The sequence below is a fragment of the Undibacterium sp. Jales W-56 genome, assembly GCF_025548535.1.
In the GTDB taxonomy this organism is placed as follows: domain Bacteria; phylum Pseudomonadota; class Gammaproteobacteria; order Burkholderiales; family Burkholderiaceae_D; genus Undibacterium.
This window is the reverse complement of record NZ_JAJLQW010000009.1, coordinates 1-57,671: the sequence shown is the minus strand read 5'-3', so window position 1 is coordinate 57,671 and position 57,671 is coordinate 1. Positions and strand designations below refer to the sequence as shown.

The following is a 57,671-nucleotide window of genomic DNA, read 5'->3' as shown; positions in this document are numbered from 1 at the left end:
TTTGGCAGCGCCGAATTTGACTTCTTTGTCGCCCCAGATTTCTTCCAGACGATAGTAGGCGCGAATTGCCGGTTGCATGATGTGGACGACCATGTCGCCCAGATCGACCAGCACCCATTCACCGGTACCTTCACCTTCCATGCCGATGACATCGCCGCCATGTTGTTTGACTTTATCGCGGACTGATGCCGCCAGCGCTTTGGTCTGACGATTCGAGGTACCGGAGGCAATCGCCACACGATCGAACAGACTGGTCAGGTGGGTGGTGTCGTAGACCAGGATGTCTTGTGCTTTTACGTCTTCCAGAGCGTCAAAGACCAGTGTTTGTAATTGTTTGATATCCATTATTTTTCGTATATATGATGTTGTTGTAGATAGTCTAGCACCTTGGGAGGCACTAGCGATGTTGTTAGCTGTCCACGCTGCAGATCGTCACGAATCTGTGTGGCGGAAATATCGACGAGGAGATCCTCTGCCAGATAAGTCCGCCCGGCGGGGGTAGTGCGAATTTGTTCCGGTGTTGCCGCTCCTTGCTTGAATTTTTGCAGCACTTGCTGCTGTACTTGCTGTGCTACTGACATTGCTGTCTGCGGCGAGTTTGTCTGATCCAGTTGGAAGCCGGGTCGTGAGGCCGCGCAGATATGCGCCAGACCAAACAAATCTTGCCATTGGTGCCAGTTAGACAGATTCTGCAACTGGTCGGCACCGATTAAAAAAACGATGGAAGTCTGGTCTCCATACTCTGCCCGCAGCGCGCGCAAGGTATCGATGGTATATGTTGCCTGCTGTTGTTCAGCCCGCTGTATTTCTTGCAGGTCTATCGTCAGCTTGCAATCGAATTGTGCTGCAAACGCCAATTCCAGCATCGCGCATCGTTGCGCTGCGCTGGCGATCAAACCCTTCTTTTGCCATGGGTTCCCAGCCGGTATGATGCGCAACTCTTGCGGGTATAATAAGCTGATAAACCGTTTTGCCAGCGCCAGATGACCGAGATGCACAGGGTCGAAACTGCCGCCCAGTACAACGATACATTGCTGCGCCTGGCTATCTTCGCTGTACGAATCGCGCTGTTCATGCTGAGCCGGCGGATTCGTCTGAGCACTTGTCGCAACGGAATCCGATGGCGAACTCATTTAAACCCATTCCCTGTGCGGCAAGAATTCTGTCGCTAGTGCCGCTTCGGCGCTATGTTCTTCCGGCGCCCAGTCATAACGCCATTTTACTATCGGCGGCATCGACATCAGTATCGATTCTGTGCGACCGCCCGATTGCAGGCCAAATAGCGTACCGCGATCAAACACCAGATTGAACTCGACATAACGACCGCGGCGATATGCCTGAAAGTCTCGCTCGCGTTCACCATAGGACATATCTTTGCGCTTTTCAAGGATCGCACTATACGCCGGTACAAATGCATCGCCGACACTTTGCGTCATCGCAAAGCTGGTCGCAAAATCGAGTTCATTAAAATCATCAAAAAAAATACCGCCAACACCGCGCGCTTCTTTGCGATGCTTGAGATAAAAATATTCGTCGCACCACTTTTTAAAGCGCGGGTGCAAGTCCTGACCAAACGGGCTTAAAGCTTCTTTGCAGCATTGATGAAAATGCCGTGCGTCTTCGACAAAGCCATAATAAGGCGTCAGATCCATGCCGCCGCCAAACCACCAGACATCCGGCTTACCTTCGGCATATGTGATGAAGAAGCGCACATTCATATGCACTGTAGGCGCATACGGATTGCGCGGATGCAGTACCAGCGACACGCCCATGGCTTCCCATTTGCGGCCCGCCAGTTCCGGCCTGTGCGCCGCCGCGGAGGGCGGCAGGTTGTTGCCCATCACGTGCGAAAAATTCACCCCGCCACGTTCGAATACATTGCCTTCTTCAATCACGCGAGAGATCCCGCCGCCGCCTTCCGGTCTGTCCCAGCTATCGGTGATAAAGGCCTTGCCGTCGATGTTTTCCAGCGTGGCGACTATCCTGGATTGCAAGTCTAGCAGATAGGTTTTTACGGCGTGTGAGTCAGTCATGCGTTCTGATTGTCATAAAGTGATTAGTGCTTCTTGTTCATTGCGCGCCAGCCAATATCGCGACGATATTGGGCGCCCTCGAAGTGGATTTTTTCAAGCACTTCGTAGGCATGTTTTTGTGCCAGCTTCACGGTGTCGCCCAGCCCGACCACGCACAACACGCGCCCGCCGGTTGCCGTCAGCGCGCCGTCTTTCAATGCGGTACCGGCATGGAAAGTCACGCAATCGGCGGTCTCGGCCGGAATGCCGGTAATGACGTCGCCTTTGCGCGGTGCATCCGGGTAGCCTGCTGCGGCCATCACGACGCCCATCGCGGTACGGCGATCCCACTCAAGCTCCACTGCGTCGAGCGTGCCGTTGACGGCGTGCTCCATGACATTGACCAGATCGGTTTTCAGACGCGCCATGATAGGTTGGGTCTCGGGATCGCCCATGCGGCAATTGAATTCCAGGGTTTTAGGATTGCCGTTGTCATCGATCATCAGGCCGGCGTACAGGAAGCCGGTGAATACGATACCGTCTTTCGCCATGCCTTGCACGGTAGGTACGATGATTTCGCGCATCACGCGCGCATGCAGTTGCGGCGTCACGATAGGTGCAGGGGAATAGGCGCCCATGCCGCCGGTATTCGGCCCTTCGTCATTATCAAGCAGGCGTTTGTGATCCTGGCTGGTTGCCAGGGGCAAAATGTTTTTGCCATCGACCATGACGATGAAACTCGCTTCTTCGCCCGCCAGGAATTCTTCAATCACGACGCGTGCACCGGCGTCGCCGAGCTTGTTGTCGGACAACATCATATCGACGGCGGCATGCGCTTCTTCCAGCGTCATGGCGACTACCACGCCTTTGCCTGCAGCTAAACCATCGGCCTTGATCACGATCGGCGCGCCTTTTTGCGCGATGTAATCATGTGCAGCGGCCAGATCTGAAAAAGTCTGGTATTCAGCGGTTGGAATCGCATGACGCTGCATGAAGGATTTGGCAAAATCCTTGGAGCTTTCCAATTGTGCTGCTTCTTTGCTCGGGCCAAAAATTTTCAGGCCACGGGCGCGGAACACGTTGACGATACCCGCGGCCAAAGGCACTTCGGGGCCGACCACGGTCAGGCCGATCTGCTCTTTTTCAACGAAATCCGCCAACGCAACTGAATCGGTCAGCGCCACGTTTTTCAGGCGGATATCTTGCGCGGTACCGCCATTGCCGGGAGCGACAAAAATGGTCTGAACGCGTTCCGATTGAGCGAGTTTCCAGGCTAATGCGTGTTCACGGCCACCAGAGCCAACGACGAGAATTTTCATAACAGCTTTCTTTTTTCAATGGCTGATTTGCATTTGCAGCAATTCTGCAAATGCAAGTCAGATTTAATCTTCGATGATGGCGTTGGTGAAGACTTCCTGCACGTCATCCAGATTTTCCAGCGCATCCAGTAATTTTTGCATCTTGATCGCGTCGTCGCCGGTGAACACGGTTTCTGTGCCGGGCTTCATGATGACTTCAGCGACTTCCGGGATGAATCCGGCTTTTTCCAGCGCGTCTTTGATGCCGGACATATCGTAAGGCTGGCACAGCACTTCGATGCCACCTTCGTCGTCGGTAAGGACGTCGTCGGCACCGGTTTCCAATGCGGCTTCCATCAGGGCATCTTCATTGGTGCCGGGGGCAAACAGCATCTGACCGCAATGCGTGAACAAAAACGCGACCGATCCTTCGGTGCCCATATTGCCACCGAATTTGCTGAATGCGTGGCGTACTTCTGCCACGGTACGCACCCGGTTGTCGGTCATGCAGTCAACGATGATCGCTGCGCCGCCGATGCCGTAGCCCTCGTAGCGGATCTCTTCGTAGTTTGCGCCTTCCAGCGTACCGCTACCGCGTTGTATCGCGCGCGTGACGTTTTCTTTCGGCATATTCGCGCCAGCTGCTTTGTCGACCGCCAGGCGCAGACGTGGATTCGAGGCGACATCGTCGCCGCCCATGCGTGCTGCAACTGTAATTTCCTTGATTAAACGAGTCCAGATTTTGCCGCGTTTTGCATCGGTGGCCGCTTTTTTATGCTTGATATTGGCCCATTTACTATGTCCTGCCATGATCGCTCTCTCTTGAATTGGCAATTGCTCACCTAAAGCCAGGCAAATTCCCTTAGCTTCGGTTCTATAATGAAGTCTGCCATTTTAACATAGTGATTTTATTCAAATCCCCTTGGAGAGCGACCAAAACCATGTCAAAACCACTGCTTATCGCAAAAAATCAAGTGCAGGAACTGCATTTGTTGTCAGATTGGGCGAATCGCCACGGTTGCATCACCGGCGCGACCGGCACTGGCAAGACCGTGACATTGCAAGTCATGGCGCAGGCTTTCTCGGACATCGGCGTGCCGGTCTTCATGGCGGACGTCAAGGGCGACCTGTCCGGCATGGCAAACGCAGGCCAGCTTAGTCCTAAAATGCAGCAGCGTTGCGAGCAAATTGGCGTTGATGCGCCAAGCTGGCAGGCTTGTCCCGTGACATTCTGGGATGTGTTCGGCAAACAAGGGCATCCGGTACGCGCCACGATCTCGGATCTGGGGCCGCTGATGCTGGGCCGTATGCTGAACCTGAATGAAACCCAGGAAGGCGTATTACAGCTCGCCTTTAAAATCGCCGATGACAACGGCTTGCTCCTGCTGGACAGCAAAGACCTGCGTGCGATGTTGCAGCATCTGGGTGACAACGCCAGCGAATTCCAGACCGAATACGGCAATATCTCTGCCGCCAGCATCGGTGCGATACAGCGCGGTCTGCTGGCGATTTCCGAGCAGGGCGGCGAGCAATTCTTTGGCGAGCCGATGCTGAATCTCGACGATATGCTGCAAACCGACGCCAGCGGCAAAGGTATAGTGAATATCCTCGCCGCCGACCAGTTGCTGCAATCGCCGCGCCTGTATTCGACTTTCTTGTTGTGGATGCTATCCGAGTTGTATGAGCATTTGCCCGAAGTCGGCGATCTCGATCAGCCTAAGATGGTGTTCTTCTTCGATGAAGCGCATTTGCTGTTCGACGAAGCTCCTAAAGTCTTGCTGCAAAAAATTGAGCAAGTGGTGCGCCTGATCCGTTCCAAAGGTGTCGGCGTGTATTTCGTCACGCAAAATCCGCTCGATATTCCTGACACGGTGCTGGGGCAGCTTGGCAATCGCGTCCAGCATGCCTTACGCGCCTACACACCGCGCGACCAGAAAGCGGTGCAGGCAGCGGCAGAGACTTTCCGTCCGAATCCCGACCTCGATACCGCACAAGTCATCAGCGAACTCGGTGTGGGTGAGGCATTGATTTCCTTTCTCGATGAAAAGGGCCGGCCGAATATCGTCCAGCGCGGTTTCATCTTGCCGCCCGCATCGCAAATCGGACCGATCTCTGCTGAAGAGCGTCAGCAAATGATGGCCAGTTCGATTGTCGCAGGCGTGTATGAAAAAACCATAGATCGCGACTCGGCTTACGAAAAACTCAAAGGCAGAGTCGCCAACAACCATGCGCAGAGTGCGCCGCCAGCCAATAGCTCCGGCGGTCTCGGTGACGGCTGGGGTAATTCCGGCGGCAGTACAGCAAGTAGTCCAGCACCCGAGTCAGTACCGACGATCCCTGCACAAAGACAAGAACAAACACGGGAACAAACCCAGGAACAAGGCGGTATTGGCGATACGCTGAAAAGTGTGTTTGGCAATTTGCTAGGAGGTAGCGGAGGAATCCGCCGTCGCGATAATGTGGCTGAAACCATGGTCAAGTCGGCGGTACGGACGATAGGATCGCAGGTCGGACGGGAGATTATTCGCGGTGTGCTCGGTTCTATTTTGAAGAAAAGATAGAGTCGACGGGACGTAAAACAACACCAAGACGATCATTTAGCGGAGAGATGCAAATAACGCAAAGCAAATCCTGTTTGCTCTGCGCTCTGTGCGTTTCTGCGGTTACCTTATTTTCTTTGTAAGCCGCAATCAGAGTCAATATCTTTTCTCATCATGCCGCATTCAAAATTGCCGCATGAAAACGCAGATGATCGTCGATGAAACTCGTGATGAAGTAGTAGCCATGATCATAGCCTTCATGGCGTCGCAGCGTTAAGGGCTGGTTCGCTGTGTTGCAGGCGGCTTCAAATTCTTGCGGCAATAATTGTTCCGCCAAAAACTTATCCGCCAGACCCTGATCGATCAAAATCCCGTGCGGGAAAGGGGTGCTGGTGTTCGCCATCAAGATCGAGGCGTCGTAATCTAGCCAGGTGCTTTGATCCGGTCCCAGATAGCCGTTGAATGCTTTTTGTCCCCAGGGGCATTTGGTCGGGGCTGCGATCGGTGCGAAGGCAGAGACTGAGCGGTAAATGTCCCGGTTACGCAAGGCTAGCGTCAAAGCCCCATGACCGCCCATGGAGTGGCCAAAGATGCCGGTACGGTCTTCGCGCGCGGCGAAATTCTTGAGTATCTTTTGGCGCAATTCATGCACGACGTAGGAATACATACGGTAATGTTTTTCCCACGGTGCTTGTATTGCATCGAGGTAAAAACCGGCCGCCACACCGAAATCCCAGTGGTCGCCGTCGCCCGCGATATTCGCCCCGCGCGGACTGGTATCCGGCGCGACCAGCATGAGGCCGAGTTGCGCCGCCAGTCGTTGAGCCCCGGCTTTGATCATGAAGGTTTCTTCGCTGCAGGTCAGTCCCGCCAGATAGAACAGGACGGGCACGGCGCGGTCTTTGGCCTGCGGCGGCTGGAATACCGAAAACCGCATCGGCAAGCCAATCTCGCTGGACTCGTGACGATAAAAACCTTGCACGCCGCCGTAGCAGGCGTGTTCGCTGATTATTTCTAAAGCGGCGGCGGTTATTTGAGTTCCCATCGCAGTTACCTCAGAACTCAACAACAGAGCGAATCGATTCGCCGCTCTTCATCAGATCGAAGCCTTCGTTGATGCGTTCCAAAGGCAATTTGTGCGTGATCAGGTCGTCGATATTCAGTTTGCCTTCCATGTACCAGTCGACGATTTTCGGTACATCGGTGCGGCCGCGTGCGCCGCCGAAAGCCGAACCTTTCCAGACACGGCCGGTGACCAGCTGGAACGGACGTGTGCTGATTTCCTGGCCGGCCGCAGCGACGCCGATGATGATCGACTGGCCCCAGCCTTTATGGCAGGATTCCAGCGATTGACGCATGGTGGTAGTGTTGCCTATGCACTCAAAACTATAATCGGCGCCGCCATCGGTCAGGCCGATGATCGCATCAACCACATTGCCGACTTCGTTTGGATTGACGAAGTGGGTCATGCCGAATTTGCGTGCCATTGCTTCACGATTCGGATTGATATCGACGCCGATGATTTTATTCGCGCCGACCATGCGTGCCGCCTGGATCACATTCAGGCCGATACCGCCGAGACCGAACACGACCACATTGGCACCCGCTTCCACTTTGGCGGTGAACAAGACTGCGCCTACGCCCGTCGTCACGCCGCAGCCGATGTAGCAGACCTTGTCGAATGGTGCGTCTTCGCGGATTTTTGCCAGGGCGATCTCGGGTACCACGATGTAATTCGAGAAGGTCGATGTACCCATATAGTGATACAGCGGCTTGCCATCTAAAGAAAAACGACTGGTTGCGTCCGGCATCAGGCCGCGGCCCTGGGTGCTGCGAATCGCCTGACAGAGATTGGTTTTTTGGGACAGGCAGAATTTGCATTCGCGGCATTCCGGTGTGTACAGCGGAATCACATGATCGTCTTTTTTCAAACTCTTGACGCCGGGACCGACATCGACCACGACGCCCGCGCCTTCATGTCCGAGAATCGCCGGGAAGATGCCTTCAGGATCGGCACCGGACAGGGTGTAGTAATCGGTGTGGCAAATGCCGGTGGCTTTGATTTCGACCAGGACTTCGCCGGCTTTCGGGCCGCCTAACTCCACTTCTTCAATCGTCAGAGGTTTGCCGGCTTGCCATGCGACTGCTGCTTTGGTTTTCATGTCTGTCCTTTGCGTATTCGGGTGGGGCGATGTGGATGCCATGCATTAAGTCGTTACCGGCGCGCTGAACGATGTAGTTGTGGTCGTTACGCATTTCTTGATGATGCATGTTGGCGGGTATTATGCCATTTCGGCAAAATTCCATTTTAAATCCAGTAATTCATATACTCCCCTTATTATTTCAAAAAAGATTGTGTTATCCGCTTATGGTAATTAGTTATTGAAAATATACTTAGTGGGAGTATATATATTTTTCTCGCCATCATGGTTTTTCCTAAGCTTATTAACAGGCGCAGCAAACACGCAATACGGATTTGTCCTAAGTACGCAGAATCGGATATGCCCTTACAATATTTGGCATGACTACTCAATCGACTCACCACCGCAGCACCCACGAACGACACCAGTACTTGATCGGCCTGAGCATTGCAATCACCGGCGCCGTTTTATTTTCCACCAAGGCGATTGTCGCTAAACTGATTTATCGTTATCACGTCGATGCGGTGACCTTGATTACGTTTCGTATGCTGTTTTCCCTGCCGGTATTCGCTGCGATAGCGATCTGGCAGGCACATAAGGGCGGGGCGCTGACGGTCGCCGATCGCTGGCGTCTGGTTGGCCTGGGCCTGGTTGGCTATTATTTATCGAGCTTCCTGGATTTTTTAGGTTTGCAATACATTACGGCGGGTCTGGAGCGGCTGATTTTGTTTTTGACGCCATCGTTTGTGTTATTGATTTCGGTATTCTTTTTGCAGCGTAAAGTCAGCCGGATTGAATGGGCGGCATTGGGCGTGTCGTATCTGGGGATCGTGCTGGTGTTTTTACATGATCTGCAATTCGGCGGTGCCGACGTGATGCTGGGGGCGGCATTGGTCTTGGGGGCGGCGATTTCTTATGCCTTGTACCTGATACAGTCGGGACAGCTGGTGATGCGGCTGGGCACCTTGCGCCTGGTGTCGTATGCGATGTGTGTTTCCAGCGTGGCCTGCATAGGGCAGTTCTTCGTATTGCGTCCGACCAGCATGCTGGTGCAGCCTGCTGCGGTGTATTGGCTGTCACTGGTGAATGCGATTTTTTGTACGGTGCTGCCGGTGTTTTTGACGATGATTGCGGTACAGCGTATCGGTGCGCCGACTGCGTCGCAAGCAGGCATGATAGGGCCGGTATCGACTTTGTTTTTGGGCGCGTTTTTTTTAAATGAACCGATTACCGGCTGGCAGTTGGCAGGAACGGTTTTAGTCATAGGCGGTATGTATCTGTTATCGAGAAAGAAGTAGATTTTTCATTCACCTAAATCAATGGAAGAGACCATGACCACATCTACAACAAAAGCAATCCGAATTCAACAAACCGGCGGTCCGGAAGTCATGGAGTTTGTTGATGTGCCGCTGGGGCAACCCGGTTCCGGCGAGGCATTGGTGCGGCATGCCGCTTGTGGTCTGAATTTTATCGACGTGTATTTCCGTACTGGTTTATATCCCCAGCCTTTGCCTGCCGGCCTGGGGATGGAAGCGTCCGGCGTGGTAGAAGCGGTCGGCGACGGGGTGACCCATGTCAAGCCCGGTGACCGCGTCGCGTACGCAGGTCGTCCGAACGGCGCTTATGCTGAGGCGCGCGTGATGCCGGCGGATAACCTGGTGCGACTACCGGACAGCATCGATTTCGAGACCGCGGCAGGCATGATGCTGCAAGGGCTGACGGTGCAGTATTTATTTCACCGGACTTTCCCGCTCAAAGGCGGCGAGACGATTTTATTCCATGCGGCGGCGGGCGGCGTCGGCTTGATTGCCTGTCAATGGGCACGCGCCATCGGCGTTAAAATGATCGGTACCGTCGGTTCAGATGAAAAAGGCGAACTGGCAAAAACCCACGGTTGTACGCATGTGATTAACTACAACAAAGAGAATTTTGTTGAACGCGTCAAAGAAATTACCGAAGGCAAGGGTGTGCCTGTGGTGTACGACTCGATCGGCAAAGATACGTTTACCGGCTCGCTCGATTGTCTGTCGCCGCTGGGCATGATGGTCAGTTTTGGCAGTGCTTCGGGACCGGTTCCGGCGTTTGGCTTGCAAGAACTGGCATCGCGTGGCTCGCTATTTATTACCCGTCCAAGCTTGATGAATTACACTGCGAAGCGCGCCGATCTGGAGCAAATGGCTGCCCATTTATTTGCCATGGTCGAGAGTGGTAAAGTAAGTATTGATATACGACAACGTTACGCCCTGAGTGAGGCAGCGCAGGCGCATCGCGATCTGGAAGCGCGAAAAACAACAGGTTCGTCTATCCTGATTCCATAACGCAATACTTATCCACCATATCGGCCCGCGTCTGTTAACATCCTGAATCTGAGAGATTACTGACGAGATACTATGAGTGCGCCAGAGCAACAAGAGCAGAAAATCCCCCCGCCATCCGACGGCAGTCCTAAATTCGGGCGTTTATTGATGGTGCTGGTGCTAGCTGTGATGTTGATCGTTCTCATTACTTTTGTCTCAGAAGCGATTTACTCGAATTAAATGAGGGTAATTCAAATAAAAACGTAAAAGGTACATTTCCCTCAGTGAATGGTTGCAAAATGCTTGCAATAAAGGTTGAAACCGTTAACGGACCTACGCGATGGACACTATCCCACTTCACAACACAACAAAAAAAAGTGAGTTTTCCAGCTCAAGCAGGCTGCTGATTTTACAAAGCCTGGTGCCGGTTGCGACCAATCGGGTGTCATCCCAGCTTGAGGCATTTTCTACGCGCCTGAGCGAAGCGCTGTTCAAAATCTCCGATCAGACGGTGCGCCCGGAAGAGGCCAGCACCAGCTTCCAGTCGTATCAGTTACTGAAGAGAAATGGCACGAGCTTTTATCGCCTGGTGGCGGGCCAGATCAATGCGGCCCTGGCAAAAGAGGTCAGCACCGTTAATACCCGTAAAAAGTCGAAGAAGGATGAGGAAAAGCAGGATTTTTCCCTGGTGACTTTTGAGGAAATGGAAAGCAAGGTCTTGATGCGCAATCTGTGCCAGGCGTTGGAAGTCAGCAATGCCGAACAATTGGTCGCGCTGAATATACGCATTGGCCATGTGCTGCGCCGCACACCGATCAGCGTATCGCAGAATCCGTTTCGACCGGAAGTATTTGTGCATGCGGTGTATCAGGCCTGGATGGAGTTCGACACCGCGCCAGAATCGCATCATCTGGTGTTGCGCTTGATGCAACCCCAGCTTTTCTTGCAATTGCAGCCGATTCTGACAGAAGTTAACGATGCCCTGATCGCCCGCGGCATCCTGCCTGACATTACCGACTCGTATAAAAAAAATCAGCGAAAAAACGAGACGACACGCTCGGACGATATCGCTGATCGCGACCCGTATTTGCATAACAAGCTCAGGAATATATTTTCCGGCCAGCCCGTGAATGCGGAAGCAACAGGCAAAGATCATACGCTGGAGTGGACCGGTAATCAGAGCAACGCCGGTAATTACGGCGAAAAAGCCGATACCGTCACGATAGACCGGCAGTTCTTTGATTACCTGACCAGCATACAAAGAAATGACAATTTGGGCTCGATCGCCGGCGGTATGAGCGCCTCTCCGCTGCGTCAATTATCGCAGCAGGCACCGACCGATAATCTGACGCATATCGATCAAAATACGATAGAACTGTTGGCGCGGATTTTTGATTTTGTCTTTAACGATCCTAGTATTCCTGCCGATATTAAAGGCTTGATCGGTCAGTTACAGATTCCGACGCTTAAAGTTGCCTTGATGGATAAGGACTTCTTTTTCAAGGACACGCATCCTGCGCGGGTCCTGATCGACACCTTGGCCAAGTCCAGCGTATTGCTGAATACGGACAGCAGTAGCGAGGATCCTCTGTATCAGATGATAGAGGGGATAGTTGAGCGGGTTCAGCAAGAATTTGATCAGCAGATTGATCTGTTCTCCGATGTGGTCTCCGACCTGGAAAACTTCCTTAAGGAAGAAGAGCAAAAGACCGACGAGGCGATAGTTCAGCCGGTGGCAGAGGCGCTCAAGCAAGAGAAGATGCGGCTGGCGCGCGAATTCGCCGAGAACGACGTATCGTTGCGGGTGGAGACGGGCGAAGTTGCGGGTTTCCTGGAAACTTTTTTGCAAGAGCATTGGATACGTATTCTGACGATTGCGCATAGCGTCAAGGATCAAAAGCCGAATGCCTTGGAAAATGCGCTGAAGACCATGGACGACCTGATCTGGAGCCTGAAGCCGAAAAACAGCGCCGAAGAACGCAAGGAGTTAGTCAGCAAATTGCCTGCCATGCTGACCTTGCTGAATGCCTGGTTGAATGCGATTAAATGGGATGAGCCGGACCGGGTTATTTTCTTCTCCAAACTCGCCGAGCGCCACGCTGCGATTGCACGCGCACCGCTGGAATTCTCGCCGCGCCGGCAATTAGAAATCGCCGTGAATATCGCCCAACGCGCGAGCGAACGGCGCCTGAACCGGCATGTGCAGGACCAGATAGATCAGCCCGAAGATGAATGGACGCTGATGCTGGAAACCCTGGCGCGTGGCGTCTGGATTGATTTTGCACGCAACAATGATTCTACGGCGCGCTTTAAGCTCGCCTGGGTCAGCCCTAAACGCACCCGCTATATTTTTACGAACCGTCAAGGACATGATTCGTTTTCGATTTCCAGCGAAGAACTGGCGAATAAATTCCGTACAGGAGAGGCAGTGCAGATTCTTGCCGATTCAGTGGTCGATCGCGCCTTGCTGGAAGCATTGAGGGATCCGCCAGCCTGATGCTTTATTCTTGGGTATGGTCAATAAAAAGCGACTCGATTTTTGAGTCGCTTTTTTACTGACAATTTACTTTTCCAGGGGCAGTTCAACATCGACTGTTGTGCCGCTGGTGCCGGGGAAATTCAAAAAGGCGCTGTCCATCAGGTAATGCATATACGTATGGATTTCAGGGTTTAATTGCTCCGTGCTGGCTTTGATTTCAGTGAGTTTTTTACCGCTGGCTTTGTCTGCGATAGTGACTTCCAGCTGATGCAGAAAATAGCGCCGCACACTGATGTCCGATAAGAACATGCTGTCTGGCGCAATGCTGTAATACGGGTAGTAAAAGTATGGGCGGCGATAAAAATAACTGTGAGGCAGCCAACCCCGGTTGAAATGCAAACGCCAGAATGGATCATATAGCGCCAAATTCCAGGGCGATGACAATTGGATTTCGCTCAGGTTGCTGGCGTAGTGCATGCTTACTGAGAGCGCAGCATGCGCTTGATTCGCGGTATCCGCTTCAAGCAGGCCAATACCTTTCAGCTTTTCGCGCAATAGCAATTCGTAGGCCTTGAATTCGGGGCTGTTTTGTTGTTGCTCGGATTTGTCCACGACAAAGCTCTTATTTTTCAACTCCGCCGGCCATTCGTGAAACACGCTGACGCGGCTACCGACCGTCGTCGCGCATCCACTGAGTAATAGTCCGTAACAGAATAAGAATATTGCATAACAATAACGATGTGTGATTTTCATGGCAAATCTCCTCTCCTTTTTATTGTAGATGATGTGGGGCGGAGTAAGTTCTCTTCGTTACGTTTTGTCACGCCTTTAAACTCCGTTTATCCGCAAAACCACCCGCCCGGCCTTGCATCTTTGCGCGTCTCTGTTCGGCTTCTGCGATCTGCCTTGCCGCACCAGGGCCAGCTAAGGCATTGACGAAAATTTTCGATGCAAATCAAATTCGGTAGCAGTAGGTGCCAAACAATCGGTTTATTCTGAATTTTTACCGAATTTTCTATGGTAATGCGCAAAGCAGGTGAAGACTTACTGTACAGCTTGGTAAAATAGTAGCCTTTGCCCTATGTTGAATAGTGCTCCCTTTTTCGCTTTTATTTTTACAAGGCATTCGAACTCATGCGCACAGACACTGCTGATACACCTGTCACTATCTTCCGCAAAGATTACATCGCTCCGGGTTATTGGGTAGATACCGTTGAAATGGGTTTTGATCTCGACCCGGATGCCACGCATGTCGCCACCAGAATGGTGATGCGGCGCAATCACGAGAGTAGCGAAAAAGAGATCGTGCTGTTCGGGGAGTCACTGAAGTTGCTGCAACTGCGCATGAACGGTGTCAACCTGAAAAAATCCGCCTACAAAATCGAAGGCGAGATATTGCGCATTGCGAATGCGCCCGATCAGGTAACGCTGGAGATTGAAACGCTGATCAAGCCGGTCAAGAATACCTCCTTATCCGGTTTGTACACCTCGAATCACAATTTCATCACCCAATGCGAAGCCGAAGGTTTTCGTAAGATCACCTGGTTCCCGGATCGCCCCGATGTCATGGCGAAATACACCGTGATGCTGCGCGCCGACAAAAAGAAATACCCAGTCTTGCTGTCCAACGGCAATCTGATTGAAGAGGGGGATCTGGGCGACGGCCGCCACTACGCGAAGTGGGAAGACCCTTTCAAGAAACCATCGTATCTGTTCGCCCTGGTTGCTGGCAAACTGGTTTGTCAGGAAGAAAAATTCAAGCTCAAATCCGGCCGTAAAGCCTTGTTGCAAGTCTGGGTCGAGGACGGCAATCTGGACAAAACCCAGCATGCCATGGACTCCCTGAAAAACAGCATACGCTGGGATGAAGAGCGCTTTGGCCTGGAGCTGGATCTGGATCGCTTCATGATCGTCGCGACCGGCGATTTCAATATGGGCGCGATGGAAAACAAGGGCTTGAATATTTTCAATACCAAGTTTGTCTTAGCGAATCCGCGCATTGCTACCGACGTCGATTACGCCGGCATTGAATCGGTGGTCGGCCACGAATATTTTCATAACTGGACCGGTAATCGCGTGACTTGCCGCGACTGGTTTCAGCTATCTTTGAAAGAAGGTTTGACGGTATTCCGCGACCAGGAATTCTCTGCCGATCTGGTCGGTACGGCTACCGGCCGCGCGGTAAAGCGTATTGAAGATGTGCGCTTGCTGCGTCAAGTCCAGTTCTCCGAAGACGCAGGCCCGATGGCGCATCCGGTGCGGCCAGATTCTTTTGTAGAAATCAATAATTTTTATACCGTTACGATTTATGAAAAAGGCGCAGAAGTCGTGCGCATGTATTACACCTTGCTGGGGCATGAGGGCTTCCGTAAAGGGATGGATTTATATTTTGAACGTCACGATGGACAAGCGGTGGAATGCGATGATTTCCGCGCCGCGATGGCCGATTCATCCGGCCGTGATCTGACGCAATTCGAGCGTTGGTACAGCCAGTCCGGTACGCCGCGGGTCAAGGTCGAAAGCAAGTTTGATGCAGAGGCCAAGACGTATGAAATTACCTTGACGCAATCAAGCCTGCCTACTGCCGGTCAGGCGAAAAAACTCCCTTTCCATATTCCCGTCGCTGTCGGCTTGCTGGATAAGTCCGGTCAGGATTTGCCTTTGGTGCTGGACGGCGCAATGCCAACCGACGGTGCAGCTACGACCTTGGTATTGGAGTTGACCAAGCCGAGCCAGAGCTTCCGCTTCACTGGTATTGCCGAGCAACCGACGCCATCGATCTTGCGCAATTTCTCCGCGCCGGTCGTTCTGGAAATCAATTACAGCGATGAACAACTCGGCCACTTGCTGGCACACGACAGCGATCCATTCAATCGCTGGGAAGCAGGGCAGCGTCTGGCGACGCGTCGCCTGGTTAAACTGACCAAAGCGGTGCAACAATCCGAACCCCTGGAATTGGATGCGATGTTCGTGAATGCCTTGCGTAAAACCTTGAACGACAAAACGCTGGATCCGGCTTTCCGCGAACTGGTACTGACCCTGCCTTCGGAAGCGATGATTGCCGAAGAATTTAGCGTAGTCGATCCGCAAGCCATCCATGAGGCCAGAAAGTTCATGCGCGCTAGCCTGACGCAACATCTGAAAGCCGATTTCCTGACCGCCTACGAAGAGAATCTGACGCCGGGTAAATACAGCCCGGACGCGGTATCTGCGGCCAAACGCGGACTCAAGAATTTGTCGCTGTCCTACCTGTTGGAATGGCCGGACGACGCGACTTTTGATCTGGCCAGGACCCAGTTCGCCGAAGCGGAAAACATGACCGATCGTTTGGCAGCCTTGACTGCGCTGACGAATTTTTCGGGTTCCGCCAAAAACACCAAAGCCGCTGCACAGGCGCTGCATCAGTTTTATAAAGACTTCAAAAAAGAAGCGCTGGTCATCGATAAATGGTTCATGCTGCAAGGCACTGCACGCACTACCGATGTCGCCAAAGTACGTGAATTGATGAAGCATCCGGCTTTTACCCTGAGCAATCCTAACCGTGCGCGCAGCCTGGTGTTCAGCTTCTGCAACGCCAATCCAGCGCGCTTCCACGCGACGGACGGCAGCGGTTACGTCTTGTGGGCGGAGCTGGTGATTGCCTTGAACAAGATCAATCCGCAAGTGGCCGCCCGTCTGGCGCGCAGCATGGATCGATGGAAAAAATATCCAAAGAATTTACAAGCCCATATGAAAGTCGCGCTGCAAAAAGTCGCCGATACCAAAAATCTGTCCAAAGATGTATTGGAAGTGGTCAGCAAGGCTTTAGCTTCTTAATATTGATGAACCACCCCGGCTCTCGCTACAGGGCCGGGTTAAACAAGGAAACTCATGAAACGTGTCAGTCTCACGCAATATCTGGTGGAAGAACAACGCCTGAACAATTCTATCCCTGCCGAATTGCGCTTATTGATCGAAGTCGTTGCGCGTGCCTGCAAGACCATTAGCCATGCCGTCGGCAAGGGTGCTTTGGGGGAAGTCCTGGGAACCGCAAGCACTGAGAATATTCAGGGTGAAGTACAAAAGAAGCTCGACATCCTGTCGAATGAAATCCTGCTCGAAGCGAATGAATGGGGCGGTCATCTGGCTGCGATGGCATCGGAAGAAATGGAAAGCATCCATCCGATCCCGAATCGCTATCCTATGGGCGAATACATGCTGCTGTTCGATCCACTCGATGGTTCCAGCAACATCGATGTGAACGTCTCGATCGGCACGATTTTCTCGGTGCTCAAAGCGCCGGACGGCATGGCGACACCGACTGAAAAAGACTTCATGCAAGCCGGTAACAAACAAGTTGCCGCAGGTTATGCGGTGTACGGCCCGCAAACGGTACTGGTGCTGACCACCGGCAACGGTGTGAATTGCTTCACGTTGGACCGCGAGATGGGCTCCTGGGTACTGACCCAGCGCAATATGCAGATTCCGCCTGATACCAAGGAATATGCGATCAATGCATCGAACGCCCGCCACTGGCAGCCGCCAGTCACGCGTTATGTCAATGAAATGCAGGCAGGCGTTACCGGCCCGCGTGGCAAGGACTTCAATATGCGCTGGATCGCATCGATGGTGGCGGACGTTCATCGTATTTTGAATCGCGGCGGCATCTTCATGTATCCAGCCGATGCGCGTGAACCGGACAAGCCGGGCAAGCTGCGCCTGATGTATGAGGCGAATCCCATGTCCTTCATCGTAGAACAGGCGGGCGGCGCATCGACCGACGGCAGGCAGCGTATGCTGGATATCCAGCCAACAAAATTGCATCAGCGGGTGCCGGTATTCCTCGGCTCCAAAAATGAAGTTGAGCTGGTGACCCGTTATCATCAGGAATAATGGATCTTCAATTCTTCGCTAAAAACCCACGAAAGTCGTGGGTTTTTTTATTGATGCTTGGAAATCCGAGGTTTGCCCATATATCTTACAAGTAAGCGTGCAAGTATGCAGATGGTAGACAGACCAATTTGGATGAAAAACTCTATAGCTGGTGCGCGAGCAGAATGCAAAAGTCCGCTGTCGTTTATACTCTTGCTAACGCGGTTGATCGCCATCCTTACAAAAAATAGTAATAAAGCAAATGTTGAAGTCAGGAAGTGATGTTTTCGTTTTCCTGCAATCCAGACCGGAGTAGCAGCGCCGTAGCGGTATGATGTAGCGGCACAATCAAACTTTACTGAAGTCGATGGTGTTGCGGTCTTAAGAATAATTCGTGAGAAATATATGCCTAGCAATGATGCGCCTGTGAGTCGTCCTGATCAGGCATTAGAGTACGTGACCTCCTGTAATTTGCCGACCACCTGGGCAACTTTTCAGATGCATGCGTTTGTGGAGCCGGATACCGGCAAGGAACATATCGCCTTGACGCTGGGCGATGTTGCCAATGGCGAGCCGGTGCTGGCACGCATTCATTCCGAATGCCTGACCGGCGATGCTTTGTTCAGCCTGCGCTGCGATTGCGGGCCGCAACTCGAAATGGCATTGCAGAAAATTGCGCAAGAAGGTCGCGGCGTCCTGCTGTACCTGCGCCAGGAAGGGCGCGGTATCGGTTTGCTGAACAAGGTTCGCGCTTACCATCTGCAGGATCAGGGAGCGGATACCGTTGAAGCGAATCAGCAACTCGGCTTTGCGGCTGATCTGCGCAATTACAGTTTGTGCGATCCCATGCTGAAACACCTGGGAATTAGTTCGCTCAAACTGATGACGAATAATCCGCGCAAAATCGCGGCGATGGAAGGCCTGAAAATCACGGTGAAAGAGCATATCCCGCTGATCATCCGGCGCAATCCGCACAATGAGCGCTATCTGAGCACCAAGGCGACCAAGCTGGGCCACCTGATCCAGCCTGAATTGTGATTTTCTCGCTGGTCTTGAGTCGACAATAAAAAATCGACAATAAGATTCACAATAAGTCAGGGGGGCTTGAGCTGATCGCAGCTCAAGCCCCCGATGCATTTTGTGTAGCCAGAAAATATCAGGATGGATAAGTGTGGATTTCGTGTCCCGCTTCGACCCAGGCATCTAATCCGCCCAGCAATGGGCGTGCACGCTTGTAGCCGCGCCCCATCAGCAGCTTCGCCATTTGCGCGGCCGAGGCTTCATTCGGGCAATTGCAATACACCACAATATCGCTGTCCGGCTGTACATGCGGTATCAGCGCCTGCCATTCATTGAGTGAAATCATTTTTGCCCCAGGAATGTGGCGGGCATCCAGACTACGCACCGATGGCGAGCGTATATCGACGATCACCGGCGCGTTGCCGGAATCCATCAGGTCGACCAGTTCATTGACGCTGATGCGGGCGATCGCCAGGATTTTTTGAAAGCGCCGGCGCTGCCACCATTTGTAGCCGATGTAGATCATCAATGCGGCACCGATGATGACCAGCGCACCGTTACCCATTGCCATCAATTTCCGGCTGATCAGCTCGATATCAGGATGAAATAACCAGCCAAACCCGATGGCCAGACTCGCCCATAAAAAGATACCGGCCGTATCAAACAACAAGAATGCCGTTCGCGGTAATCGCAATGCGCCGGCCATAGGGGCAACGATCAGGGACAAGCCGGGAATAAACTTTGCGACCAGGAGCGTGGTCAGTCCCCAGCGCTCAAAACGCGTCTCGGTCTGGCGCACGCAGGAATCGGGCGACAAGGACAGGCGGCATAAAAATGTCATCACCCGCAAACCATGGCGCTGTCCGATCAGATACCAGACCGTGTCGCCAATCAGGCTTGCCAGCACTGTCACCGCCAGCAAGGCAGCTAAAGAAACATGGCCATCCGCTGCCAGCGTGCCGGATACGATCAGCGTCGGGACGGTCGGAATCGGCAACCCCAGTTGCATCAGCAAGACATTGCTGAAGACGATGATCAGGCCGTATTGATGGGCGAGTTGTATCAGGGTTTGCATCATGGTCGGAGCTGGCCTTGCCGCTAAAATGGACGTAAGCCGTCATTGTATGACGATCTGGGTTTTGCGATGCGGGGAGGTCTTCGGGGGCTTACTCTATTTTCGAGTCCAGCCGTTTTTCACTGATGCTGGCCTTGGCGCGCTCCAGCATATCGATCGCCGCAGGGCCGCGTTGCAGCGTGACCGCCACTGCCAGCGCATCGATGTAGGTCAGATGCGCGAGGCGCGAGGTCATCGGCGTGTAGATATCGGGATCTTCTTCAACATCCACGCTCAGATGCACATCGGCGAGTTCGGCCAGTGGACCGCCGCTGGCGCATAGCACCAGCACTTTGGCCCCTGCACCTTTGGCGAGTTGCACGCTGCGGATCATGTCGCGGGTGCGACCGGTGCGCGAGAAGGCGACCACCACGCAATCGCTGTTCAGCAGGGATGCCGATTGCGCTTGCAAATGCGCATCGCAAAATACCGTGGTCGGAATCCCGAAACGGAAAAATTTTAACTGCGCATCAATCGCCAATGCGCCCGAATAACCGAGGCCATAGCATTCTATGCGGCGGGCCCGCGACAGCAGATTGACTGCGGCTTCAAAGCTCGCGGTGTTGGCGGAATTGCGCGCTTCCATCAATGCAGCAATGGTGCGGTCAAACACTTTCGGCAGCACATCGCGTACCGAATCGGCTTGATTCACATCGAGGTGCAAAAACGGGATGCCGGTCGCCAGGCTCTTGGCAAATGCCAGTTTGAAGGTTTTAAAGCCGTCAAAACCCATCGACTGCGAAAAGCGCGCAACCGTCGGTTCGCTGACATTGCAAGCCTGCGCCAACACCCGGATCGACATCTCCAGTGCATCATGCGGCTTTTGCAGTAGAAACTCCGCGACCTGCCGCTCGGCACGGCTCAGCGCCGTACTGGCGGTGCGTATGCGCGCCAGCAAACCTTTTTCAGATGGAATCGGCTTGGGATCGAGAAGACGGGATACGGAGTTTGGCATGGAATTTTTATAGGAAGTTATTTTACGGACACCAAAATACATCAACATCACAATGCGCTTCGTTCAGCAGGGCAGCGATTGGCAGATGGCCGGCCGCTGCATTTTCCAGCACGCGCCGCTTTTCCGCGCCGCTGATCACCAGCCAGATACGATCGGTATTCAGCAGGCGCGGTAACGACAGCGACATACGGCTTTGGCGGGTTTGCGGATGCAGGGCTGCCAGGCAGGCCAGATCATCATGCCGCGTCGGCGCATTCGGGAACAGCGAGGCGATATGTCCGTCCGTCCCCATGCCCAATAATACCGCGCTGAATGCCTGCGGAATTTGCTCGGCTAGACGATGGCTGATGGCTTCCGTCGCCACCTCCGGCGTGCGCGCTGCATTTTTCAGCGAGATTAATTTCCATTGCTTGCCATACGATTGCGCCATGCTTTGCTTGAATAGACCTTCATTGCTTTGCGCATCCGCATCATCCACCCAGCGCTCGTCGGTCGCCACCAGTTTCACGTTACTGCTGTCGCGATCCGACAACAATTGATCGAGGCGACGATATATAGGCGCAGGCGTGGAGCCGCCTGCAAGGGCAAAACAGGCTGGAAGCCGCGCCGCTGCTGCGGTATCGATGATGTCCAGCCATTCCGCCGTTAGCGCTTCGCTGAGTTCGGCGAAATTCGCGAAGCTATGCAATACTATGCTGTCAGCCCTCAACATATTCTTCACCCCAGGCAGCACCGTTTTGCGCCAGCAAATAACTCGAAGCCGAAGGCCCCCAGCTACCGGCAATATACGATTTCAAACCTTCGCTATCGTTCTGCCATGCAGTCATGATCGGATCGATCCATGCCCATGCTGCACTGAGTTCATCATCACGCACAAACAAGGTTAGGTCGCCATGCATCGCGTCGAGCAACAGGCGCTCATACGATTCAACCCGACGCGAATTCGAGGCTTCGGCAAAATCCAGATTCAGCGCGACATCGGATAAGCGGATGCCTTCACCCGGCTCTTTGGCCTTCAAGAACAGTTGCACGCTCTCTTCCGGCTGCAAAGAAATCACCAGGCGATTCGAGCGCAAATTGCTTTGCGCGCTGCCAAAAATCGAATACGGAATCGGCTTGAAATTAATCGTGATCTCGGCGCTGCGGCTCGCCATGCGCTTGCCGGTGCGTAGATAAAACGGTACGCCGGCCCAGCGCCAGTTATCGATTTCCGCCTTGATCGCAACGAAGGTTTCGGTACGCGATGCAGGTGGCACGCCGGGTTCGGCCTGATACGAAATCACCGGCTGGCCGTCGACCGCACCGGCGCGATACTGGCCGCGCACGGTTTTTTTGCTGATATCTTCCGGGGTAAATTTACGCAGGGCGCGCAGCACTTTGACTTTTTCATCGCGAATCGCATCGGGATTGGCATTGACCGGCGGCTCCATCGCAACGATGGAGACCAGTTGCAGCAAATGGTTTTGCACCATGTCACGCAAGGCGCCGGTGCGGTCGTAGAAATCGCCGCGTGATTCGACGCCGACTTGCTCCGAGATCGAAATCTGTACATCCTGGATCGATTTGCGATTCCACAAAGGTTCGAGGAAGGCGTTCGCAAAGCGCAATGCCAGCAGGTTTTGCACCATCTCTTTACCGAGATAATGATCAATACGATAAATCTGGTTTTCGCGCAGATAGCTGCGTAGTGAGGCATTGATTTCTTTGGCCGATTGGGCGTCGCGTCCCAAAGGTTTTTCCAGCACGACGCGGGCATTGCCTGCGACCAGGCCGTGTTTGGAGAGTTGCTCTACGATAGGCACGAACAGGTCGGGGCCGGTCGCCAGATAGAACAGCGTCGCATTGGCGTCGCTGGTCTTGATCTGTTTTTTGAGGGCATCAAAATCGCCGGCTTCACGCGCATCGATTTTGGAGTAATGCGTGAGAGTCAGGAAGGCTGCGGTTTTTTCGCTGTGACCGGCGTCTTTGTCAGCACTCTTGGCGCCATACGATTCTATGCTGGCGGCGACGCGGCTGCGGAAGTCTTCGTCGGACAGGGCTTCGCGTGCGGCACCGATAAATTGAAAGTCAGCATCTAAACGTCCGTTCACAAAAGCGCTATACAGGGCAGGGATGATCTTGCGCTTGGCGAGATCGCCGGTGCCGCCAAACAATACAAATGTGGTCATGCTGACTCCAAGGTTGTTCTGGGTTGGAAATATTGAGATAAGCACTCATTGCGCAGCACTTATCAAGCAACTAGTATGAACTTAATATGTTTTTATTTTTCTTGATTATGCCAGAATTCAATCAGAAATGTAGTTTCATTACGATAAACTTGTCTTTTTTATCGACATTTGATGAAATTATTTGATTAAATGAAAGTTTGTTACAGAAATTTGAGTTTTATGCTATCTTTATAGTATCCGAAAAAAGCATGAGGCTAGTCTGCCATGACAACATCCAACTCCGTACTTGCATTACCCGAAATTCATCCTGTCGTTGCCCGCGTGACCCAGCGTATCGCTGAACGCAGCAAGGTCTTGCGCAGCGCCTATCTGGCGCGGGTGCAAAAAATGGCCGGGCGCGGTCCGCGTCGTGCCAGCCTATCCTGTGCGAATCAGGCGCATGCCAATGCGGCGATGGATAGCGGCAGCAAAATCTGGCTGAATCAGGCGCAGAAACCGAACATCGGTATCGTCACTGCCTATAACGACATGCTGTCCGCACATCAGCCCTACGAACCCTATCCGCAGCAAATTCGCCAGACCGCTTTGCGCTTCGGCGGCACCGCGCAGGTGGCCGGTGCGGTGCCGGCAATGTGCGATGGCGTGACGCAAGGTCGTCCTGGCATGGAATTGTCGCTGTTCTCGCGCGATGTGATTGCCCAGGCGACTGCGGTAGCGCTCTCGCATGATGCGTTTGACGCGGCTTTGTGCCTGGGAATTTGCGACAAGATCGTGCCGGGCTTATTGATCGGTGCGCTGGCCTTCGGCCATCTGCCGACGATCTTCATTCCGGCAGGCCCTATGGGTTCCGGTTTGTCGAATAAAGAAAAAGCCGCAGTGCGCGAACGCTATGCGCAAGGTAAAGCGACGAAAGCAGAATTGCTGGCCGCCGAGAGCGCCGCCTATCACAGCGCCGGTACCTGTACCTTCTACGGCACGGCGAATAGCAACCAGATGCTGCTGGAGGCGATGGGCCTGCATTTGCCGGGCGCCGCTTTCGTGCACCCGTCCGATCCGCTGCGCCACGTATTGACCGACGCTGCGGTGGAGCGCGTGTTGCAATTGACTGAGCAAAGCGGCAACTACACGCCGATCGGCGAACTGGTGAATGAAAAAACCATCGTCAATGCCGTGATCTCCTTGCTGGCAACCGGCGGCTCGACCAATCATACGATCCACTGGATCGCAGTGGCGCGTGCCGCAGGCATCCTGATCGACTGGCAGGATTTTGATGAATTGTCTTCAGTGATTCCTCTGCTGACACGCATTTATCCTAACGGTACCGCGGATGTGAATGCGTTCGAAGATGCCGGCGGTCCGACCTTCGTGATCCGCGAATTACTGTCCGGCGGCTTGATGCATGCCGATGTCAAAACGGTCTATGGTAATCAAGGTTTAGCGGGTCATATCCATCGCCCGGTTCTGGTGGAGAGCGCTAACGGCAATCAAGTCCAGTGGCAAGCTTCGCCAGCAGTTTCTACGAATAAAGACGTGGTGCGCAATGTCACCGAACCCTTTGCCGCGACCGGTGGCTTGCGTCTGTTGCAAGGCAATCTGGGGCGTGCCATTGTCAAAGCCTCGGCCGTGCCGGAAGACGCCTGGATAGTGCGTGCGCCAGCGATCGTGTTTGAGTCGCAAGACGCCCTGGTTGGCGCATATAAAGCCGGTGAACTGAATAAGGATTTTGTCGCCGTGGTGATTTTCCAGGGCCCGCAAGCGAACGGTATGCCGGAGTTGCATCACTTCACGCCAGTGCTCGGCAGCCTGATGTCGGCAGGTTATAAGGTCGCCCTGGTTACCGATGGCCGGATGTCCGGTGCCAGCGGCAAAGTGCCGGCAGCCTTGCATGTCAGTCCTGAAGTGGCGCAAGGCGGTCCGCTGGGCAAGGTGCGTGACGGCGACCTGATTGAGGTGAATGTCCATACCGGCGAGTTGCGCGCCCTGGTCGATGAGGCCGAGTGGACGAGCCGTGCCGTACGCCAGCCATCAACCAGCGAAACCTTTGACTATGGCCGTGAATTATTTGCCGCGCAGCGCCGTGTCGTGACTGCGCCTGAGCACGGCGCATCCACTTTGTTTATCGATTAAAGCACCATCTAACTGTATAGCGGGAGCGAGACCATCATGATCCATACCAAGCAAAGCATCATTCAGCAATTAGAACAAATCCGCGTATTGCCGATTCTGGTGACCGACGATGTGGATCAGGCGATTCGCTGCGTCACCACCTTGGCCGAGAACGGTTTGCCGGCAGTCGAGATCACGCTGCGCACGCCGAATGCAATGACGGTGTTGCGCGAAGTGGTCCAGGCTTGCCCCGACGTCACCGTCGGTGCCGGGACGATTTTGACGTATGCGCAATTGGATGCCGTCAAATACGCGGGCGCTGCATTCGGGATCAGTCCGGGCATTACGCCTGCACTGGCGAAAGCGGCGGCGGAATCGGGTTTGCCTTACTTCCCAGGTGTCGGTGGCGCGAGTGATCTGATGCTGGCGCTGGAGCATGGTTTTGATGTCGTCAAACTGTTCCCGTCCGATATCGTCGGCAGCACCAAGATGGCGAAAGCCTTGGGCGGCCCATTTCCTGACGTGCGTTTTTGCCTGACCGGCGGCGTGACGGTGGAAGCAACGCCAGGTTTGCTGCAGCAAAAAAATATCCTGTGCGTCGGCGGTTCCTGGATGTGCCCGGCAGCGCTGATCAATGCGGGTGACTGGCAGGCCATCGGTGTCTTGGCGGCGCAGGCTGCGGCTGCAGGAAAGTAGCCATACTGGTAGGGTATATTGTATTAAATATCTAAAAACACTAATCATCATATGCGGATTAGATGGTTTATATACGATACTCCCTATAAAACGCTTATTGCCTGCTTTGTCTTTTAATTCTTTGCACTCTCCGTCACCCTAAAGCGCTCGATCATGGTTACCTCCGTTTCCCGTACCCCTCTCTGGTGTCTGTTGCAGCAACGTGCCACCAATCTGCCTGGTTTGAAAGAGTTATTCCGCGCCGATCCGCAACGTTTCACGCATTTTTCTGCGTCGGCTTGCGGCATCTTGCTGGATTATTCCAAACAAAGGATTGACACCACGGCCAAGCTGAATTTACTGGCGCTGGCAAGGCAGCAAGAAGTCGAGAGCCGGCGCGATGCGATGTTGCGCGGCGAAGCGATTAACCATACCGAAAACCGTGCGGTATTGCACACCGTATTGCGTTTGCCGAAAGGCGAGTCGTTTTATCTGAATGGCGAAAATATCGCGGCGGATGTGCATCAGGTATTGGCGCAAATGCGCACCTTCAGCGATGCCGTGCGCGAAGGGCGCTGGCTCGGTTATACCGGCAAGGCGATACGTACGATCGTGAATATCGGGATCGGTGGTTCCGACCTCGGCCCGCAAATGGCCTGCATCGCCCTGGCACCGTGGTCGCAAAAAAATCTGTCCCTGCATTTCGTCTCCAATGTCGATGGCCGCCATGTCGCCGATGCGCTGAAAAACGCCGATCCCGAAACTACCCTGTTCGTGGTCGCCTCCAAAACCTTCACCACCATGGAGACGCTGACCAACGCCCGCACCGCAAGGGAATGGATGCTGGCGCATGGCTGTCCGGCAGAGCAAATTCGCCAGCATTTTGTGGCGCTGAGCACCAATGTCAAAGCGGCAGCCGAATTTGGGATTGCCGAAGAAAACGTGTTCCCATTCTGGAACTGGGCAGGCGGCCGTTATTCGATGTGGAGTGCGATTGGCCTGTCGATTGCGCTGTATGTCGGCGCCGATCGTTTTGAGGAAATGCTGGCCGGTGCGCATGAAATGGATCTGCATTTTGCCCAGGCGCCGCTGGAGCAGAATCTGCCGGTATTGATGGCATTGATCGGTATCTGGAATATCAATTTCCTCGGCCTGCAAGCCTTGTCGATTGCGCCGTATCATCAACGCATGACGCGCTTGCCGGCGTATTTGCAGCAGCTCGAAATGGAGAGCAATGGCAAATCGGTGACCAGAGAAGGCCAGCGCGTTGATTACGCGACCTCGCCGATTTTATTCGGTGAAGCCGGCACTAATGGGCAGCATGCCTACTTCCAGTTGCTGCATCAGGGCGCGACGATTATCCCGACCGATTTTATCGTGGTCGCCGACGACGACGCGGGTTTGCCAAGTCATAATAAGGCCTTGCTGGCGAATTGTTTTGCCCAATCCAAGGCGATGGCATGGGGCAAGGATATGCTGGAAGTGCGCGCCGAATTAGGTGAGCTGCCGGAGAAGATGCTGGCACCGCGCGTATTCGAAGGCAATCGCCCGACCTCGACCTTGCTGCTCGATTCGCTGACGCCGCGTTCGCTCGGTGCGCTGATCGCGTTGTACGAGCACAAGGTATTCGTGCAATCCGTAATCTGGGATATCAATGCTTTCGACCAGTGGGGCGTAGAACTGGGTAAATCCCTGGCGCAACAGCTGATCAGTCTGGATCCGTCTGCGGTCAAAGAAGATTACGATAGCTCGACCCGCGGTTTGTTGAATGCGATTGGCAAGCGCGATAAATTGAGCAAGGCCGCTTAATCCATAAGCGATTATAAAACTGGTAAGTTGTCCGTCATGTTATTGCGCTAGTCCGGTCTTTGCACGCTGCCGTAGAGTCATCTTGTGTGCAAAGATGGACGAAATTTTTTCATCACCTGATTTCCTCTCGCCCCGTAAAATTTGCCCGTATGAATGCACATCTCCAACCCAAAATCGATCTGACCGAAGACGACAAAGACCAAAGTCTGCGTGACGATATCCGCCGTCTTGGCCGCATACTCGGCGACACTGTGCGCAATCAGCATGGCGACGAAATTTTTGATCTGATTGAAACGGTGCGGCAAAATTCGATCCGCTTCCGTCGTGATGCCGACGAGGCCGCGCGCGATGCGCTGGAATCGACACTCGATACGCTGACCAACGACCAGACCACGCAAGTGATTCGTGCGTTTAGCTATTTTTCGCATCTGGTCAATCTGGCCGAGGATCAGCATCACATCCGTCGCACTCGCAAGCATCTGATCGCCGGTTCTGCACCGCGCGCGGGCAGTCTGGCGCACACGATTGAGTCCTTATACAACGCAGGCCACAGCACCCGGCAATTGCTCGATTTTTTCCAGACCGCGGAAGTCAGCCCGGTCTTGACTGCGCACCCGACTGAGGTCCAGCGTAAAAGTATTTTGAATTGCCAGATGGTGATCACCCGTTTGCTGGATGAGCGCGATCGTATGCAATTGACCCCGGAAGAATCGGCGGCCAATGAAGAGGCGCTGAACCGCGCGGTACTGACGCTGTGGCAGACCCGCATGCTGCGTACCTCCAAATTATCGGTGCTCGATGAGGTGGAAAATGGCCTGAGTTTTTACGATTACACCTTCCTGCGTGAATTGCCTAGCCTGTACGCCGGACTGGAAGATCTGCTGAGCAGCAAGGACGGAAATAAACAGGCCGTTGATTTGCCTAGCTTCATGAAGCTGGGCAGCTGGATCGGCGGCGACCGCGATGGCAATCCTTTCGTGACTGCCAGCGTGCTGGAAAAAACCCTGGCGATGCAGGCGAACCGCGCCTTCACTTTTTATCTGGGTGAATTGCATACCTTAGGATCGCAATTGTCGATGGCGAATCTGCTGGTGCAGGTATCGCCAGAACTGCTGGCGCTGGCGCAAGGTTCGCCAGATCACTCGCCGCATCGCTCGGATGAACCATATCGCCTGGCGGTTAGCGGTATTTATGCGCGTCTGGCAAAAACCTACAAGCAGTTGCTGGGCGCTGAACCTGCAATCCATGCATCCGGCGATGCCGAAGCGTATGCAAGTGCAGAGCAGTTGGTAGCCGATCTCGATATCGTGCACCAGTCTTTATTCGATAACGGCTCCGCTGCGTTGACGCGCGGTCGCCTGCGTCACTTGCGCCGTGCGGTGCGGGTGTTTGGTTTTTATCTCGCCCCGATCGACTTGCGTCAAAATTCCGATGTACATGAGAGAGTGGTTGCCGAGTTGCTGGAAGCCGCCAATCCCGGTACCGATTATCTGCAGCTCAATGAAGAGCAGCGCATTGTCTTGCTGGCACAGGAGATTGCTTCTTCCCGGCCATTGGCATCGCCGTATCTCAACTATTCGGAAGAAACCCAATCCGAACTGGCGATCTACCGCGGCGCCCGCACGGCGCAACTGCGCTATGGCAAAGGCGCAGTACCTAACTGCATCATCTCCAAAACGGATGGCGTCTCCGATATGCTGGAACTGGCTGTGCTATTGAAGGAAGCCGGCTTATTGCATCCGCTGGAAGGCAGGCTGGATGTCAATATCATTCCTTTGTTTGAAACCATCGGCGACTTGCAAAACAGTGCGCCGGTGATGGATCGCTTGCTGGCTCTGCCAGCGTATGCCCGTCTGTTGAGCAGTCGTGGCAACGCGCAGGAAGTCATGCTCGGTTATTCCGACAGTAACAAGGACGGCGGTTTCCTGACCTCGGGTTGGGAGCTGTATAAAGCCGAGCTGGACCTGGTCACCATCTTCGCCAAGCATCAGGTGCGTTTGCGCTTATTCCACGGTCGCGGCGGTTCAGTCGGGCGCGGCGGCGGCCCTAGCTATCAGGCGATCCTGGCACAACCGGCCGGCGCGGTACAAGGGCAGATTCGCCTGACCGAGCAGGGCGAAGTGATTACCGCGAAGTACGGCAATCCAGAAGTTGGCCGGCGCAATCTCGAAGTGCTGGCAGCGGCAACCCTGGAAGCCAGTTTGTTATCGCATACCGAACCGGAGCCGCCAGCGGAATTTTTAAAAGTCATGGAAGAGTTGTCGGATCATGCCTTCCGCGCTTACCGGAATATGGTGTACGAGACCGAGGGCTTCGAGCAGTATTTCTGGGAATCGACCGTGATCTCCGAGATAGCCGGTCTGAACATCGGTAGCCGTCCGGCATCGCGTAAAAAGTCGACCGCGATTGAAGACTTGCGCGCTATTCCCTGGGTATTTAGCTGGTCGCAATGCCGCCTGATGTTGCCGGGCTGGTTTGGTTTTGGTTCGGCAGTGCAGAGCTATCTGAAGGCGCATCCGGATCATGGTTTGCAGACCTTACAAGCGATGTTTAAGAGCTGGTCGTTCTTCTCCACCGTGTTGTCGAATATGGAGATGGTGCTGGCCAAGAGCGATATCGGTATCGCCAGTCGTTACGCGCAGTTGGTCAAGGATGAAGCCTTGCGCAACCGGATTTTTCCGAGATTGAAGGCCGAGCACGAGGCCGCGATTGCAGCTTTGACGGCGATCTCAGGCCAGTCCGAATTGTTGTCCGCGAATCCTTTGCTGAAACGCTCTATCAGTAATCGTTTTCCTTACTTGTCGCCTTTGAATCACGTGCAGGTTGAGTTGCTGGAACGCTATCGTAATGGTGATCCGGACGAACGCGTGCGTCGCGGTATCCACTTGTCGATCAATGGCATTGCGGCGGGTCTGCGCAATAGCGGTTAACTCAAGTCCATGTCGGCGCAAATTGAATGGCTGGCGGCCTGAACAATAATTCAATGTAGAATCTGCTGCGCTTGGCAAAAGCGCATCGAAAACGAGATACATTGATTTAGGAATGCGGATGTCCCACCATTTACTTGGCATAGTCGGCTGGTCCGGCAGCGGCAAAACGACTTTACTTGAATACCTGATCGCTGAACTGAGCGGCAGTGGCTTGACGGTGAATGTGGTGAAGCATAGTCATCACGACATCATTTTAGAGCCTTCCCATAAAGACAGTGCTCGTTTTCGCCGGGCCGGTGCAAACGAAGTGTTGCTGGCTTCTCCATTTCGTTATGCGATTACCAGTGAATTGCGCGAACAGGAAGAGCCGGGCCTGCTGGCCCTGTTGCCCAGGCTTGCCCCGGCGGATTTGACTCTGATAGAGGGATACAAGTGGGAGGCGATTTCGAAAATCGAGATCAGGCGACCCAGTCTGGGCAAACCGGCTTTATATCCGCACGATCAATATATTGTTGCAGTCGCTTCTGATGCCGCCAGGCCCGATGATCTGCGAACGGATCTGGCCTGGCTGGATTTGAATCGGCCAGAACAGGTGCTTGCCTGGATTCAATCGTCTTTAGCAAAAAATTTATTCTTGTTCGACCCTAAAGTCGAACCGACTTCATGCCGATAATAAGATACGTAGTTATGGGAGATTGTCATGGATATTACAGGAATTGCCAGCGTATCAACAACTTTGGCAGATGTGGGCGTTAGCCAGGAAGTCAGTGTTGCCGTTCTGAAAAAAGCATTGGATGTCAGCGCAGAGAGCGCGACCGCATTGATCGAAGCGATTCCAGATAATAAGGCGATATCGAATTTACCGCCAAATCTCGGAAGAAATATCAATACGACCGCCTAGATACTCACTCTCGTTGCAAAAAAAGCACAGCCTCAGACGCTGTGCTTTTTTTTTTGCACTGCGTTTTAAAAGCCGACTTGTACGGATTTCCTCAACTCTCTCAAGCGGAAAAATCCCGGATCAGTGATAATTTCGCCGGTATTCTTATTGAGTTAAAGGAGCCGTAATGAGCGATGCCAACTGGGGATGGTCAGATCGATTGAAATTGCAGTACGCGCCCATGGATGAGACGCATCAGGAGTTCGTGATCCTATGCGCCGCGCTGTCTGAAGATAATCCGGCTACTTTTATCGCCAGGCTGGACGCCTTGATAGCACATTCTGTAGAGCATTTTGAGCAAGAGAATCAATGGATGAACAGTCATTCTTTTCCACCGGCCGGTTGTCATATGACGGAACATGATGCGGTCTTGCAGGTGATGCGTGAAGTGCGCCGCAGGATCGTCGAAGCGGGGGAGCTGGATCTGGCACCACGCTTGGCGGAAGAACTGCCACTATGGTTCGAGCATCATGTCGATACCATGGACAATATGCTGGCGCGCTTTATGACCAGTGAAGCCGCGAGTCTGGCGACTCAGCCTGCGTAACTCGACTTACAGGGGATTGCTTATTCAATCGGGGCATTTATACACATTGACTACGCATGGATTACGCAGTGACTTTGATGCGTACATCGCCTAAAACGACGGTTTGACCAGCGCGGATTTTGGCGGTTTTACGCAATTCTTGTTTGCCGTCCACTTTGACAGAGCCGCTGGCGACGATGACTTTGCCGGCGCCGCCGCTGTCACACAGGCCAACGAGTTTTAATAACTGGTTGAGTTCAACAAATTCACCTTCAAGGCTAAAGCTAAGGTCTTGCATATGGTTCCTGATTTGTTAATGTAAATTACGATAGTCGCGACCGCCATTGCTATTTGCTTCAGATACTACCGAATTGTTTCTCCGGCAATGATGTGCCCGTCTTGTAAGGGCTGGCAGGATACACCAGATCGCTTTGTTTATCTGGAGCTGTCATTATGGTTTTTGTGTTTCTTTGCAAGGTAGCATAGTCAGGTATTGCCTATTATATTGAATCCGATCAGCCGGGCGTAGCGTAACTATCTCTGCAGGGTATCGCTACTATGCATAGAAAAAGCAGGGCAGGACATTTTTGAAAAAATTGTGTAAGGTATCCTGGCTTTGCCCGACTATTGATCGTAAGTGATTTTTATTAAACTTTTTTACGAGTCTTTCTTTAAATTTATCAGGAGATAAACATGAATAACAAGGCATTGATTGCAGTTGCATTGGCAAGTTTGGTCGGTTCCACGGTCGCATTGGCAGCAGAGCCGGCAAAAACAGAAAAATGTTTTGGCATCGCCAAAGCCGGTCAAAACGATTGCGCAACCAAGACAGGCTCTCATTCTTGCGCAGGTCAAGGCAAGAAGGACATGGATGCCAATGAATGGAAAAAAGTCCCCGCCGGTACTTGCGAAAAAATGGGCGGCAAGCTGGATAAAGCTTAATTGGCCAAGAGATTAATTGAGCGCTACTTTTGACTCAATGCATCAAACCGGTCCTGGGCTTGGCGTCGGGATCGGTTTGCGCAGCCAGCATTACCGCGATTTTCTGAATGCATCGATTGAGATAGATTGGCTGGAGGTTCATTCAGAAAATTATTTTGGCGATGGTGGTTACGATCTGCATGTGTTGCAGACACTACGCCAGGATTATCCCATCAGCTTGCATGGTGTGGGTCTGGGCTTGGGTTCAGCGCAAGGCTTTAACGAAAGCCATTTGCATAAACTGAAAAATCTGGTGCAGCGAATACAGCCTGCTCTGGTGTCAGAACATCTGTGCTGGGGCGCTATTGCAGGGCGTCACCTGAACGATTTGTTGCCGCTGCCGTTAAGACAAGATGCCTTGAGCTTGATGTGTCAACGTGTCGATCAGTTACAGACCGTGTTGCAACGATCCGTCTTAATTGAAAACGTATCAACCTACCTGCGGTTTGCCGAAGATGAAATGTCTGAGGCAGCGTTCCTGGTTGAGCTTGCGCGTCGCACAGGTTGCGGCATTTTACTGGATGTCAATAATCTCTTTGTCAATCAGCATAATCATGGCGAGAGCGCCGAAGCCGCATTGGCGGAATTTGCGCATCTTCCGGCTGGTGTGATACGCGAAATTCATCTGGCTGGACATCTGCAGAGCGACGATTGCCTGATCGATCATCACGGCTGCACAGTTGCTCCCCAGGTCTGGGCGTTGTATGAAAAGACCTGTGCCTTGTTCGGCGCCGATATTCCGGTGTTGCTTGAATGGGATACGGATATTCCCGCCTTGCCGGTGCTGCTGGCCGAGGCGCTTAAAGCGGCGCAATACCGGACTGCTGGCAAGGTGCCTGTATGACCGGCAGTCACCTCTCTTCGCTCAATATAGATACGCTGGCCGAACTGCAATTACGCTTTTCCGAGCAGCTATTAGCTCCGGCAGTTGACGCCGCCGAATTAACCATGTTTAGCGCCAAATCTCAGCAGGCGAAAGCGCGATTCGCGACTTATCGCGGCAACCTGACTGCAATCTGGAACCAGGCTCTCAAAAACGCCTACCCGGTTCTGTATCAATTGGTCGGTGCGGAATTCTTCCAGCAGATGGCTAGAGAATACGGCCGACGCTACCCTTCGCCGTCGGGAGACCTGAACGAGTTCGGATTTTTTCTGGCGACTTTTTTGGAGGAGGAAGAATTCGGCGTTTGCACCGATTATCCTTATTTCTCTGAGGTGGCGAGGCTGGAGTGGCAGGTTCATCAGACATACTATGCAGAGAACAAACCGGCACTGACTTTGCCTGAACTCATCGGCCAGTCCGGGATGCAGTTTTCTGAAGCCCATTTACACTTAAATCCTGCCTGCAAATTAATCGTCTCCGACTGGGCGAGCGCCGAAATCTGGCTTGCGCATCAGCATCTCGGTGAGGTGCATTTCCCTGCCGAGATTCACCGTAAAAATCACATGCTGATTCACCGGCAGCATTGGATGCCCGCTGTCCGCATCATCGATACGGCTTGCTACCTGGCCCTGGATGCTTTATCTAAAGGGGCGAATGTAGGGCAAGCCCTGGAGCTTGCTGTTGAATGCGATGCTGAATTTCAGATTACCGAACAGCTCCAGCAATGGTTTCAATGGGAATTATTTTGCGCTACCGAAATGAGCCAACATACAATGTAAGAAACGCCTACCCACTTCGACTCATACCTAGTTAGGACTTACGCAAAAACCAAAACCTCTCACTACCGAGACACGGAGACACAGAGGAAGAACAAGAGTAAGCAACTTCATGGAATGCCGATATGAAACGAACCCGCAAGCTGGATGCGCCTGTCGGCACGAAATGGCCCGGAAAGCCGCATCCAGCCTGCGGGTTCAATGCAGATCGCGGCAAGCAGTGTTCTGTTTTGCGTAAATCCTACACATCACAATAACGGAGAAGAATATGAATCAATTTTTACGCTTACATCAACTGACGACTCGATTTGATGGAGCGCTGCAAGAGTGGGGCGGTGCTTTGCTTAATCTGGGGCTGCGTATTTTTGTAGGCTGGCAATTTTTTAAAGCGGGTTTAATAAAAATCCGCGACTGGGAAGGAACGCTCTCATTGTTCCGCGAGGAATACACCGTCCCATTACTCCCACCTGAACTGGCTGCCGTAATGGGGGCCGGCGGAGAATTATTTTTTCCATTGCTGCTGATCACAGGATTATTCTCACGACCCGCGGCCCTCGGTCTTTTCGCGGTGAATGCGATGGCCGTGATTTCGTATCCGCAACTCTGGAAATTTGAATGTCCAGCGGCGATCAACGACCATTTGTATTGGGGATTGTTGCTCCTGGTTTTGCTGGTGTTTGGCGCGGGAAAAATTTCGCTGGATAACTGGATCAAAGCAACTGCCAGATCGTAATTCGGTCATGACCGGCAACTGGTGGCCAGCTTGGGCATCAGTTGTGATGAATCGATATTTCCTTGCGCAAATCGGTTTTTGCATTCCTCTCGAGTTTTTACCTCGATATCGTTACGATTCCCCGGATGAATAAAATCGCTGGGCTATTTACTCATCCGTTTTATTCAAATTCTCCGTTTTCCCCCAAACTATAGATTATATTGTGGATATATATCGGGGGCCTGCTGCATGCTTGCTTCTGCGGAGATTGAAAATCTGAAGCCCAGACCATGAGGATTTGTCGAACTTATTTCGATCAACCCGGTCTGAGCATTGCGAGTTGCCATTATAAAAATAACGACCGGTGCATTACAGCAAGAGTAATTACTCCACTCATAAAAAATCCTACCAGATCAGATCATGAAAATAGACACTCCCATTTTGTCTTCAATGTCACAACGACGTTGGCGTTTGCCTGTGCTGGGCCTGCTCGTCGCCCTGGCTGCCGGTGGCGGCTGGATGATGTATGCCAAGGCAACCACCGGGCAGGCCAAAGCGGACGAAAAGGCGAATGCTAAAAAAGAGCCGGTATATGAATTGGCGGCTGTCGATGTCATTAAAGTGGCGGCCCGCGAATTAAGCCTGAATTTGCCGATCTCCGGTTCCCTGATGCCGGTAAGTCAGACGACAGTACGCGCAAAGGTGGCTGCGGAAGTGCATGAAACCCTGGTGCAGGAGGGGATGCCGGTCAGAAAGGGGCAAGTCATTGCGCGCTTTGACAGCGCTGATTTGCGAGCGCGTTTGAATATTCAGGATGCGGCAGTCGATGAGGCGCAGGCGCGTCTGGCATTGGCGCAAAAAAACCGGCATTCAAATGAAGCATTGCTGAAGCAGAACTATATTTCGCAAAATGCGTTCGATACTACGCAAAATAGCCTGGATCTGGCACAGGCAAGTCTGAAGTCGGCGACTTCGCAGCGTGAGGTCGCGCAACTTGCGCTTGCCGATACCCTGGTTAAATCGCCAGTTGACGGCATCATCAGCAAGCGCAGCGTACAAGCGGGCGACAAGGTATCGCCGGACAGTCCTTTGTTCAGTATCGTCAATCTCGCGCAGCTGGTATTGGAGGCGCAAGTTCCTTCCAGCGAAATTCCCCGCGTCAAAATCGGTCAAAACGTAAAATTTTCTGTCGATGGTTTCGGCACACGCTCATTTGCCGGCAAAGTCGCGCGCATTAATCCTGCCGCCGAGGCAGGATCCCGCTCGATGCTGGTGTATGTCGCGGTAGAGAACGTAGATGGTGCGTTGAAAGGCGGCATGTTCGCTAAAGGCGCTCTGACGCTGGAAAAAAACAGTGCTTTACCCGTCATGCCGGTAGCGGCGATACGTCAGCATAATGGCAGCGATGTCGTCTACCTGATAGTTAACAATCAGATTCAGCAGCAAGCAGTCAAACTGGGTTTGCGCAATGAAGATGAGGGCGTGGTGCAGGTGCTTCAGGGACTGGAACCTGGCATGCAGCTTATTTCTACCAAGCTGGGCAATATTAAGCCGGGCAGCAAGGTGAGCATGCCAAAAGCGGCAGTGGCCTCCGTGCCCGCGGCTGACCCGACGTCAGATAAAATCAAAGGTTAAGCCATGTGGATTACCAAGGTCAGTATTCAGAATCCTGTTTTTGCCACTATGGTGATGGTGGCATTGATGGTACTGGGTTTGTTTTCCTACCAGGGCTTGGGTCTGGAGCAGATGCCAAACGTACAGTCGGTCGGGGTCTGGATGGAAGTGCAGTATCCGGGGGCATCGCCTGAGATCGTCGAGAACGACATTACCAAGCCGGTAGAGAATGTACTTAACACCATCAGCGGCGTGAAGCGCATCATGGCAAGTTCTTACGAAGGTCGTGCCGGCATCTGGACCGAATTCCAGTTGTCGGTGAATCCCGATAAGGTGTTGCAGGAAGTCCGCGACAAAGTAGCGCAGATTCGCCCGGGCTTTCCGAAAGACGTGAAAGACCCTTTCATTGTGCGCGGTGGCAGCGATGGTAATGAACGTCCGGTGGTGGAAATGTCGATCCGTTCATCGGAACGAAGTTTGCGCGAGTTATCCAATCTGACCGATCAGATCATCGCCAAAAAATTACAGAGTGTCGCCGGTGTCGGTCGGGTCGATGTGCGTGGTGCTGTGGTGCGCCAGGTGCAGGTTAAGTTAAATCCGGATCGCATGGCAGCCAATCATGTCGGCGTTAATGAGGTGCTGTCGGCAATCCAGTCGACCAATCAAAATATGCCGGCAGGGCTGATCACTCAAGGCGCTAAAGATCAACTGGTGCGCTTAGAGGGAAAAATAACGGATCCGCGCGGATTCAATAAAATTATCGTCGCACGTCGCGCCAACGCACCCGTGTATCTGGAACAGGTCGCCGATATTCAAGACGGTGAACGCGAAGAGTTTTCGATTTCACGTGTGAACGGCGTGCGGGCAATTAGCATCTCTGTGACCAAGATCCAGGATGCGAATATTGTGGATGTGGGAGACGGCATCATGGAAGCGCTCGATGATCTGAAAAAGAGATTGCCGGCCGATGTCGTCATGAACGTCAATTACAACAACGCGGACAATGTGAAGCAGTCATTGAAAGGCGTCAAAGAAACCATCCTCGAAGGCGCGGGATTGACTATCCTGATTGTATTTTTGTTTTTGCATTCCTGGCGCAGTACCATCATTACCGGTCTGACCTTGCCGATTTCTGTCATCGCGACGTTCATCGCTTTGAAGGCCTTTGGTTTTACCTTGAATTTCATGACCCTGATGGCGCTGTCCCTTTGTATTGGTCTCTTAATCGATGATGCGATTGTGGTCAGGGAAAACATCGTTCGCCATCTGGGTATGGGAAAAGGCCACAAGCAAGCCGCCGCAGATGGCACCAATGAAATTGGCTTAGCCGTCATGGCAACGACCTTCGCTATTGTGGCGGTATTCATACCCGTCGCATTTATGAAGGGCATGATAGGGCGGTATTTTTTGCAATTCGGTATCACGGTCACAGTTGCGGTTCTGGTATCACTGTTCGTAAGCTTTACTTTGGATCCGATGTTGTCTTCGGTCTGGCACGATCCGGCTGAAGGACGATTTAGTCGCCTCCCGTGGCTGGCGCGCATGATGGAACGGATTGAGCATGGCATCGAGCAATTGCACAGCTTGTACGGGCGTATTCTGGAATTGGTATTGCGGCGACGTAAGACGACGCTGGTTTTGACCTTTGCACTTTTCGTGGGAAGTTTTTTTCTGCTGCCTTTTATCGGCACTGAATTTGCCCCGGAAACGGATGACAGCCAGATTTCACTGAATCTCAAAACGCCGGTTGGATCCAGCCTGACTTATACCAACGAAAAGACCATGCAGGTCGAGGCAATCCTGAAAGAAATGCCCGAGATCGTGACCATGAATACCAGCGTCGGCGTGGAGGGGGAGCGCAATGCCGCGCAGATCAATTTGAAGCTGACCCTGCCTCGTATCAGTCATAGAAAACCACAAAAAGAAATCGAATCAGATATCCGCAAGCGCCTGAAGTCGGTGCCGGGCGTCGATCTCGGCGTTGGATTTGATAAGCCGATTTACGTCGCAGTTCTGGGACCCGACGCGGATAAATTACAAGGAGTGATTGACCAGGTGATGTTGAAGTTAAGTGCAATTAAAGGTATTGCGGACCTGGAAAGTAGTTTGACCGGTGCCAACCCGACCGTCTTGGTAAAGGTGAACAATGAGTTGGCAAATGATCTGGGTTTATCCGTTCAGCAGATCGGCGCGGCCTTGCGGCCGTTTGTAGCGGGCGACAATATCGGTCAGTGGCTGGCGCCAGATGGACAGAATTATGAAATCAATGTCCAGCTGCCGAAGTCGGGCCGTCAGAAGATTGCGGATCTGGCAGATTTATCTCTGGCTAGCAGCAATCTTGATGCGATGGGAATGCCCGTGATGGTACCCCTGCGTCAGGTGGTGCAATTTATTCCCGGTACCAGTCCACGGGTTATTAAACGCCAGGACTTGCAGCGTCGTGCAGCGATTTATGCGAATGTTGAAGGCCGGCCCGCCGGAGATGTCGGTAAAGAAGTGCAAAATCTGGTCAAAACCATTGAGCTGCCAGCCGGTTACCGCTTCGATGTGGGTGGGCAGACCAAGGAGATGCAGGACTCTTTTAATGCCGCACTGGCAGCTTTAGGGATCGCGGTGATCTTTATTTATCTGATCCTGGCATCGCAATTCGGCAGTTTTTTGCAGCCGCTGGCAATCATGACTTCCTTGCCGTTTTCTTTGATCGGTGTGTTGCTGGCTTTATTGATTACCGGTAGCACCCTGAATATCTTTTCCATCATCGGTTTTATCATGCTGATGGGATTGGTCACCAAGAACGCGATTTTGTTAGTCGACTTCATCAATCAATCGCAACGTCAAGGCATGTCGCAGCATGATGCAATTCTGGCGGCGGGGCAGGTCAGATTGCGCCCCATCATGATGACAACCCTGGCGATGATTTTCGGTATGTTGCCGATGGCGATCGGTTTCAGTGAGGGGGCGGAGTCGCAAGCGCCGATGGGACGTGCCGTGATCGGCGGGATTATCACCTCGACCTTGCTTACGCTGCTGGTTGTGCCTATTGCTTATACCTATTTAGATAAATGGGGGCGACAAGTGCAGGGTTATTTCAGTCGTAATAGCAAGATCGCCGGCGCATCCTTAGATGCAAATAAGACTTGATAATTTGTTGTACATTTGAAATAATTGTCTACGTAGCAACGCATGTTTATCGATGAATAAACATGCGTTGTTTTTTTAAGAATGTTTACTCTAGAATTGTAATTTTCTCTATTCAGGTAAAAATCCTGATGACATACTGAGCGCACGGTGACTAGCACGACCGTTCACTTAATCTTTAAAAAATATTCCCCCATTAGGAGACAAAATGCGTCAATCCAATTTTGCACTGGCATTGCTTGCAGCGGCTGTACTGGCTGGTTGCGGCGGTGGCGGTGGCGGTGATCAAACCACTAAACTCAAATTCAGTGCCCAGGTATCGTTTGGCGATAGCTTAAGTGACGTCGGCTCTTATGCCGTAGGCACGGTAGCTGCCTTAAAAGGCGGTAAATATAGCGTCAATGATGTGGATGCCAATGGCAAAAACAATGCTAAAAACTGGACGGAATTGATGGCTGCTCAGTTGGGATTGCCTGCACCATGCCCGGCACAAACAGGTTTGCAAGGTTTGGCCTCTCAGGGTTTTAGCGTTCCCGTCGTGAATCACCCAGGTTGTACTTCGTATGCGCAAGGTGGCGCTCGTGTCACGAATCCAGTCGGCCCAGGCAATAAATTGCTGGGTGGCTCGAATGCAGTTTTAGGTCAATTAACCGTACCTGTCGTGACGCAAATCCAAAATCATCTGGCAATCAATGGCGGGTCCTTCAAGGGTGACGAGATCGTCTTCGTAATGGCTGGCGGTAATGACGTATTTATTCAATTGGCAGGTTTCTCGGCGGGTGCTACCGCTGCGGCAACTGCGGCAGTGACTGCCGCTGTGCCTGGTCAGATTCAGGCAGATATCGCAGCAGGCAAATGCGTACCTGCTGACGCACAGGCCAGCAATTGTCAAGCCGCCGCAGTTGCTACGTTGTCGCCTACCGTTGGCGCAGCAGCGGCAGGCGCATACATACAAACGAACGCGCCGTTGGTTGTAACTGCCATGGGTACGGCAGGTGCTGAACTGGCTGGCTATGTCAAGACGCTGATCATCGGCAAAGGCGCTAAATATGTGACAGTGGTGAATCTGCCTGACGTTAGCCAAACGCCGTTCGGCTTAAGCACCAGCGCATCGACCCAAACCTTGATTTTCAATATGGTGAATGCCTTTAATTCCCAGTTGAAAGCGGGTCTGGATGGTAACGCCAATGTATTGTATGTGGATGCCTACACGGTCAACCGCGATCAGTTCGCCAATCCAGCTATTTACGGTTTGACGAATGTCACCACGCCAGCATGCGATCTGACACCGGCAAAAAATCCGTTAGGCTCTTCGCTGGTGTGCAACAAGTCAAACACCATCTCCGGTTCCGTTGATAACTACCAGTATGCTGACTCCGTACATCCAACACCATACGGTTACCTGTTGTTGGCACGTTATGTATCTAAAGAAATGGTTGCACGAGGCTGGTTATAAGCTCCCAGTCTTGGTTGCAGGGTGAACCCTTGCAGACTTTCTCCCGGATCTCATCGGTATTTGTATGAAAACGATGACGACCAGGGAGACAGGCAACTTTATCGAATTATGTAGATGACTATTTGAGATGTCATCAATCAAAAGGATCGGGAGACAATATGAATAAAAGTTTTAACACTGCGATGAAGCTGCTGGCGATCGCTGTTTCGATGACGGCGAGCGTCGCTGCCTCGGCTCAATCCGCGGGTACTTGGTCTGCCAAATTAGGGATTAACCAAATCACGCCAAAAGTCAACAGCGGCGATTTGAGCGCCCCGGCATTACCAGGTACAAAGGTGGAAGTCGGTAGCGATACTGAACCTGTACTGGTCGGTAACTATATGTTCACGGATAATATCTCTGCGGAATTTGCCGTAGGTTTGCCGTACAAACACAATCTGATTGGCGCGGGTTCTATCAGCGGCACCGGTAAATTGGGTACCGCTGAAGTATTGCCGCCAACCTTGTTTGCACAATATCGCTTCTTTCAGGCGAAATCCGCTTTCCGCCCTTATGTCGGTCTGGGTTTGACCTATGCCTACTTCCAGAAGGAAACCGGCTCCGGTCAATTGACCGCATTGACGAATACAGGCAGCTCGACACCAACTACGTTCAAAATCGATCATAAATTTGGTGTGACAGCGCAACTGGGCGCAGCCTATGCACTCAATGAAAAATGGTATCTCGATGCGGCCGTGACTAAAACTTACCTGAAAACGACAGCGCATTACTCCACTGGACAGACGCAGGCAATTAAACTTGATCCGGTCGCGATTGTGATCGGCGTCGGTTATCATTTCTAGGCAATAAAGTCATTCCGGCTGTTTTTTTCAGCCGGAGCGAAAAAAACCTGCAGATAATAAAATATTTGCAGGTTTTTTATTTGACGGCGCCGGCTGAAATACGGCTCAATAGGCAACCCGATTGCGGCCTTCGCCTTTAGCCCGATACAGGGCCGCATCGGCAATCGCGATCAGCGCAGCAGCATCTTGTCCCTGCGCCAAAGTCGCCACGCCAAACGAGCCGGTAATATGCGGCAACGGCTTTTCCCTATCTTCAAATACCCGTGTTTTGCGCAGCCGGCTGCATAGCCTATCTGCTACCGCAAGCGCGGATTTTTGATTGGTGCCGGGTAAAATCACCATCATCTCCTCGCCACCATAACGGGCCGCAAAATCGGAAGGACGCAGCCCGGCATTCATGACTTTTGCCGCGCTCTGCAAGGCATCGTCACCGACCAGATGTCCGTAGTCGTCATTGAAGCGTTTAAAATGATCCAGGTCCACCATGATAATGCTGAGCGGACTGCCGGTCGCATGCGCATGTTCTATCATTCCAGGCAACTGACTATTCAGCCAAGCGCGGTTATGCAAACCGGTCAGCCCATCCACCATCGATAACTGACGATAAAATTCGCCAACTTTCTGGCGATTGCGGATTTGTGCGTTGGCCGCACGGATGCGGAACGACAGCAGTTGCAATAGATTTTTAGCGACGCCATTTGACTCATCGATTAAGCGCCATAAAGTTTCTGCTTCGATGACCAGCAACTCGCTGTCGGCCAGAGCGCTGATCGTCGATGAATGAATTTCTTCATCCAGCACGGAAATTTCACCCACACATTCTCCTGGCAGATATTGGGTGATTGCCGTTTCTAGTTGATTGCTATTGGCATCTTGCCGGGTGATGCCCAGCACGCCTTGCAGTACTACATAGAGCCTGGCGCCGGAGCTATGGGTATCCAGTACGATCTGGCCTGTACGGGCTTTTACGATAGCGCAATCTTGAATAATCTTTACTATGCGCTCAAGATTTTCCTCGGAGATATCGCGGAATAAATGAATGCGATCAATTTTATAATCGGCATCACCGAAGAGCATTAAGGGTTCCAAAAGAGTTTTTTCCAAATACATGAATGACTGTCAAAAATTTATAAAATAATGCCGTTAATCGCATCAAGCCGCATCTCGGTTTCGCGAAAGATTCTTAAATAATCCGATTTATCCAGCCGCACAGTATTCCATGCCGTTTCCGAGATGAGCGGAACAAGATCATCTTCAATATGACTCAGATCGAGTCCGTGAACAACGGCGTTCGCGATATGCACGATGGAGGCGACCGAATTGAGTCCTTCAATTTCAGGATCATGATGACCGCGGATCGCATCGTGAATCGCTTCGGAAAACTGCCATTGATCGGCCAGCGCCAGTCCGGCGACCACATGGTCAATTCCCATCACCGCCTGCTCCGCTTGCAGCAAATAACAATCCTCTTGCTGCCGGTGTAGAATCACTTGTTCATATTGGGCGGGAAAGCGAGTCACCAATACCAATCTTCCAATATCGTGCAGTAAACCCGCAGTGAAAGCGAAATCATGTTTCATATGCAGTGTTCTGGAGATTAACTCCGCGCACTCGGCGGTCGCAATGCTATGGCTCCAGAATGCCTGGAAATCAAAATTCCTGCAGCGTGAAGGGGGAAAGCTATTGCTGATTGCGGTCAGCCGTATCAGATTTTTGACTCTGCGTATGCCCAGCATGGAGACGGCTTGCTGAATCGTGACTACCTTGGAATTGCTGCCGTAAAAAGAAGAGTTCGCTGCGCGCAGCACACCTGCTGCCAGCGATTGATCGCGCGCCACTTTTTCCGAAATCTCGTCCAGACTGATATTGTCATCATCCAGGTTGGAGAGTAAATCCTGGGCGACCAGCGGGAGCGTAGGCAATTCCTTGATGTGTTTGACTACATCGGCCAGCAACAGGTGCTGGCTATCCGGCGCAGCAAGGTCCTGAGTCATATCGCATCACTCCGGTAAGAGCGCAGATAATCGAGCAAGATACTGGTTGGTATTTGATCATCGACATGTCGGAACAGGATATCCAGGCGCTCTAATTGATGTTGCTTCAGATCGTCCATGTCGGTGTCTGGCTCATTGTCCGTGAACACCGATAATTGGCGAATATGATGATTCTCAACTGAGGTCAGCATGCCGGCTGTCAATATGACGCCCGCAGGCAGTAACACATGCCCTTGTTTATCCAGTAAATCATCCGCCAGCACCATACCTGCGGAAATTTTTGACAAAGGTAAATATTGATGTCGCTGGTTCATAATTGAGGTCTCATGGCACTTACAGTGTAATAAATTTTGATCCAATTGACATGATTTTGTTTCTCTTCAGCAGTGTAGACCCTAATATACTACGGTAAGTATATTGATTGACCATATCGATGGATAATCCAGGTTGCTTTTCCTACACACAAAGGTAGTTTCTTCATGCATTCAGTAAAAAAATTTGTTCATAACCGGCCACGCTTGGCACTGACTTTTGCCTTGGGCCTGGCCGCGAGTTTTGTTTTGCCTGGCAGTATGGATTGGATGACTCGCGCCTTAATCGGCTGGAATGTAGGGGTCTGGATGTATCTTTTGTTAATCGGCTGGCTCATGACTTGTGCGAACCATGAAAGCGTCAACAAAATTGCGATGCAGGAGGATGAGAGCGCCGTCGCGGTATTGGTGATTTTGTCATTGTCTGCCACTGCTAGTCTGGTCGCGATTGTTTTTCAATTAGCCAATATGAAGGGAATGCCGGAAGATATCCGCTTCCTGAAATATGCGTTTACCGGTGTGACGGTGCTTGGTTCTTGGTGTTTGCTGGCAATGGTATTCACATTTCATTATGCCTTACTGTTTTACCGGTCGCCCAGAAGCCAGCGTGCCCTGCGTTTTCCGGATGATGAGCAACATCCCGATTATTGGGATTTTTTGTATTTTTCATTCACCATTGCCATGGCAGTGCAAACTTCTGATGTATCGATCATGTCGCGTGCCATGCGCAAGACCGTGCTTGCTCAATCACTGTTGAGTTTTTTATTTAACGTGGCGATTTTGGGGTTCTCAATCAACATCGCTGCCGGTCTGGTCGGGGCATAGTTTCTGCGCAATCCAGAATACGGTGGTTTAATATACTGGGATATAGTATATTTTCTATGCCGCAATACAGATATGCAGAATTGACATGATTTTTTGGTGATTTATGGGGAGTATATGTTGCAAAGTCTATACTCAAGCGAAAGGAAATACCATGTCGGTAACTACCCTTAACGGGCTGGAGCAAGAATGGATGGTGCTGCAAAATAATATCGAGGCGTTGGAGCGTAGTTGCCTCTGGATTAAATTAAGCGCTTTCGCCCTGTTTGTCGTGACCGCGATGTTTAGTTTCAGCGCCTGGATGATCGCGGGCCTGCTGGCAAGCTTGTGCCTGCAAGAAGCCATCGTCAGGACATCGCAAGCGCGACTCGGGATCAGGATCGTGCGCATTGAATCACATCTGCAATCGCAAGATGCGTGCGGTCTGTCGTTTCAGTTGCACACCGAATGGCAGAACGATCGTCCCGGATGGGCTGGCTTGCTGATGGACTATCTGACGCAGGCGCTACGCCCCACCGTCGCTTTTCCGTATGCCGTGCTGATGGCGTTCAGCTTTGCACTGACGTGGGGGCCGCCGCCGTATTGAAGCGGCTTAATGCCTTATTGCGGTGCTACCGCTGTTCTCAGTACGGGATATAAATTGAAGCGCTCGTCCCATGAGGAATGGCGGCGGGCAAAAAAATCCAATCTCGCCGCGGGATTTTTGGCAAAAGCAGGATCGCTGGCAATACGCTGATTGAATTCGGCGCGAAGTGCCGGATCGGCCGCCAGCTGTTCGCGCGCCACGTCTTCCGCGACATAGGCTTCCATATATTCTTTGCGTTCGAAGGCATTGTTAAAGCAGCCCCAATTCACCAGAGCATCGGGCGCGCTTGGTTCCAGCAGCGCGACCACCAGGCTGGCTTTTGCCTGAGCAATTGGGACGAACAAACTGCCTGATGGAATAGGACGTGTTTCGGCTTTCCAGCTCCCTTGCAGCTTCAGCATTTGCCGTCCCTCAAAAGATTGCGGGCTGAAATCGACTTTATCGGCGCGGTAACTTTCTACGGCGGTTTGCGGCAACGCGGACTTCAATTCACGGAACTGTATGCCATGCTGCGTCAGTTTTTGCGCGACGGTCCCGGCATAGGCGGCGCCCACGAGATAGCCGGCCTGAGGCGCGACGACGCTGAGGTCTGGAATGATCTCATTGCGCAGCGTGACATTCCAGATCTGCGGTTTGCTCTCATCATAGCGCGTCATCAAGGCGCCGGAAATTTCGGATGGTGTGCGGGTATAAGCGTACCCATGGAAGGCGACCGGCGTACTCTTGGCGGTGGTTTGATAGCTGACCGCGACCTCCTGACCGGCCAGCGCCCTTGCTCGCAGATCCGCTGCCAGAGCCAGTTTACGCCATTCAGCACCATGCCTTGCAAGCTGCTCTAAGACCGAAAGCACCGTATTGCAGGTAATCCGTACCCGCGTCGCATACTCTTTCTAGGAATGGGTTTCGACCAGCATGCCGAAACGATTGCGCAGCGCAAAATAACCGTGTGAAAAGCGCGGCGGCGGCACGCTATCGACAAAGCCCGACAGCGGATCATCTTCTTTGGCAAACGACATATAAAACGGCAAGGGCAGGGAACCTTGCCTGGCGAGGTCGGCGATGACGGCATCGCGCAATTGCCGGCCTGATTGACGCAAGCCGGCATCGCCCGAATTGACCGGTTCGACCTGGATAGAAATATCATGCTCGAACTTGGCGCCGTCCGTGACATGTAAGTCGATGGTGGCCAGCGGATCCCAGTCATTGATCAGCTTTAACATCGCCTGCATCTCAGCAGAATCCGCCTTCATATAATCGCGGTTCAGGTTGACGTTTTGTGCGGTAGTGCGCCAGCCCATTTCTTCCGGGCCGCGCTGGTTCGGCCGGTTCCAGCGACCGAAACGCTCATGGCCGTCGATGTTAAACACGGGCACGAAGATCAGCACTTGCTTATCCAGCGCACCTTTGGCGCGGGTGTTGTCCAGGGCTTCACGCAAGGCCAAAAATCCGGCATCCTTGCCATCAATTTCTCCCGCATGAATGCCGCCTTGTATCAAGGTGACCGGCACACCTTGCTGCCGGGCCTGTGCGGCGCTCAATGCGCCTGTGCGTGACGCCACCAGCGCCAGCATAGGCCGGCCTTCCGGCGTGCGGCCAAATTCCAGGCAGCGCACCGCATCTGGATAGGTTTTTTGGAATTCGGCACAGAGTGCAATCACTTCATCATAGCGCCCGGTTTGGATAAAGCCGGAACGTTCAGACACGGTGCTTAGCGCCGGCGTTGCCATTGCGGCGGACGCCGGTGCCGCGCTGGCGTTGACTGCCAGACCGGCCAGGGATGCAAGGGAAATCAAAACAGACGGGAGACAGAACGATTTCATCAAACGGTTTTCCTCGGAGATCGGTTGGAGTCGGCGGAACGGCGGGTCTAATGGCTGAGGTTTAAGCCGCAGTCGCCGCAATTTTGTTTTGCCACCAGCGTGCCTTGTCCTGCAATTGATCCATATGCAGATCGCACAGGCTTCTGTTACGCATCAGGCATTTGCCGTTGACCCAGACGTGGCTGATTTGTTCACGTCCGGCGGCATACACGATTTGCGAGATCGGGTCGAACAGCGGCTGCGTTTCTAGCGCCGATAAATCGATGGCGATCACGTCGGCTTGCTTACCTGCGACCAGGCTGCCGATCTGCTGTTCCATGCCCAGCGCTCTGGCACCGGCCAGGGTCGCCATTTCCAGCGCGAGGCTGGCATTCAAGGCGGTCGGATTGCCCGATTCGACTTTTGCGAGTAGCGCTGCCATGCGCAAGTCGCCGAGCAGATCCAACTTGTTATTGCTGGCAGCGCCATCGGTGCCGATGCCGACCTGGATGCCGGCATTTTGCATCGCATGGATGCGGGCGAAGCCGGAGGCAAGCTTCAAATTGCTCGCAGGATTGTGGGCAACGTGCACGCCTTGTCTGGCCAGCAGCGCGATCTCGGCATCGTTCGCATGCACCACATGCGCTGCGATCAGCGCCGGGCTGAGCAGGCCGAGTTGATGCAGCCGTTGTAGCGGTCGCATGCCGTATTGCTTGAGGCTGGTATCGATCTCGTCCTGGGTTTCGTGGATATGGCAATGAATGTCCATTCCCATTTTTTCTGAGATTGCAATAATTTTACTGAAGGTTTCGTCTGCTACGGTGTAGGGCGCATGCGGCGCCAGTCGAAACGAAATGCGCTCCTGCCCGACAAAACTCTGGCGGGCCGCCAATGCTTTGTTGATGTACTCATCGGCATCGTTCGCATAGACGGTCGGAAATTCCAGAATGCTGCAGCCGACAATGGTGCGCATGCCAGAGTGAATCCCGGCGCGGGCCACAGCCTCATGGCAGAAGTACATATCGTTCACGGTAGTAGTACCGCCGCGTATCATTTCCGCCATGGCGTGGACGCTGCCGTCGAATACGAACTCATCCGATACATGTTTTTTTTCTGCCGGCCAGATGTGATGATTTAGCCAGTCCATCAAGGATAAATCATCCGCCAGTCCGCGCAACAGACTCATGGCAGAATGCGCATGCAGGTTCACCAGGCCGGGTAGCAAGGCATGCTCAGGCAGCAGCGTATGGTCGGCATCCGGGTAGTCTTGTCTGGCCTGATCGGCAGGTACAATCGCCTTAATTTTATCGTCCTGCATGACCAGCGCATGGTCGCGCAACACTGTAGCGCGTGGTTCAACGGGAATCAGAAATTGCGGATACAGGCAGCTTGTCTTTGTCATGTGGTGTCACTTTATAAGATTCTGGTAGGAGGTACTGTAAGAGATACTGTAAAAAAATATTGTAAAGATATTGTAAAAACCGGATAGCACGATTATAGCGGGGCATCTGCTCATAGTGCAGGCCTTGCATGTCTTCAAGTAGTGCGGATATTGGTGGTAGCTGACAGATATTGTTATGATGTACGTTTTACCCATTTACCCTCTACACATACCCACATGTTCGACTTCCTCTTTAAGCGCCGACCTAAATTCACCGCCCCGTCTTTGGCGCACATGACATCCTCCGCAGATGAGGAAAAAAAAGAGAGTCAGCGTCAGGAAAATGCCGAAAAAAATGCAGAAAAGCGCGTAGAAGTGCTGGCGCGCATTCAAACCTTGACTCAGGATGAAAATGCGCTGGTCGAGATCGTACTGAGTTGTGATTTTGCGGATGGACGCTATAGCGCTGCACAGCACCTGCATAGCGCCGACGCCTTGCAAAAGGTAGCGAACGCTTTACGTAATACCGATAAGCGCGTCGCTAAATTAATGCAATCGAGGTTGGACGACTTGGCGGCGCTGGATCGTCAGCGGCAGTTGGCAATGCGATGCCTGGAGCAAGCGCAGCAACTGGCCCGTGATGAAAAGCTGATGCCGCAGCAGTTGATTGAATTGGACAAAATGTCTGCAAAGGCCGGATCGTTTCCGGATGATCTGAAACAGGAATTTGATCAGGTTTGCCAAAGATTGCAGGCGAGGATTGCGTCACAGACTTCTTTGCAAAGAAAAATCATTGATTTATCTTATCTGCTAACGGCATCAATGGGTATCGCTGACTCATCGCATCAAATCCAACTCGATCAATGGCAACATGAATTCGAGAAATTTCTGTCGGAGCCAGAGGCGGCAAGTTTGCCTAAAAACCTGTTGAGCGACTTTACGGAAAAAATGCAAGCGGTGCGGCAGCAGTGGGAATGGCTACAGCAACAAAATCAACGACAAACTCAACAACTATCTCAACAACTATCTCAACAAGAGAGCAGCACAAAAACTGACAGTGCAAATCCCGATGACGTAGTAGTGCATGTGGAGTTATTTAGCGAAGCTGAACATAATGTCGATTGCGATTCCGATCAATTAGTCAGTAAAATTGCCGAGATCGGCCAGCAAGAAAAATCGTCAACAGCGAACAATAAGCCAGTTGCACGAATCGTCAGCACTGGTCAGATTATCCAGGCGATAGACGCAATGGAGCTGGCGCTAGAACAGGGCAGTGCGTTGCAGGCGCAGAAAATAGAACGCGATACTTTGCGCGGTGTCGATCTCAAGCGCAGTGGTTTAAGTACTGAGCAAAAAGAGCGTCTATTTAAAGTCCAGTCGGAATTGGGGCGACTATTGTCCTGGGCTAAATGGGGTGGCAGCATCTCACGCGATGAGTTGATCAAGGCGGCGGAAAATTTGCCGCGTCAAGAATTAGAGCCAAATGATCTGGCAAAGAAAATCGGCGGTTTGAGAGAACGCTGGAAATCGCTGGAGGCAAGCAGCGGTGGCGCATCAAAAGAGGTTTGGGATAAATTCGACGCTGCTTGCAATCTGGCGTACGCACCGGCTGCCGCACATTTTCAGCAACTGGCCCAACTGCGTTCAGAGAATTTGGAAAAAGCTGAAATTTTGCTGCAAGATTGGCGCAGCAAGGCAGATGTATTATTAAATGCCACGGACTGGAAATCGGTTGCGCAGTTTTTAAACGAAATGAAGCAAGCCTGGCGTGAGTCCGGTAACGTCGATCGCAAACATAAACAAGGTCTTGATGCTGCATTCAATGCACTCTATCAGTCTTTGTCACAGCCGCTAGAACTACAAAGAAAGAATGAGGTAGCGCTGAGAGCGCAGTTCATTCAGCAGGCCATGGCGATTGATCCTGCGCGTCGTGAGGCAGTGGATCAATTACGGCAACTGCAAACTCGCTGGCAAGAGCGCGCCCTTGCTTTACCGCTACGACGCAAAGATGAGCAGCAGCTTTGGGAAAAATTCCGCGCCGCTTGTGATGCCTTATTCATGCAGCGCAAGACGGTTATTGGCCAAATCGATGAAGAGCGTAAAGCGAATTTGGCGGCCAAGCTGGCTGTGTGCACGCGTATCGAGCAGGCCGTCGCCTCGACCGGACTGCAAGATGAGTCAGGGCTTCAGAAATTACTCCGGGAAGTCACGCAATCATGGCGTGAGATCGGTGTCGTTTCCCGTAATGACGAGGCCATGATCGAGAAAAAATTTCAAGCCGCCTGTTTGCAATTGAAGCGACAAATTGAACAGGCGAAAGAGAGTGATATTCAAGCGGGGAAAAAACAGCTGCAATCAAAATTTGACCTTTGCCAAAAGGCGGAGCGTCTGCTTTTAGACGGTTTCGCACAAGCCAAACTGGCGTTGCCAGTGTTGAGCGCTGAATGGGATGATCTAACCAGGCAAAAAGTGATTTTCACCTCGCTGGATCAGATATTCAACAAGCGCTTTGCCGCTTGGGTGCAGGCGCTTGAGGCGCATGACAAGGACTACCAGCACAATTTATTCAGTAATGCTGAACTTGCCGGATCCATTATTTTGCAATTGGAGATATTGAATGGTGTTGACAGCCCTGCCGAACTAGCACGAACGCGCTTACAGATGCAAGTTGAGGTGCTGCAAGAGACCTTGAAATCGGGCAGCCAATACAGTGCCAGTCTTGAACAGCTACAGCGTTTTTATGCGACTCCGGCGGTATTAAGTCCGCCCCAACAACTGCGCGTTGCGCATTTGCTGACGGTAAGTCAAATTTAAGGCGCAATCGTCATCCCAAAAAAGGAAATGCTATGAGCTATGTATTCAATCCCAGGACGCCCTCAGTGCCAGTGGCGAATTCTGATGCGCTTTTTCCTGTGCATAGGATTTATTGCGTCGGCCGGAACTACGTTGAGCACGCAAAAGAAATGGGATGGAGCGGACGCGAGGCGCCTTTCTTTTTTATGAAGCCTGCCGATGCGGTGCTGCCGGTACCCAATGGACAAATCGGTGACATGCCTTATCCGGGCATGACCAGCAATCTGCATCATGAAGTCGAGTTAGTCGTGGCGATTGGTGTCGGCGGCAAAAATATTGCAGTCGAGACGGCTGCCGCCCATGTATGGGGTTATGCCGTCGGTCTGGATATGACGCGCCGGGATTTGCAATTGGCATCTAAAGAGCAGGGGCGCCCGTGGTGTACGGCAAAAGGTTTCGATTTTTCGGCACCGATTTCTCCGATATATCCTTTGTCACAGACGGGCTGGATAGACCAGGGCAATATTCATCTAGATGTCAATAATGTGCAGCGACAAGATAGCGATATCAATAAGTTGATCTGGAACGTGGCTGAAGTGATCGCGACTTTATCTACTCTGTATGAGCTGCAGCCCGGCGATTTGATTTTTTCTGGCACGCCTGAGGGCGTTGCTGCGGTTAAAACGGGTGATTTGATGGAGGCCCGTATTGCTGGCGTCGGTGAGTTAAAAGTGCGCGTATCTGGAGCGAACCGCTGAATCTATTTGCTGAATAAATCATATGAAACTCTATAGCTACTTTCGCAGCTCCGCCTCTTATCGGGTGCGTATTGCCCTGAATTTAAAAGGCCTGGATTATGAAGTCGTCCCGGTTCATCTGGTAAAAAATGGCGGTGAGCAATTAACGGATGCATTTAAAAAAATCAATCCTGATGCCCTGGTGCCTGCGTTATGGGACCACTACCAGGATCAGGAGATCTCGATTAATCAATCGCTGGCTATTATGGAGTATCTGGAAGAAGTGTATCCAGAGATCGCTATATTGCCTAAAGATCCGCTAGCCCGCGCAAAAGTCCGTGCTTTTGCATTGGCCATTGCCTGTGAAATTCACCCCATCAATAATTTGCGTGTGCTGAAATATTTGTCCAAGGAATTGGGGCTTAGTGATGAGCAAAAAAACACCTGGTACCAGCATTGGTGTTTATCGGGTTTGCGTGTCTTAGAACAACGCTTGGTTGAAGAGCAATGTGCCGGACGTTTTTGCTTCGGCGATGCACCAGGCCTGGCGGATTGCTGCCTGATTCCGCAAATTTTTAATGCCCAGCGTTTTAATTGTGATTTAAGCCAGGTACCTACTTTGATGAGTATCAACCAGCATTGCCTGCAATTACCTGCGTTTATGGATGCATCGCCAGCTAAGCAGATCGATGCGGAATGAGGCCGGAGCGAAACTGATACTGAGGTAAAAAAAGAAATTAGTTTTTTCTAACTTCCTTTTTATTGCGGCAATTACTTCTGAGCCAGCTCAGTTCGGCAGGCTTTGTTCTGGCGGCGCTTCAGATAGAGTGTCATTTAATACGGAAATCAAAATAGATCGCGTCAATTTGGACTTCGTTGTATAACCGTCAATGGCAAATTCATGATTGACTTGTTTCTCCGGCGCATAACCTGGCTGACCGGTACGCAATACGATACGTAAATTATTTCGGCCTAATTCATTACGGATGACGCTCACGAGCTTCAGGCCAGCATCTACCGTCTCCATGACGACATCCAGTAAGATGAGGGCGATGTCAGAATGGTCGATGACTAATTGTCGCGCTTCTTTTGCCGAATAAGCATGTAAAAATTCAAGTGGGCGACCGTGGATCTTGACTCCGCTCAACGCCAGTAATGTGGTGTCGTGTACATTGCTATCGTCATCGGCAATCAAGATTTTCCAGGGAAGCATTGCTAGTGCCGGATCTTGTGTCTCCAGCTCTTCTTCAAGAAAATCAATGAGATCATCATCATTTTGACCAACAGAGCAACTCGAGATTAAATCGTCGAATAGGCGTGCAATTAAGCCCGTTTGCTTAAATCCCCGTACATGAATGCCAGAGGCCATCAAGTGATGCGATGCCTGGCAGTTGCTTTGGAGGTTCAACAAGCCGGGCGTCTTACTGTGCTGGAACTTCATCAGTTTTCTCCCTGTTGCTTGGATTAAATTTTTCTCTGTTTTTATCTTATGTGAAGCGCTTGTGATAATCAAGAGGTCGATTCACTATTTTTAACAAAGGGCAACTAATTAGCGCGCCTCTTTTCTATTGCGAACTGGTCTAGTGCAAATACCCAGTGGTAATATTCATCATCGTGGTATTTAGTAGTTTTATGCATGTCTAAGCACAGTCCTCCATGCCCTCTTTTTTTCTACCCGTTGCAATAGTCTGGGCAATTGGCATCAGTTTTATCACGATGCTTGTCTTGTTCTATTTGCGTTGCGCCAAAGTCAGCACACGTGCAAGCCAATTCTGGACAATCGCCTATGCCTGCATGGCTCTTCGTCAATTATGTGTTTTATTCGACATTGATAAAATCCCTTTATCTGCAATGGGAGTCGATTTCTTCTCACTTGGATTCGTATGCTTTTTTTGGTGCGGTACGCGTATTTTTTTAGATAAGTTGACGGCCATCCCTCGCATTACTCTGTATTTCTCACTTTTGTTTTTTTGGACTTTCGTTTCGCATTTGACAAATTTTGATTACCTATTGCGCGAGTTGCCGGTCTATTTATTTGCGGGATCCGTGTTAGGCGCATCTGCAATTAATTTCTGGAAGGCGTCGCGTACAGATAGTAGGAGCGGATACCAAATACTGGCGCTGTTGATCGGTCTTAGAGGTTTGTCTCTCTTCGATTTTCTCTTGATTCGGTCGAATGAAAATTTGCTGCCATGGGGCTTCATGCTCTCCAGTTTATTAGACTTAAGCATAGGAATGCAGTTGTTGGTAGCGATCATTCTGGAGCAGCGAAAGCAGGGAGAGATCTTGTCCGCCTCAATTCAGGAGGAAATGACTGTTCGCAAGCAAGCAGAAGGTATCTTGAGGGAGCGCGAAGCCCTGTTTGAAAAAGTTTTTCAATTCGTGCCGGATGTCCTGGTGATTTGCCGGGAAAAGGATGGTCGCTATGTCGAGGTCAATCAGCACTGGGAAGCGCTTACCGGTTATAGCCGGGAAGAATCTTTAGGTAAATATTCATTAGAGCTGAATCTTTGGGCGGATACGAGTCAGCGCGATCGTTTACTCGAAGCGATGCGTGTACAAGGTGAAGTGCATGATCTGCAGGCGACGTATCGGCATAAGCTGGGGCATCATTATTTCGTCAATATTTCGGGCGTTCGTTTTGAGGTAGGCGGCGAGTCTTTTCTGATGTATCTGGTGGAAGATCGGACTGAGCTTCGCAGGATTGAAAATCAACGCAGGGAAGCGTTAATGCAGCTACAGGAGCGAGAGAAGAGGTTTGTCAAAATATTTGATCTGGTTCCCGAGGCGATTAGCATTATCCGCATGGACAACGGGATTTTGGTCGATGTCAATACGAATTGGTTGTCGATGTTTGGCTTGGTTCGAGAACAGGCAATTGGCAAGCATCCCAGTCGCGATTTGAATCTCTGGTTAGATAATCAGCATAGGACGCAATTTGTCAATCAGCTACTACGTTTAGAGCAAGGCGATAGTGTCCGTGGCGAGGAGATCAGATTCAGGGGTAAGGATGGCGTGTCAATTTTAGCGGAAGCTTTTTGTACAGTTTTTGAATCTGACAATCAAAAATACTTACTCACCGCGATGCGCGACATTACGGAGATTCGTGAAAGTGAGCAAGCAAGAAAACGTGCGGAGAGTAATTTACGGGAAAGAGAGGCGGTTCTTGCAACCGTTTTTCAATTGGTGCCTGATACCTTAACAATTACTCGTATGGCGGATGGTCATTACATCGATGTTAATCGGAATTGGGAGCCTTTGTCCGGTTACAGGCGCGAGGAGGCTGTCGGTCATACCTCGGGAGATTTAAATCTTTGGGCTTCTGTAGCTCAGCGCCAGGAAATGGTCGATTTGATCCAGCGTGATGGCGAAGTACGCGGCATGCAAATCGCCTTCCGACACAAGGATGGTCATATATTTCAATGTCGGGTTTCTGGATCTAAATTTGTTACCGGCGATGAGACTTATCTATTACTGGCCTCTCATAATATTGATCAGGAGATTGCGGCAGAGAGCGCCAGGGCAAAAGCTGAAATGCTATTGCGCGAAAATGAATATAAGTATTCAACGATTTTTCAATTGTCACCGATAGCTCTGGGTTTAGTGAATGTTGCATCTTCTTTATTGATTGAGGTAAACGACGTTTGGTTGACACTTTTTGGTTACCAGCGAGATCAGGTGCTTGGTCGTACTGCATTGGAATTGCAATTTTGGGAAAAGCCGGAGCAACGCGATGAGATGATGCGGCAATTATTTAATGAGGGACGCGTTGATCGTTTTGAAATCCGTCATCGTCACCAAAATGGACAGACATTGATTTGCTTGCTCTCTGCACGCCTGTTCACTATGAACGGTGAAAAAGTTTTTATTTTTGGTTTTCATGACGTCACAAGGCAGTACCAAATCGAGCAAGAAATTCGGGAAATGACCGTTCAATTGGAGGCGCGAGTCCGTTTAAGAACGATCAAGCTGGAACAGGCCAATATTGAGCTTGCCGAGGCGATGGAGTCCTTAAAGCGAACCCAGGATGAATTAATCCGTTCGGAAAAAATGGCGGCGCTCGGCTCATTGGTGGCAGGCGTCGCCCATGAACTAAATACGCCGATTGGAAATAGTGTCACGGTTGCCAGCACCTTGCAGGATAAAACCAAAGAGCTGTTGAAAGATATTGGGGAAGGTAAATTACGCCGCTCTACTCTGGATAGCTATCTGCAAAGCGCCAGTACGGGAACGGCACTCTTAATGCGAACGCTAGGGATTGCTCGTGAACTCGTAAAAAGTTTTAAACAAGTTGCAGTTGATCAGTCAAGCAATCAAAGAAGGCAATTCGATTTGAAATCAGCCTTGGAGGAAGTAATCGCGACCTTGACACCTATGTTCCACAAAGGCGCCTTTTCCCTCAAAACAGATTTGATTGGTGATGTGGCGATGGATAGTTTTCCCGGACCTTTAGGGCAGATTATTACGAATTTTATGACGAATGCATTGAATCATGCGTTCGACGACAAAGAAAGCGGTGAGATGCGGATATCAAGCCGCCTCAGAGATGAAGCCCATGTTGAAATTATCTTTGCCGATGATGGTAAAGGTATTGCCGATGTTGATCAAAAACGTGTTTTCGATCCATTTTTTACCACTAAATTGGGTCAGGGTGGCTCAGGGCTGGGGATGCACATTGCATATAACCTCGTTACCGGGGTATTGGGTGGCTCGATTGATCTTGAAAGCCATATAGGTAAAGGCACTAAGTTCACGATGGTATTGCCCTTGGTTGCGCCAGAAATTTCGTCTGAGATTGAACCATATCGTGCAGATACTTAAATAGCCTGATTGCGATGCAACTATTTTTGAAGAAGCCTCTTGCCAATGAGTGAAGGGATTTGCTATAGTTCGGCTCCCGCAGCGGAAGCGGTCCGAGAGGGCCGCAAGAAGCGGCGGGGGCAGGAAGAGAAGTGCAGGCGTAGGTACCGGCTTTAGCGGTGAGG

Annotated in this window: 49 protein-coding genes (1 of these 49 running past the window's edge); 29 read left to right on the top strand and 20 right to left on the bottom strand. The window is 51.9% G+C overall.

Annotation, left to right across the window (positions count from 1 at the left end):
• From rsfS to LPB67_RS18545, 5 genes are all read right to left on the bottom strand, one after another.
• A protein-coding gene (gene rsfS, locus LPB67_RS18565; RefSeq protein WP_262838806.1) for a ribosome silencing factor crosses the window boundary here: on the bottom strand, positions 1-345 show its start. 363 nt of this gene lie to the left of the window's left edge; the window shows 345 of its 708 coding nt (coding positions 1-345); its start codon is at positions 343-345; its stop codon lies off the left edge, out of view.
• Complete coding sequence (nadD, locus tag LPB67_RS18560) at positions 345-1,133, bottom strand: nicotinate-nucleotide adenylyltransferase (protein ID WP_262838805.1); 789 nt, start codon at positions 1,131-1,133, stop codon at positions 345-347. Before nadD ends, rsfS begins: the two co-directional genes overlap by 1 nt.
• Positions 1,134-2,033 (bottom strand): oxygen-dependent coproporphyrinogen oxidase, encoded by a 900-nt coding sequence (gene hemF / locus LPB67_RS18555; protein WP_262838804.1) that lies wholly within the window; start codon positions 2,031-2,033, stop codon positions 1,134-1,136. It abuts the gene before it with no gap.
• A 23-nt stretch (positions 2,034-2,056) separates the two neighbouring features.
• Positions 2,057-3,331, bottom strand: a complete 1,275-nt coding sequence (purD, locus tag LPB67_RS18550) for a phosphoribosylamine--glycine ligase (RefSeq protein WP_262838803.1) — start codon at positions 3,329-3,331, stop codon at positions 2,057-2,059.
• Positions 3,332-3,394: 63 nt separating this feature from the next.
• Entirely contained in the window at positions 3,395-4,120 is a 726-nt protein-coding gene (locus LPB67_RS18545) for a YebC/PmpR family DNA-binding transcriptional regulator (protein ID WP_262838802.1), read from the bottom strand.
• A 131-nt stretch (positions 4,121-4,251) separates the two neighbouring features.
• Here LPB67_RS18545 and LPB67_RS18540 point away from each other — a divergent pair, with 131 nt between their 5' ends.
• Complete coding sequence (locus tag LPB67_RS18540) at positions 4,252-5,871, top strand: helicase HerA-like C-terminal domain-containing protein (protein ID WP_262838801.1); 1,620 nt, start codon at positions 4,252-4,254, stop codon at positions 5,869-5,871.
• A 151-nt stretch (positions 5,872-6,022) separates the two neighbouring features.
• On the opposite strand, the gene fghA is transcribed toward LPB67_RS18540, so the two are convergent.
• The gene (gene fghA / locus LPB67_RS18535) at positions 6,023-6,895 is read right to left on the bottom strand and encodes an S-formylglutathione hydrolase (protein ID WP_262838800.1); all 873 of its coding nucleotides are present in this window, start codon (positions 6,893-6,895) and stop codon (positions 6,023-6,025) included.
• 10 nt (positions 6,896-6,905) lie between these two features.
• Positions 6,906-8,012 (bottom strand): S-(hydroxymethyl)glutathione dehydrogenase/class III alcohol dehydrogenase, encoded by a 1,107-nt coding sequence (locus tag LPB67_RS18530; RefSeq protein WP_262838799.1) that lies wholly within the window; start codon positions 8,010-8,012, stop codon positions 6,906-6,908.
• Between the two features lie 359 nt (positions 8,013-8,371).
• Here LPB67_RS18530 and LPB67_RS18525 point away from each other — a divergent pair, with 359 nt between their 5' ends.
• From LPB67_RS18525 to LPB67_RS18510, 4 genes are all read left to right on the top strand, one after another.
• The gene (locus LPB67_RS18525; protein WP_262838798.1) at positions 8,372-9,289 is read left to right on the top strand and encodes a DMT family transporter; all 918 of its coding nucleotides are present in this window, start codon (positions 8,372-8,374) and stop codon (positions 9,287-9,289) included.
• 33 nt (positions 9,290-9,322) lie between these two features.
• Complete coding sequence (locus LPB67_RS18520; protein WP_262838797.1) at positions 9,323-10,309, top strand: quinone oxidoreductase family protein; 987 nt, start codon at positions 9,323-9,325, stop codon at positions 10,307-10,309.
• A 72-nt stretch (positions 10,310-10,381) separates the two neighbouring features.
• Positions 10,382-10,528 (top strand): hypothetical protein, encoded by a 147-nt coding sequence (locus tag LPB67_RS18515; RefSeq protein ID WP_262838795.1) that lies wholly within the window; start codon positions 10,382-10,384, stop codon positions 10,526-10,528.
• A gap of 100 nt (positions 10,529-10,628) precedes the next feature.
• Entirely contained in the window at positions 10,629-12,785 is a 2,157-nt protein-coding gene (locus LPB67_RS18510) for a DUF1631 domain-containing protein (protein ID WP_262838794.1), read from the top strand.
• A gap of 66 nt (positions 12,786-12,851) precedes the next feature.
• Here LPB67_RS18510 and LPB67_RS18505 read toward each other — a convergent pair whose 3' ends face one another.
• Entirely contained in the window at positions 12,852-13,520 is a 669-nt protein-coding gene (locus LPB67_RS18505) for a DUF4136 domain-containing protein (protein ID WP_262838793.1), read from the bottom strand.
• Between the two features lie 381 nt (positions 13,521-13,901).
• Between LPB67_RS18505 and pepN the strand changes: the two genes are divergently transcribed.
• The 3 genes from pepN (at position 13,902) to ribA (ending at position 18,656) form a co-directional block, all read left to right on the top strand.
• Positions 13,902-16,583: an aminopeptidase N gene (gene pepN, locus LPB67_RS18500; RefSeq protein ID WP_262838792.1), complete on the top strand. Its 2,682-nt coding sequence runs from the start codon at positions 13,902-13,904 to the stop codon at positions 16,581-16,583.
• Positions 16,584-16,637: 54 nt separating this feature from the next.
• Positions 16,638-17,639, top strand: a complete 1,002-nt coding sequence (locus tag LPB67_RS18495) for a class 1 fructose-bisphosphatase (RefSeq protein WP_262838791.1) — start codon at positions 16,638-16,640, stop codon at positions 17,637-17,639.
• Between the two features lie 384 nt (positions 17,640-18,023).
• Complete coding sequence (gene ribA / locus LPB67_RS18490) at positions 18,024-18,656, top strand: GTP cyclohydrolase II (RefSeq protein WP_262838790.1); 633 nt, start codon at positions 18,024-18,026, stop codon at positions 18,654-18,656.
• A gap of 118 nt (positions 18,657-18,774) precedes the next feature.
• Here the strand turns inward: ribA and LPB67_RS18485 are convergent, their stop codons facing one another.
• The 4 genes from LPB67_RS18485 to zwf all read right to left on the bottom strand — a co-directional run bounded on the left by LPB67_RS18485 (position 18,775) and on the right by zwf (position 22,875).
• A complete protein-coding gene (locus LPB67_RS18485; protein WP_262838789.1) occupies positions 18,775-19,713 on the bottom strand; it encodes a DedA family protein/thiosulfate sulfurtransferase GlpE in 939 nt (312 codons plus the stop codon).
• Between the two features lie 91 nt (positions 19,714-19,804).
• Positions 19,805-20,707: an SIS domain-containing protein gene (locus LPB67_RS18480; RefSeq protein WP_262838788.1), complete on the bottom strand. Its 903-nt coding sequence runs from the start codon at positions 20,705-20,707 to the stop codon at positions 19,805-19,807.
• A gap of 22 nt (positions 20,708-20,729) precedes the next feature.
• Entirely contained in the window at positions 20,730-21,419 is a 690-nt protein-coding gene (gene pgl / locus LPB67_RS18475) for a 6-phosphogluconolactonase (protein ID WP_262838787.1), read from the bottom strand.
• Entirely contained in the window at positions 21,406-22,875 is a 1,470-nt protein-coding gene (zwf, locus tag LPB67_RS18470) for a glucose-6-phosphate dehydrogenase (RefSeq protein ID WP_262838786.1), read from the bottom strand. The genes pgl and zwf overlap by 14 nt, the downstream gene beginning before the upstream one ends.
• A gap of 264 nt (positions 22,876-23,139) precedes the next feature.
• Between zwf and edd the strand changes: the two genes are divergently transcribed.
• The 7 genes from edd to LPB67_RS18435 all read left to right on the top strand — a co-directional run bounded on the left by edd (position 23,140) and on the right by LPB67_RS18435 (position 31,882).
• Entirely contained in the window at positions 23,140-25,002 is a 1,863-nt protein-coding gene (edd, locus tag LPB67_RS18465; protein WP_262838785.1) for a phosphogluconate dehydratase, read from the top strand.
• Positions 25,003-25,038: 36 nt separating this feature from the next.
• The gene (gene eda / locus LPB67_RS18460; RefSeq protein WP_262838784.1) at positions 25,039-25,677 is read left to right on the top strand and encodes a bifunctional 4-hydroxy-2-oxoglutarate aldolase/2-dehydro-3-deoxy-phosphogluconate aldolase; all 639 of its coding nucleotides are present in this window, start codon (positions 25,039-25,041) and stop codon (positions 25,675-25,677) included.
• A 153-nt stretch (positions 25,678-25,830) separates the two neighbouring features.
• The gene (gene pgi / locus LPB67_RS18455) at positions 25,831-27,465 is read left to right on the top strand and encodes a glucose-6-phosphate isomerase (RefSeq protein WP_262838783.1); all 1,635 of its coding nucleotides are present in this window, start codon (positions 25,831-25,833) and stop codon (positions 27,463-27,465) included.
• Between the two features lie 149 nt (positions 27,466-27,614).
• A complete protein-coding gene (gene ppc / locus LPB67_RS18450) occupies positions 27,615-30,395 on the top strand; it encodes a phosphoenolpyruvate carboxylase (protein WP_262838782.1) in 2,781 nt (926 codons plus the stop codon).
• Positions 30,396-30,513: 118 nt separating this feature from the next.
• A complete protein-coding gene (gene mobB, locus LPB67_RS18445) occupies positions 30,514-31,068 on the top strand; it encodes a molybdopterin-guanine dinucleotide biosynthesis protein B (RefSeq protein ID WP_262838781.1) in 555 nt (184 codons plus the stop codon).
• Between the two features lie 27 nt (positions 31,069-31,095).
• A complete protein-coding gene (locus tag LPB67_RS18440; protein WP_262838780.1) occupies positions 31,096-31,296 on the top strand; it encodes a YjfB family protein in 201 nt (66 codons plus the stop codon).
• Between the two features lie 166 nt (positions 31,297-31,462).
• On the top strand, positions 31,463-31,882 hold the full coding sequence (locus LPB67_RS18435; protein WP_262838779.1) for a hemerythrin domain-containing protein: 420 nt from the start codon (positions 31,463-31,465) through the stop codon (positions 31,880-31,882).
• Positions 31,883-31,943: 61 nt separating this feature from the next.
• On the opposite strand, the gene LPB67_RS18430 is transcribed toward LPB67_RS18435, so the two are convergent.
• Positions 31,944-32,159 carry an RNA-binding S4 domain-containing protein gene (locus LPB67_RS18430; protein ID WP_262838778.1) on the bottom strand — a complete coding sequence of 72 codons (216 nt, stop codon included), beginning with the start codon at positions 32,157-32,159 and terminating at the stop codon, positions 31,944-31,946.
• A gap of 395 nt (positions 32,160-32,554) precedes the next feature.
• On the opposite strand from LPB67_RS18430, the gene LPB67_RS18425 reads away from it, so the two are divergent.
• The 8 genes from LPB67_RS18425 to LPB67_RS18390 all read left to right on the top strand — a co-directional run bounded on the left by LPB67_RS18425 (position 32,555) and on the right by LPB67_RS18390 (position 42,263).
• Positions 32,555-32,803, top strand: coding sequence for a DUF2282 domain-containing protein (locus LPB67_RS18425; protein WP_262838777.1), 249 nt, complete (start codon positions 32,555-32,557; stop codon positions 32,801-32,803).
• Positions 32,804-32,819: 16 nt separating this feature from the next.
• The gene (locus LPB67_RS18420; protein WP_262838776.1) at positions 32,820-33,686 is read left to right on the top strand and encodes a DUF692 domain-containing protein; all 867 of its coding nucleotides are present in this window, start codon (positions 32,820-32,822) and stop codon (positions 33,684-33,686) included.
• Entirely contained in the window at positions 33,683-34,504 is an 822-nt protein-coding gene (locus tag LPB67_RS18415) for a DNA-binding domain-containing protein (protein WP_262838775.1), read from the top strand. The genes LPB67_RS18420 and LPB67_RS18415 overlap by 4 nt, the downstream gene beginning before the upstream one ends.
• 265 nt (positions 34,505-34,769) lie before the next feature.
• The gene (locus tag LPB67_RS18410; RefSeq protein ID WP_262838774.1) at positions 34,770-35,234 is read left to right on the top strand and encodes a DoxX family protein; all 465 of its coding nucleotides are present in this window, start codon (positions 34,770-34,772) and stop codon (positions 35,232-35,234) included.
• 399 nt (positions 35,235-35,633) lie between these two features.
• Positions 35,634-36,848: an efflux RND transporter periplasmic adaptor subunit gene (locus tag LPB67_RS18405; RefSeq protein ID WP_262838773.1), complete on the top strand. Its 1,215-nt coding sequence runs from the start codon at positions 35,634-35,636 to the stop codon at positions 36,846-36,848.
• Between the two features lie 3 nt (positions 36,849-36,851).
• Positions 36,852-39,968 carry an efflux RND transporter permease subunit gene (locus LPB67_RS18400; protein WP_262838772.1) on the top strand — a complete coding sequence of 1,039 codons (3,117 nt, stop codon included), beginning with the start codon at positions 36,852-36,854 and terminating at the stop codon, positions 39,966-39,968.
• Between the two features lie 205 nt (positions 39,969-40,173).
• Positions 40,174-41,421: an SGNH/GDSL hydrolase family protein gene (locus LPB67_RS18395; protein ID WP_262838771.1), complete on the top strand. Its 1,248-nt coding sequence runs from the start codon at positions 40,174-40,176 to the stop codon at positions 41,419-41,421.
• 158 nt (positions 41,422-41,579) lie between these two features.
• Positions 41,580-42,263: an OmpW/AlkL family protein gene (locus tag LPB67_RS18390; RefSeq protein WP_262838770.1), complete on the top strand. Its 684-nt coding sequence runs from the start codon at positions 41,580-41,582 to the stop codon at positions 42,261-42,263.
• A 105-nt stretch (positions 42,264-42,368) separates the two neighbouring features.
• On the opposite strand, the gene LPB67_RS18385 is transcribed toward LPB67_RS18390, so the two are convergent.
• The 3 genes from LPB67_RS18385 to LPB67_RS18375 are packed head-to-tail and all read right to left on the bottom strand — an operon-like array spanning position 42,369 to position 44,571.
• Complete coding sequence (locus LPB67_RS18385) at positions 42,369-43,340, bottom strand: GGDEF domain-containing protein (protein ID WP_262838769.1); 972 nt, start codon at positions 43,338-43,340, stop codon at positions 42,369-42,371.
• Positions 43,341-43,390: 50 nt separating this feature from the next.
• Entirely contained in the window at positions 43,391-44,257 is an 867-nt protein-coding gene (locus LPB67_RS18380; protein ID WP_262838768.1) for an HDOD domain-containing protein, read from the bottom strand.
• Positions 44,254-44,571 (bottom strand): hypothetical protein, encoded by a 318-nt coding sequence (locus LPB67_RS18375; protein ID WP_262838767.1) that lies wholly within the window; start codon positions 44,569-44,571, stop codon positions 44,254-44,256. The genes LPB67_RS18380 and LPB67_RS18375 overlap by 4 nt, the downstream gene beginning before the upstream one ends.
• A 165-nt stretch (positions 44,572-44,736) precedes the next feature.
• Here LPB67_RS18375 and LPB67_RS18370 point away from each other — a divergent pair, with 165 nt between their 5' ends.
• Positions 44,737-45,393, top strand: coding sequence for a DUF1345 domain-containing protein (locus LPB67_RS18370; RefSeq protein WP_262838766.1), 657 nt, complete (start codon positions 44,737-44,739; stop codon positions 45,391-45,393).
• Between the two features lie 151 nt (positions 45,394-45,544).
• Entirely contained in the window at positions 45,545-45,976 is a 432-nt protein-coding gene (locus LPB67_RS18365) for a hypothetical protein (RefSeq protein ID WP_262838765.1), read from the top strand.
• Positions 45,977-45,990: 14 nt separating this feature from the next.
• On the opposite strand, the gene LPB67_RS19145 is transcribed toward LPB67_RS18365, so the two are convergent.
• From LPB67_RS19145 to LPB67_RS18355, 3 genes are all read right to left on the bottom strand, one after another.
• Positions 45,991-46,827 carry a hypothetical protein gene (locus LPB67_RS19145; RefSeq protein ID WP_316685304.1) on the bottom strand — a complete coding sequence of 279 codons (837 nt, stop codon included), beginning with the start codon at positions 46,825-46,827 and terminating at the stop codon, positions 45,991-45,993.
• Between the two features lie 39 nt (positions 46,828-46,866).
• A complete protein-coding gene (locus tag LPB67_RS19140) occupies positions 46,867-47,796 on the bottom strand; it encodes a M14 family metallopeptidase (protein WP_316685303.1) in 930 nt (309 codons plus the stop codon).
• 61 nt (positions 47,797-47,857) lie between these two features.
• Positions 47,858-49,177: a TRZ/ATZ family hydrolase gene (locus tag LPB67_RS18355; protein WP_262838764.1), complete on the bottom strand. Its 1,320-nt coding sequence runs from the start codon at positions 49,175-49,177 to the stop codon at positions 47,858-47,860.
• A gap of 216 nt (positions 49,178-49,393) precedes the next feature.
• Between LPB67_RS18355 and LPB67_RS18350 the strand changes: the two genes are divergently transcribed.
• Genes LPB67_RS18350 through maiA form a run of 3 tightly spaced genes read left to right on the top strand, consistent with a single transcriptional unit; the run spans position 49,394 to position 53,386 of the window.
• Positions 49,394-51,970: a DUF349 domain-containing protein gene (locus LPB67_RS18350; RefSeq protein ID WP_262838763.1), complete on the top strand. Its 2,577-nt coding sequence runs from the start codon at positions 49,394-49,396 to the stop codon at positions 51,968-51,970.
• A 32-nt stretch (positions 51,971-52,002) separates the two neighbouring features.
• Positions 52,003-52,707 carry a fumarylacetoacetate hydrolase family protein gene (locus tag LPB67_RS18345; protein ID WP_262838762.1) on the top strand — a complete coding sequence of 235 codons (705 nt, stop codon included), beginning with the start codon at positions 52,003-52,005 and terminating at the stop codon, positions 52,705-52,707.
• A gap of 22 nt (positions 52,708-52,729) precedes the next feature.
• Positions 52,730-53,386, top strand: coding sequence for a maleylacetoacetate isomerase (gene maiA, locus LPB67_RS18340; protein ID WP_262838761.1), 657 nt, complete (start codon positions 52,730-52,732; stop codon positions 53,384-53,386).
• An 87-nt stretch (positions 53,387-53,473) separates the two neighbouring features.
• Here maiA and LPB67_RS18335 read toward each other — a convergent pair whose 3' ends face one another.
• Complete coding sequence (locus LPB67_RS18335) at positions 53,474-54,127, bottom strand: hypothetical protein (RefSeq protein ID WP_262838760.1); 654 nt, start codon at positions 54,125-54,127, stop codon at positions 53,474-53,476.
• Between the two features lie 215 nt (positions 54,128-54,342).
• Between LPB67_RS18335 and LPB67_RS18330 the strand changes: the two genes are divergently transcribed.
• On the top strand, positions 54,343-57,507 hold the full coding sequence (locus LPB67_RS18330) for a PAS domain S-box protein (RefSeq protein WP_262838759.1): 3,165 nt from the start codon (positions 54,343-54,345) through the stop codon (positions 57,505-57,507).
• Positions 57,508-57,671 lie beyond the last annotated feature (164 nt).

Excerpts from the sequence above, each read along its gene's own strand:
- nadD (WP_262838805.1), bottom strand. The coding sequence starts at position 1,133 with ATGAGTTCGCCATCGGATTCCGTTGCGACAAGTGCTCAGACGAATCCG.
- hemF (WP_262838804.1), bottom strand. The coding sequence starts at position 2,033 with ATGACTGACTCACACGCCGTAAAAACCTATCTGCTAGACTTGCAATCC.
- purD (WP_262838803.1), bottom strand. The coding sequence starts at position 3,331 with ATGAAAATTCTCGTCGTTGGCTCTGGTGGCCGTGAACACGCATTAGCC.
- LPB67_RS18545 (WP_262838802.1), bottom strand. The coding sequence starts at position 4,120 with ATGGCAGGACATAGTAAATGGGCCAATATCAAGCATAAAAAAGCGGCC.
- LPB67_RS18540 (WP_262838801.1), top strand. The coding sequence starts at position 4,252 with ATGTCAAAACCACTGCTTATCGCAAAAAATCAAGTGCAGGAACTGCAT.
- fghA (WP_262838800.1), bottom strand. The coding sequence starts at position 6,895 with ATGGGAACTCAAATAACCGCCGCCGCTTTAGAAATAATCAGCGAACAC.
- LPB67_RS18530 (WP_262838799.1), bottom strand. The coding sequence starts at position 8,012 with ATGAAAACCAAAGCAGCAGTCGCATGGCAAGCCGGCAAACCTCTGACG.
- LPB67_RS18525 (WP_262838798.1), top strand. The coding sequence starts at position 8,372 with ATGACTACTCAATCGACTCACCACCGCAGCACCCACGAACGACACCAG.
- LPB67_RS18520 (WP_262838797.1), top strand. The coding sequence starts at position 9,323 with ATGACCACATCTACAACAAAAGCAATCCGAATTCAACAAACCGGCGGT.
- LPB67_RS18515 (WP_262838795.1), top strand. The coding sequence starts at position 10,382 with ATGAGTGCGCCAGAGCAACAAGAGCAGAAAATCCCCCCGCCATCCGAC.
- LPB67_RS18510 (WP_262838794.1), top strand. The coding sequence starts at position 10,629 with ATGGACACTATCCCACTTCACAACACAACAAAAAAAAGTGAGTTTTCC.
- LPB67_RS18505 (WP_262838793.1), bottom strand. The coding sequence starts at position 13,520 with ATGAAAATCACACATCGTTATTGTTATGCAATATTCTTATTCTGTTAC.
- pepN (WP_262838792.1), top strand. The coding sequence starts at position 13,902 with ATGCGCACAGACACTGCTGATACACCTGTCACTATCTTCCGCAAAGAT.
- LPB67_RS18495 (WP_262838791.1), top strand. The coding sequence starts at position 16,638 with ATGAAACGTGTCAGTCTCACGCAATATCTGGTGGAAGAACAACGCCTG.
- ribA (WP_262838790.1), top strand. The coding sequence starts at position 18,024 with ATGCCTAGCAATGATGCGCCTGTGAGTCGTCCTGATCAGGCATTAGAG.
- LPB67_RS18485 (WP_262838789.1), bottom strand. The coding sequence starts at position 19,713 with ATGCAAACCCTGATACAACTCGCCCATCAATACGGCCTGATCATCGTC.
- LPB67_RS18480 (WP_262838788.1), bottom strand. The coding sequence starts at position 20,707 with ATGCCAAACTCCGTATCCCGTCTTCTCGATCCCAAGCCGATTCCATCT.
- pgl (WP_262838787.1), bottom strand. The coding sequence starts at position 21,419 with ATGTTGAGGGCTGACAGCATAGTATTGCATAGCTTCGCGAATTTCGCC.
- zwf (WP_262838786.1), bottom strand. The coding sequence starts at position 22,875 with ATGACCACATTTGTATTGTTTGGCGGCACCGGCGATCTCGCCAAGCGC.
- edd (WP_262838785.1), top strand. The coding sequence starts at position 23,140 with ATGACAACATCCAACTCCGTACTTGCATTACCCGAAATTCATCCTGTC.
- eda (WP_262838784.1), top strand. The coding sequence starts at position 25,039 with ATGATCCATACCAAGCAAAGCATCATTCAGCAATTAGAACAAATCCGC.
- pgi (WP_262838783.1), top strand. The coding sequence starts at position 25,831 with ATGGTTACCTCCGTTTCCCGTACCCCTCTCTGGTGTCTGTTGCAGCAA.
- ppc (WP_262838782.1), top strand. The coding sequence starts at position 27,615 with ATGAATGCACATCTCCAACCCAAAATCGATCTGACCGAAGACGACAAA.
- mobB (WP_262838781.1), top strand. The coding sequence starts at position 30,514 with ATGTCCCACCATTTACTTGGCATAGTCGGCTGGTCCGGCAGCGGCAAA.
- LPB67_RS18440 (WP_262838780.1), top strand. The coding sequence starts at position 31,096 with ATGGATATTACAGGAATTGCCAGCGTATCAACAACTTTGGCAGATGTG.
- LPB67_RS18435 (WP_262838779.1), top strand. The coding sequence starts at position 31,463 with ATGAGCGATGCCAACTGGGGATGGTCAGATCGATTGAAATTGCAGTAC.
- LPB67_RS18430 (WP_262838778.1), bottom strand. The coding sequence starts at position 32,159 with ATGCAAGACCTTAGCTTTAGCCTTGAAGGTGAATTTGTTGAACTCAAC.
- LPB67_RS18425 (WP_262838777.1), top strand. The coding sequence starts at position 32,555 with ATGAATAACAAGGCATTGATTGCAGTTGCATTGGCAAGTTTGGTCGGT.
- LPB67_RS18415 (WP_262838775.1), top strand. The coding sequence starts at position 33,683 with ATGACCGGCAGTCACCTCTCTTCGCTCAATATAGATACGCTGGCCGAA.
- LPB67_RS18410 (WP_262838774.1), top strand. The coding sequence starts at position 34,770 with ATGAATCAATTTTTACGCTTACATCAACTGACGACTCGATTTGATGGA.
- LPB67_RS18405 (WP_262838773.1), top strand. The coding sequence starts at position 35,634 with ATGAAAATAGACACTCCCATTTTGTCTTCAATGTCACAACGACGTTGG.
- LPB67_RS18400 (WP_262838772.1), top strand. The coding sequence starts at position 36,852 with ATGTGGATTACCAAGGTCAGTATTCAGAATCCTGTTTTTGCCACTATG.
- LPB67_RS18395 (WP_262838771.1), top strand. The coding sequence starts at position 40,174 with ATGCGTCAATCCAATTTTGCACTGGCATTGCTTGCAGCGGCTGTACTG.
- LPB67_RS18390 (WP_262838770.1), top strand. The coding sequence starts at position 41,580 with ATGAATAAAAGTTTTAACACTGCGATGAAGCTGCTGGCGATCGCTGTT.
- LPB67_RS18385 (WP_262838769.1), bottom strand. The coding sequence starts at position 43,340 with ATGCTCTTCGGTGATGCCGATTATAAAATTGATCGCATTCATTTATTC.
- LPB67_RS18380 (WP_262838768.1), bottom strand. The coding sequence starts at position 44,257 with ATGACTCAGGACCTTGCTGCGCCGGATAGCCAGCACCTGTTGCTGGCC.
- LPB67_RS18375 (WP_262838767.1), bottom strand. The coding sequence starts at position 44,571 with ATGAACCAGCGACATCAATATTTACCTTTGTCAAAAATTTCCGCAGGT.
- LPB67_RS18370 (WP_262838766.1), top strand. The coding sequence starts at position 44,737 with ATGCATTCAGTAAAAAAATTTGTTCATAACCGGCCACGCTTGGCACTG.
- LPB67_RS18365 (WP_262838765.1), top strand. The coding sequence starts at position 45,545 with ATGTCGGTAACTACCCTTAACGGGCTGGAGCAAGAATGGATGGTGCTG.
- LPB67_RS19140 (WP_316685303.1), bottom strand. The coding sequence starts at position 47,796 with ATGAAATCGTTCTGTCTCCCGTCTGTTTTGATTTCCCTTGCATCCCTG.
- LPB67_RS18355 (WP_262838764.1), bottom strand. The coding sequence starts at position 49,177 with ATGACAAAGACAAGCTGCCTGTATCCGCAATTTCTGATTCCCGTTGAA.
- LPB67_RS18350 (WP_262838763.1), top strand. The coding sequence starts at position 49,394 with ATGTTCGACTTCCTCTTTAAGCGCCGACCTAAATTCACCGCCCCGTCT.
- LPB67_RS18345 (WP_262838762.1), top strand. The coding sequence starts at position 52,003 with ATGAGCTATGTATTCAATCCCAGGACGCCCTCAGTGCCAGTGGCGAAT.
- maiA (WP_262838761.1), top strand. The coding sequence starts at position 52,730 with ATGAAACTCTATAGCTACTTTCGCAGCTCCGCCTCTTATCGGGTGCGT.
- LPB67_RS18335 (WP_262838760.1), bottom strand. The coding sequence starts at position 54,127 with ATGAAGTTCCAGCACAGTAAGACGCCCGGCTTGTTGAACCTCCAAAGC.
- LPB67_RS18330 (WP_262838759.1), top strand. The coding sequence starts at position 54,343 with ATGCCCTCTTTTTTTCTACCCGTTGCAATAGTCTGGGCAATTGGCATC.